Source organism: Massilia sp. SYSU DXS3249, from assembly GCF_053668055.1.
On record NZ_JBSIPX010000016.1, the window covers coordinates 1 to 56947 of the forward strand.

Annotated in this window: 55 protein-coding genes (1 of these 55 cut by a window edge); 23 read left to right on the top strand and 32 right to left on the bottom strand. The window is 64.1% G+C overall.

Going from position 1 to position 56947, the window contains the following annotated elements:
• On the top strand, nt 1-276 hold a 276-nt coding region (locus ACWCIA_RS17485; protein WP_454165271.1), incomplete at its 5' end, for a transposase.
• A gap of 78 nt (nt 277-354) precedes the next feature.
• Here ACWCIA_RS17485 and ACWCIA_RS17490 read toward each other — a convergent pair.
• From ACWCIA_RS17490 to rpsP, 5 genes are all read right to left on the bottom strand, one after another.
• On the bottom strand, nt 355-1026 hold the full coding sequence (locus tag ACWCIA_RS17490; RefSeq protein ID WP_454165273.1) for a CoA pyrophosphatase: 672 nt from the start codon (nt 1024-1026) through the stop codon (nt 355-357).
• 65 nt (nt 1027-1091) lie between these two features.
• Entirely contained in the window at nt 1092-1478 is a 387-nt protein-coding gene (gene rplS / locus ACWCIA_RS17495; protein WP_454165275.1) for a 50S ribosomal protein L19, read from the bottom strand.
• A 122-nt stretch (nt 1479-1600) separates the two neighbouring features.
• Nucleotides 1601-2359, bottom strand: a complete 759-nt coding sequence (gene trmD, locus ACWCIA_RS17500; RefSeq protein ID WP_454165276.1) for a tRNA (guanosine(37)-N1)-methyltransferase TrmD — start codon at nt 2357-2359, stop codon at nt 1601-1603.
• A 35-nt stretch (nt 2360-2394) separates the two neighbouring features.
• Nucleotides 2395-2952, bottom strand: a complete 558-nt coding sequence (gene rimM / locus ACWCIA_RS17505; RefSeq protein ID WP_454165278.1) for a ribosome maturation factor RimM — start codon at nt 2950-2952, stop codon at nt 2395-2397.
• Nucleotides 2953-2966: 14 nt separating this feature from the next.
• The gene (rpsP, locus tag ACWCIA_RS17510) at nt 2967-3215 is read right to left on the bottom strand and encodes a 30S ribosomal protein S16 (protein WP_454165280.1); all 249 of its coding nucleotides are present in this window, start codon (nt 3213-3215) and stop codon (nt 2967-2969) included.
• 273 nt (nt 3216-3488) lie between these two features.
• Here rpsP and ACWCIA_RS17515 point away from each other — a divergent pair, with 273 nt between their 5' ends.
• Nucleotides 3489-3899: an NINE protein gene (locus ACWCIA_RS17515; RefSeq protein WP_454165282.1), complete on the top strand. Its 411-nt coding sequence runs from the start codon at nt 3489-3491 to the stop codon at nt 3897-3899.
• 151 nt (nt 3900-4050) lie between these two features.
• Here the strand turns inward: ACWCIA_RS17515 and ACWCIA_RS17520 are convergent, their stop codons facing one another.
• The 9 genes from ACWCIA_RS17520 to ACWCIA_RS17560 all read right to left on the bottom strand — a co-directional run bounded on the left by ACWCIA_RS17520 (nt 4051) and on the right by ACWCIA_RS17560 (nt 14224).
• Complete coding sequence (locus ACWCIA_RS17520; RefSeq protein WP_454165284.1) at nt 4051-4749, bottom strand: hypothetical protein; 699 nt, start codon at nt 4747-4749, stop codon at nt 4051-4053.
• Between the two features lie 173 nt (nt 4750-4922).
• Entirely contained in the window at nt 4923-5420 is a 498-nt protein-coding gene (locus tag ACWCIA_RS17525) for a hypothetical protein (protein ID WP_454165286.1), read from the bottom strand.
• A gap of 299 nt (nt 5421-5719) precedes the next feature.
• Nucleotides 5720-7510: an acyl-CoA dehydrogenase gene (locus ACWCIA_RS17530; protein ID WP_454165288.1), complete on the bottom strand. Its 1791-nt coding sequence runs from the start codon at nt 7508-7510 to the stop codon at nt 5720-5722.
• A gap of 190 nt (nt 7511-7700) precedes the next feature.
• On the bottom strand, nt 7701-8633 hold the full coding sequence (locus tag ACWCIA_RS17535; protein ID WP_454165290.1) for an electron transfer flavoprotein subunit alpha/FixB family protein: 933 nt from the start codon (nt 8631-8633) through the stop codon (nt 7701-7703).
• A 17-nt stretch (nt 8634-8650) separates the two neighbouring features.
• Nucleotides 8651-9400 carry an electron transfer flavoprotein subunit beta/FixA family protein gene (locus tag ACWCIA_RS17540; protein ID WP_454165291.1) on the bottom strand — a complete coding sequence of 250 codons (750 nt, stop codon included), beginning with the start codon at nt 9398-9400 and terminating at the stop codon, nt 8651-8653.
• A gap of 217 nt (nt 9401-9617) precedes the next feature.
• Complete coding sequence (locus ACWCIA_RS17545) at nt 9618-9875, bottom strand: sulfurtransferase TusA family protein (RefSeq protein WP_454165293.1); 258 nt, start codon at nt 9873-9875, stop codon at nt 9618-9620.
• Between the two features lie 256 nt (nt 9876-10131).
• Nucleotides 10132-12741: an alanine--tRNA ligase gene (alaS, locus tag ACWCIA_RS17550; RefSeq protein ID WP_454165295.1), complete on the bottom strand. Its 2610-nt coding sequence runs from the start codon at nt 12739-12741 to the stop codon at nt 10132-10134.
• 369 nt (nt 12742-13110) lie between these two features.
• The gene (gene ugpQ, locus ACWCIA_RS17555) at nt 13111-13881 is read right to left on the bottom strand and encodes a glycerophosphodiester phosphodiesterase (RefSeq protein WP_454165297.1); all 771 of its coding nucleotides are present in this window, start codon (nt 13879-13881) and stop codon (nt 13111-13113) included.
• A 1-nt stretch (nt 13882) separates the two neighbouring features.
• On the bottom strand, nt 13883-14224 hold the full coding sequence (locus ACWCIA_RS17560) for a DUF1294 domain-containing protein (protein WP_454165298.1): 342 nt from the start codon (nt 14222-14224) through the stop codon (nt 13883-13885).
• A gap of 146 nt (nt 14225-14370) precedes the next feature.
• On the opposite strand from ACWCIA_RS17560, the gene ACWCIA_RS17565 reads away from it, so the two are divergent.
• The gene (locus tag ACWCIA_RS17565) at nt 14371-14970 is read left to right on the top strand and encodes a hypothetical protein (RefSeq protein WP_454165300.1); all 600 of its coding nucleotides are present in this window, start codon (nt 14371-14373) and stop codon (nt 14968-14970) included.
• Nucleotides 14971-15021: 51 nt separating this feature from the next.
• Nucleotides 15022-15486, top strand: coding sequence for a DUF3597 domain-containing protein (locus tag ACWCIA_RS17570; RefSeq protein ID WP_454165301.1), 465 nt, complete (start codon nt 15022-15024; stop codon nt 15484-15486).
• A gap of 84 nt (nt 15487-15570) precedes the next feature.
• Here ACWCIA_RS17570 and ACWCIA_RS17575 read toward each other — a convergent pair whose 3' ends face one another.
• Together ACWCIA_RS17575 and trpS are read right to left on the bottom strand one after the other, a co-directional pair.
• Nucleotides 15571-16620: a serine endopeptidase gene (locus ACWCIA_RS17575; protein WP_454165303.1), complete on the bottom strand. Its 1050-nt coding sequence runs from the start codon at nt 16618-16620 to the stop codon at nt 15571-15573.
• A 175-nt stretch (nt 16621-16795) separates the two neighbouring features.
• Nucleotides 16796-17818 carry a tryptophan--tRNA ligase gene (gene trpS / locus ACWCIA_RS17580; protein WP_454165305.1) on the bottom strand — a complete coding sequence of 341 codons (1023 nt, stop codon included), beginning with the start codon at nt 17816-17818 and terminating at the stop codon, nt 16796-16798.
• 497 nt (nt 17819-18315) lie between these two features.
• On the opposite strand from trpS, the gene ACWCIA_RS17585 reads away from it, so the two are divergent.
• Nucleotides 18316-20634, top strand: coding sequence for a family 1 glycosylhydrolase (locus tag ACWCIA_RS17585; protein ID WP_454165306.1), 2319 nt, complete (start codon nt 18316-18318; stop codon nt 20632-20634).
• A gap of 28 nt (nt 20635-20662) precedes the next feature.
• On the opposite strand, the gene ACWCIA_RS17590 is transcribed toward ACWCIA_RS17585, so the two are convergent.
• Entirely contained in the window at nt 20663-21064 is a 402-nt protein-coding gene (locus tag ACWCIA_RS17590; RefSeq protein ID WP_454165308.1) for an LIC_13387 family protein, read from the bottom strand.
• Between the two features lie 156 nt (nt 21065-21220).
• On the opposite strand from ACWCIA_RS17590, the gene ACWCIA_RS17595 reads away from it, so the two are divergent.
• Nucleotides 21221-22999 carry a cation:proton antiporter domain-containing protein gene (locus ACWCIA_RS17595; RefSeq protein WP_454165310.1) on the top strand — a complete coding sequence of 593 codons (1779 nt, stop codon included), beginning with the start codon at nt 21221-21223 and terminating at the stop codon, nt 22997-22999.
• A gap of 70 nt (nt 23000-23069) precedes the next feature.
• On the top strand, nt 23070-24320 hold the full coding sequence (locus tag ACWCIA_RS17600) for a CaiB/BaiF CoA transferase family protein (RefSeq protein WP_454165312.1): 1251 nt from the start codon (nt 23070-23072) through the stop codon (nt 24318-24320).
• A gap of 86 nt (nt 24321-24406) precedes the next feature.
• Here the strand turns inward: ACWCIA_RS17600 and ACWCIA_RS17605 are convergent, their stop codons facing one another.
• The 10 genes from ACWCIA_RS17605 to ACWCIA_RS17650 form a co-directional block, all read right to left on the bottom strand.
• Nucleotides 24407-24733, bottom strand: a complete 327-nt coding sequence (locus ACWCIA_RS17605) for a hypothetical protein (protein ID WP_454165314.1) — start codon at nt 24731-24733, stop codon at nt 24407-24409.
• 107 nt (nt 24734-24840) lie between these two features.
• A complete protein-coding gene (locus ACWCIA_RS17610; RefSeq protein WP_454165315.1) occupies nt 24841-25164 on the bottom strand; it encodes a hypothetical protein in 324 nt (107 codons plus the stop codon).
• Between the two features lie 218 nt (nt 25165-25382).
• On the bottom strand, nt 25383-26507 hold the full coding sequence (locus ACWCIA_RS17615; protein WP_454165317.1) for a hypothetical protein: 1125 nt from the start codon (nt 26505-26507) through the stop codon (nt 25383-25385).
• Between the two features lie 2 nt (nt 26508-26509).
• The gene (locus ACWCIA_RS17620) at nt 26510-28120 is read right to left on the bottom strand and encodes a hypothetical protein (RefSeq protein ID WP_454165318.1); all 1611 of its coding nucleotides are present in this window, start codon (nt 28118-28120) and stop codon (nt 26510-26512) included.
• Nucleotides 28121-28165: 45 nt separating this feature from the next.
• Nucleotides 28166-30958 (bottom strand): type VI secretion system Vgr family protein, encoded by a 2793-nt coding sequence (locus ACWCIA_RS17625; RefSeq protein WP_454165320.1) that lies wholly within the window; start codon nt 30956-30958, stop codon nt 28166-28168.
• Between the two features lie 204 nt (nt 30959-31162).
• Nucleotides 31163-32386, bottom strand: coding sequence for an MFS transporter (locus ACWCIA_RS17630; protein WP_454165322.1), 1224 nt, complete (start codon nt 32384-32386; stop codon nt 31163-31165).
• 182 nt (nt 32387-32568) lie between these two features.
• Nucleotides 32569-33441 carry a hypothetical protein gene (locus ACWCIA_RS17635; RefSeq protein ID WP_454165324.1) on the bottom strand — a complete coding sequence of 291 codons (873 nt, stop codon included), beginning with the start codon at nt 33439-33441 and terminating at the stop codon, nt 32569-32571.
• 17 nt (nt 33442-33458) lie between these two features.
• Nucleotides 33459-34271, bottom strand: coding sequence for a hypothetical protein (locus ACWCIA_RS17640; RefSeq protein ID WP_454165326.1), 813 nt, complete (start codon nt 34269-34271; stop codon nt 33459-33461).
• Entirely contained in the window at nt 34268-34777 is a 510-nt protein-coding gene (locus ACWCIA_RS17645; protein WP_454165328.1) for a hypothetical protein, read from the bottom strand. Before ACWCIA_RS17645 ends, ACWCIA_RS17640 begins: the two co-directional genes overlap by 4 nt.
• 37 nt (nt 34778-34814) lie before the next feature.
• A complete protein-coding gene (locus ACWCIA_RS17650; RefSeq protein ID WP_454165330.1) occupies nt 34815-35105 on the bottom strand; it encodes a DnaJ domain-containing protein in 291 nt (96 codons plus the stop codon).
• 284 nt (nt 35106-35389) lie between these two features.
• Between ACWCIA_RS17650 and ACWCIA_RS17655 the strand changes: the two genes are divergently transcribed.
• The 4 genes from ACWCIA_RS17655 to ACWCIA_RS17670 all read left to right on the top strand — a co-directional run bounded on the left by ACWCIA_RS17655 (nt 35390) and on the right by ACWCIA_RS17670 (nt 41196).
• Nucleotides 35390-37141 carry a glutamine--tRNA ligase/YqeY domain fusion protein gene (locus ACWCIA_RS17655; protein ID WP_454165332.1) on the top strand — a complete coding sequence of 584 codons (1752 nt, stop codon included), beginning with the start codon at nt 35390-35392 and terminating at the stop codon, nt 37139-37141.
• Nucleotides 37142-37289: 148 nt separating this feature from the next.
• Nucleotides 37290-39125 (top strand): CHASE domain-containing protein, encoded by a 1836-nt coding sequence (locus ACWCIA_RS17660; RefSeq protein ID WP_454165334.1) that lies wholly within the window; start codon nt 37290-37292, stop codon nt 39123-39125.
• Between the two features lie 141 nt (nt 39126-39266).
• The gene (locus tag ACWCIA_RS17665) at nt 39267-39998 is read left to right on the top strand and encodes a glycine-rich domain-containing protein (RefSeq protein WP_454165336.1); all 732 of its coding nucleotides are present in this window, start codon (nt 39267-39269) and stop codon (nt 39996-39998) included.
• A gap of 430 nt (nt 39999-40428) precedes the next feature.
• Complete coding sequence (locus ACWCIA_RS17670) at nt 40429-41196, top strand: glycine-rich domain-containing protein (RefSeq protein ID WP_454165338.1); 768 nt, start codon at nt 40429-40431, stop codon at nt 41194-41196.
• 175 nt (nt 41197-41371) lie between these two features.
• On the opposite strand, the gene ACWCIA_RS17675 is transcribed toward ACWCIA_RS17670, so the two are convergent.
• Both ACWCIA_RS17675 and ACWCIA_RS17680 read right to left on the bottom strand, forming a co-directional pair.
• Nucleotides 41372-41575 (bottom strand): hypothetical protein, encoded by a 204-nt coding sequence (locus ACWCIA_RS17675; protein WP_454165340.1) that lies wholly within the window; start codon nt 41573-41575, stop codon nt 41372-41374.
• Between the two features lie 33 nt (nt 41576-41608).
• Entirely contained in the window at nt 41609-42514 is a 906-nt protein-coding gene (locus ACWCIA_RS17680; protein ID WP_454165342.1) for an NAD(P)H-binding protein, read from the bottom strand.
• 12 nt (nt 42515-42526) lie between these two features.
• On the opposite strand from ACWCIA_RS17680, the gene ACWCIA_RS17685 reads away from it, so the two are divergent.
• The 3 genes from ACWCIA_RS17685 to ACWCIA_RS17695 all read left to right on the top strand — a co-directional run bounded on the left by ACWCIA_RS17685 (nt 42527) and on the right by ACWCIA_RS17695 (nt 45440).
• Nucleotides 42527-43558 (top strand): CDP-6-deoxy-delta-3,4-glucoseen reductase, encoded by a 1032-nt coding sequence (locus ACWCIA_RS17685; protein ID WP_454165344.1) that lies wholly within the window; start codon nt 42527-42529, stop codon nt 43556-43558.
• A gap of 184 nt (nt 43559-43742) precedes the next feature.
• A complete protein-coding gene (locus ACWCIA_RS17690) occupies nt 43743-44981 on the top strand; it encodes an MFS transporter (RefSeq protein ID WP_454165346.1) in 1239 nt (412 codons plus the stop codon).
• A gap of 75 nt (nt 44982-45056) precedes the next feature.
• Complete coding sequence (locus tag ACWCIA_RS17695) at nt 45057-45440, top strand: HPF/RaiA family ribosome-associated protein (protein WP_454165348.1); 384 nt, start codon at nt 45057-45059, stop codon at nt 45438-45440.
• Between the two features lie 37 nt (nt 45441-45477).
• On the opposite strand, the gene ACWCIA_RS17700 is transcribed toward ACWCIA_RS17695, so the two are convergent.
• Entirely contained in the window at nt 45478-46293 is an 816-nt protein-coding gene (locus tag ACWCIA_RS17700; protein WP_454165350.1) for a helical backbone metal receptor, read from the bottom strand.
• A gap of 122 nt (nt 46294-46415) precedes the next feature.
• Here ACWCIA_RS17700 and ACWCIA_RS17705 point away from each other — a divergent pair, with 122 nt between their 5' ends.
• Entirely contained in the window at nt 46416-47381 is a 966-nt protein-coding gene (locus tag ACWCIA_RS17705; protein ID WP_454165352.1) for a GGDEF domain-containing protein, read from the top strand.
• A gap of 97 nt (nt 47382-47478) precedes the next feature.
• Nucleotides 47479-48927: an exodeoxyribonuclease I gene (gene sbcB, locus ACWCIA_RS17710; protein ID WP_454165354.1), complete on the top strand. Its 1449-nt coding sequence runs from the start codon at nt 47479-47481 to the stop codon at nt 48925-48927.
• A gap of 143 nt (nt 48928-49070) precedes the next feature.
• Here the strand turns inward: sbcB and pyrF are convergent, their stop codons facing one another.
• On the bottom strand, nt 49071-49907 hold the full coding sequence (pyrF, locus tag ACWCIA_RS17715) for an orotidine-5'-phosphate decarboxylase (RefSeq protein WP_454165356.1): 837 nt from the start codon (nt 49905-49907) through the stop codon (nt 49071-49073).
• Between the two features lie 210 nt (nt 49908-50117).
• On the opposite strand from pyrF, the gene ACWCIA_RS17720 reads away from it, so the two are divergent.
• The 7 genes from ACWCIA_RS17720 to ACWCIA_RS17750 all read left to right on the top strand — a co-directional run bounded on the left by ACWCIA_RS17720 (nt 50118) and on the right by ACWCIA_RS17750 (nt 55381).
• Nucleotides 50118-50681, top strand: coding sequence for a LemA family protein (locus ACWCIA_RS17720; RefSeq protein WP_454165483.1), 564 nt, complete (start codon nt 50118-50120; stop codon nt 50679-50681).
• Nucleotides 50682-50707: 26 nt separating this feature from the next.
• The gene (locus tag ACWCIA_RS17725) at nt 50708-51529 is read left to right on the top strand and encodes a TPM domain-containing protein (protein WP_454165358.1); all 822 of its coding nucleotides are present in this window, start codon (nt 50708-50710) and stop codon (nt 51527-51529) included.
• A complete protein-coding gene (locus ACWCIA_RS17730) occupies nt 51529-52047 on the top strand; it encodes a TPM domain-containing protein (RefSeq protein ID WP_454165360.1) in 519 nt (172 codons plus the stop codon). Before ACWCIA_RS17725 ends, ACWCIA_RS17730 begins: the two co-directional genes overlap by 1 nt.
• A 163-nt stretch (nt 52048-52210) precedes the next feature.
• A complete protein-coding gene (locus ACWCIA_RS17735) occupies nt 52211-52975 on the top strand; it encodes an SDR family NAD(P)-dependent oxidoreductase (RefSeq protein ID WP_454165362.1) in 765 nt (254 codons plus the stop codon).
• A 677-nt stretch (nt 52976-53652) separates the two neighbouring features.
• Nucleotides 53653-53958 (top strand): hypothetical protein, encoded by a 306-nt coding sequence (locus tag ACWCIA_RS17740; RefSeq protein ID WP_454165363.1) that lies wholly within the window; start codon nt 53653-53655, stop codon nt 53956-53958.
• Between the two features lie 79 nt (nt 53959-54037).
• Nucleotides 54038-54436, top strand: coding sequence for a VanZ family protein (locus tag ACWCIA_RS17745; protein ID WP_454165365.1), 399 nt, complete (start codon nt 54038-54040; stop codon nt 54434-54436).
• 201 nt (nt 54437-54637) lie between these two features.
• Nucleotides 54638-55381, top strand: a complete 744-nt coding sequence (locus ACWCIA_RS17750) for a hypothetical protein (RefSeq protein ID WP_454165367.1) — start codon at nt 54638-54640, stop codon at nt 55379-55381.
• Between the two features lie 226 nt (nt 55382-55607).
• On the opposite strand, the gene ACWCIA_RS17755 is transcribed toward ACWCIA_RS17750, so the two are convergent.
• Nucleotides 55608-56947: the 3' portion of a glycoside hydrolase family 2 protein gene (locus ACWCIA_RS17755; RefSeq protein ID WP_454165369.1), read on the bottom strand. Its footprint extends 463 nt past the window's final position; 1340 of the gene's 1803 nt are visible here — the last part of the coding sequence; its start codon lies off the right edge, out of view; it ends in the stop codon at nt 55608-55610.

Consider the following 56947-nt stretch of genomic DNA (forward strand, 5'->3'; position numbering starts at 1 on the left):
CTGGGGCTGGTGCCGGTCCAGTGGGAATCGGGATCGTCGGTGCATGGACGCCCGCGCATGTCAAAGGCAGGGCCTGCGCACTTGCGCAAACTGCTCTACATGCCAGCGGTAACGGCACGACAGTGCAGCCCACACATCAAGGCCCTTGGCGAGCGCCTGCTCGCCAAGGGAAAACCCATGATGGCCGTGATCGGCGCCTGCATGCGCAAACTGGCGCACCTGTGCTTCGGCGTGATCCATACGGGCAAACCTTATGACCCGACTTTCGCCATGTAAGGCTTGACGAGGAAGACGGTATCTACGCATTGCGCGGATGTAAGGTGGAGTCCTGACTCCACGCGTTTGTACGTAGGCTTAGGCGCGCAAGAAATGGAACAGGTTGCGCAGCATGCCGGCGGTCGCGCCCCAGATGAAGAAGCGCTCGTAGGGCATCGTATAAAAGGTGCGGCGCCCTGCCCCTTCGGGCAGTTCGAAGGAACGGCGCTGGTGGTGCATGCCGTTCATCAGAAAGGCCAGCGGCACCTCGAAGATCTCGGCGACCTCGTTCGGGTCGGCCCTCAGCTCGAACGGCGGCTTGACCAGGGCCACGACCGGGGCGACGCGGTAGGCGCTGCCGGTGACGTAGTCGGGCAGCACGCCCAGGATAGCCACGTGGCGCCGGTGCAGCCCGATCTCTTCCTCGGACTCGCGCAGGGCGGTCTCGATCGGGGAGGAGTCGAGCTCTTCTGCGCGCCCGCCCGGAAAGCTGATCTGGCCGGCGTGGCTCGACAGGTGGTCGGTGCGCTGGGTCAACAGCACCGTCAGGCCTTCCGGACGCTCGACGAGGGGTACCAGCACGGCGGCGCGGCGCAGTTTCAGCCCGCCCTGCACGAGCGATTCCTCGACTGCTTCGGGTTGCCACACCCGGGGCGCCTCCGCGAAGCGCGCGCGCAGGCGCGCTGGATCGAGCAGCTCGGGCGCAAGGGCCGCTTCGCCGGCAATGTCCTCGACGGCCAGGCGTGAGGGATCGAAATGAACCTTGACCAAAGTACATCCTTTACCAAAAAACAAAAAAGGCATCCCGAGGGATGCCTTTTTCTCCACAGACGCGATTACTGAGCGGCTGGGGTGCTTGCAACTTTGCGCTGCGGCAGTTTCTCTTTGATACGTGCCGACTTGCCCGAACGCTCGCGCAGGTAGTACAGCTTGGCGCGACGCACGTCACCACGACGCTTCACTTCGATCGAAGCGATCAGCGGCGAGTACAGCTGGAACGTACGCTCGACACCTTCACCCGACGAGATCTTGCGAACGATGAAGTTCGAGTTCAGGCCGCGGTTACGACGCGAAATGACGACGCCTTCGTATGCCTGGGCGCGCTTGCGGTTGCCTTCGACGACGTTGACGCTGACGATGACGGTGTCGCCAGGTGCGAAATCAGGAATGGCACGGCCGAGGCGCGCGATTTCTTCCTGCTCGAGTTGCTGAATCAGATTCATTTTATGACTCCAAAAACCATCTTGCTGGCGCTGTTGACTACGAATGCGTGCCCAGTAGAGGATGGGGTTGAACACAGGGGCAACATGCTCCTGCGTCTCGCACCGGTTGGTGCATTTTCCGGCTACTCCCGCGAAGGGAGCGTTGCCAGGAACTTTTCGTCGGCCGCCGTTAGCTGGCCCGCTTCGCGGGCCTTGCCTAACAGTTCGGGCCGTTTCTTCGCGGTCGCCTCCAGCATGCGCTGGCGACGCCACTTGGTAATCTCGGCGTGGTTGCCGCCCATCAGGACCGGCGGCACCGCGACTCCTTCATACACTTCAGGACGCGTGTAATGCGGCGAATCGAGCAGGCCGTTGACGAAACTGTCTTCGACCGCCGAGGCGTCGTCGCCCAGCACCCCGGGCAATTGCCGCACCACGGCATCCATCAGCGCCATCGCCGGCAGTTCGCCGCCGGAGAGGACGAAGTCGCCGAGGGAAATTTCCTCGTCGACGACGCGGTCCAGCAGGCGCTGGTCGACCGCTTCATAGCGGCCGCACAGGACGACGAGGCCAGGCTCGTCCTTCAGCGCCATGACGCGCTCGTGCGTCAGCGGTTTGCCTTGCGGCGACATGAATACCACGCGCGGCGGCGGCAGGCCGAGTTCGACCTGGCGCGCCTTGGCCGCATTGATCGTCGCCTCGAGGGGACGGGCCAGCATCACCATGCCCGGGCCGCCGCCATAGGGGCGGTCATCCACGGTGCGGTGGCGATCCGTCGTGAAATCGCGCGGATTCCACAGCGTCAGGCCCCAGCGTTCCTGCTCGAAGGCGCGGCGGGTCACACCCGACTGCGTCAACGCGGCAAACATCTCGGGAAACAAGCTCACGACGTCAAACTGCATCGGGACCTCGCTTCATGAGGACCAGGCCCTGGGTATTAATAATCCAGGCCCCAGTCCAGGGTAATCTTTTTATCCTGCAGGTCGACGTGCTTCACGAACTGGTCCACAAACGGAACGAGGCGCTCGGGCGCCTTGTCGCTGCTGTCCGGATTGGCGACGGGCTCGATGCGCAGAATCGACTGCGGACCGTTGCTCATCATGTCGATCACCTTGCCGAGGGCTACGCCCTCGAGGTTCACGGCATCCATGCCGATCAGGTCGGACCAGTAATACTCGTCTTCCTCAAGCGAGGGAAACTGGGCGCGCGACACATGCACGCCGGCGCCCTTGAGCGCTTCGGCAGCATCGCGGCCGGGCATCCCGACCAGGGTGGCGACCACGTCGCCACCATGCATCTTCGCGGTCCGTACGGTGACGGAGCGCAGGCTCGGCTTGTCGAGCCACCAGGTTTTCACGTTCAGCAGCGCATCCGCATCCGTCGAGAACGGCGTGACACGGATGGCGCCGGCAATCCCGTAGGCGCCGGAAACATACCCGACCTGGGTCAGGTCGTCAGGGGCTTGCGCCCCCACTGCGGCAACTGAATCGGTCAAACCTGGAACCTTGCTTAGGCTGCCGGGGTCTGCTGGGCGACCAGGCGAGCAACGGTTGGCGACAGTTGTGCGCCAACGCCTTGCCAGTAGGCCAGACGGTCTGCGGTGATCTTCAGGCCGATTTCAGCGCCCGATGCCATCGGGTTGTAGAAGCCGATACGCTCGATGAAACGACCATCGCGACGGTTACGCGAGTCGGTTGCAACGATGTTGAAGAATGGGCGCTTCTTGGCGCCTCCACGAGCTAAACGAATAACGACCATAATATTTCCAAAAAGTTGTGCTGGGCGGAGAAAGCCGACGATTATAGCGCGCAATGCCGCAGAGCAGCAAGCGATAATGACAAAAGTCGGAAACAGAGCGCGCGGTCCCGGCCGAATTGAGCATTATGGCCGATTTTTTGTGCGACCGCTACCTGCCCTTCCCCCTCGCCCGCCCCTTGCAACATGTTGATACATGAAATTTACATAATAGATGATGCTTTTGCTACGTTTTTGAACGATACTCATTGTTTCCGTGTAACATTTATTTTTCGCATGGCACATAAGAACAAGACGCTCGCTACGGGCCTGGCACTCGTCCTCGGCATGCTGGGGGCGCACCGCTTCTACCTGTACGGCGCCGTCGACCGCCTCGGCCTGCTCCACGCCGGCAGCCTGCCGGTCTCGGCACTCCTGTACAGCCAGGTGGACGGCATCCATCCCTTCTATGCCTTGCTGCCGCTCCTGGTCTCGAGCATCGTTGCTTTCATCGGCGCCCTGGTCATCGGCCTGAGCCCGGACGACAAATGGGACGCGCGCTTCAATCCGGGCTCGGGCAGGCAGTCGCGCTCGACCTGGCCGCTGGCCGTACTGCTCGTGCTGACCCTGCTGGTCGGCACCACGGTCCTGATCGCCACGATCTCGCGCCTGTTCGACCTGATGTATACGGGCGGCGCTTACGGCTGACAAGCCTGGCGCTGAATATTTGGGCAGCGCTTGCCGCTGAATATCCGGGCCTGCGGCTCAACATCCGAACGGCGCCTGTGGCTCGATATCCGCGCCACACCTGAGGCAGACGACGTAGCCGCCCACCTGCAGCGCCGCTTCCCTTCCCCCGTCAAATGCCCGGCGGCCAGCGATACTTCGGCAGCACCGCGGGCGCCGTCCCGCTGATGATGACGATTTCCCGGTGTGCCTTGAGCTCGAGCTGCGCCGGGTCGCCCACGACGGGCGTGAGCTTATCGTTCTCGATCAGGTAGAAGCGCACCGGCCCCGCCAGCCCGGCCGTGCCGTTTGCACCCAGCGGCTGGTTCCACAGCGCGAAGAATTGTCCGAGCGTGAACTTCTTCGGCACGTCGGTCTCGATGTGGATGACGCCCATCACGTCGTGCGTGTGCAGCTCGTACGCGCAGCCGCTGCGCCCGACATTGTCGGGCAGCCCCTGGCGCACCCCGTCCTTGTAGATCGAGACCAACGAATGGATGTGGTAGTCCTCGTTGACCAGGCAGCCGACGCCGGCCACCGGAACCCGGCCCGCAGGCGCGACCCAGGCCGGCCAGCCGGGCTGGCTGTTGATGGTGCCCTCGACGAGCTCGGTATAGGTGTCGGCCAGCACTACCTCCGGCGGCGCGGGTGTCGGTGCGGGCGGCGGGCCTGGCTGCGGCTGCGGCACGGGCTGGGTCGGTTGCGGCGGATCGGCGGCGACCACGTCCGGGCCGGAATCGCCGCCGCCACCGCATGCGGCCAGCAACAGCAGGGACATCGCGAGGGAATAAGGGGTTGGATGACGGACGGTGCGCGCAAGCGGTAATGGCATATCGGCTCCTGATGAATAGTGAATGGAGCCAGCTTACGAACGCGGCCGTAGCGTTCCGTTTATTCGGGATCAAACTCAGCCGATCGAGCGCCGCATGATGGATCAAGGCAGGCCCGGCGACGCGGCATAAAAAAAGCGGCCCGCAGGCCGCTGCGTGCAACACGCCGGGCCGTTCAATGATGATCCTTCTTCACCTTGCGGCTGGCCTCGACGAGGTCGGCCTGCAGACGCTCGATGGTGCGCACCTCGACGCTGAGGTGATCGAGGATCGCATTCACGAAGGCGAACTCGGCCGGGGAGGTCCAGCCCGGCTGGTGGATGATGCGCTGCAGTTCGAGCAGGTGTGCGCCGCGACCCAGCGTGGCGAGCGCGTCCGCCAGCGTCTTGATCGATTTTTCCAGCTCGTGGATGTGGTGCGAGTGGACCTCGCGATCCTTCTTGTGGTCGCGGTCGTCCTTGTCGTACTTATCGTACTTGTCGTACTTGTCGCCCTTGTCATCGCAGTCGCGCACCTTCCAGTACTCGCGGTACTTGTAGTGCTCGCGGTACTCGCACTTGTCGCGGTCCTTGCCGTCGTCATGATCGGGACGGTCGCGGCAGTCCTCGCCTTTATCCGGGCGATGATCGTGATCGTGGTCGTTCTTGTCGTCGTATGCCTTCTTGCTAGCCATGGTGTATCTCCTCGTCGAGCCGCAGGGACAGTGGGCCGCCGGCTCATGCGCGGCTTGAGTACAAGTTAGTTCACTCAACATGAGCTCGCTTTGAGCCAAACTAAATTTGCGTCCCAATTATTTCCTGCAAACGTTTATCGGAGTAAAACTTCGTTATCGAAATATTGTTTGCATGAATCGAATTAACGGCAGAGAACACGCTAGCTGACGGAACGGTAATAAAAAAAGCGGCCCGCAGGCCGCTTTTCGACTCCGTGAAGGACGGGACTGGCGTCCCGCCTTCACTTCCATACCATGCTTCAGAACTGCTCGACGTCCAGCGCCAGCACGCCGGCGCTGCCCTCGACGATGGCCGTGCGCAGGCCGCCCGCACCCGACAGGATGTGGTCGGCGAAGAAGCGCGCCGTAGCGATCTTCGCACGCAGGAAGGCGGCGTCGCCTTCGCCCGCATCGAGCTTGCGCTGCGCGACCAGGGCCGCGCGCGCCATCTGCCAGCCGCCCAGCACGATGCCGGCCAGCTTCAGGTAGAGCACGGAGCCGGCGAACACGCCCTTGATGTCCGACTTGACGTTGGCGACGACGAAGTCGACGACTTCTTCGAGCGCCGCGGAGCCGAGCGCCAGCTGCTTGCGGATGGCTACAAAGTCTGCGCCCTGCACTTCGGCCAGCGCGGCCTCCGTCTCACGTACCTGGGCGATGATCGATTTCGCCACGGCGCCGCCGTCGCGCACCGTCTTGCGGCCGACCAGGTCGTTCGCCTGGATCGCGGTCGTGCCTTCGTAGATGGTCAGGATCTTGGCGTCGCGGTAGTGCTGGGCCGCGCCGGTCTCCTCGATGAAGCCCATGCCGCCATGCACCTGCACGCCGTCGCGCGTGACGTTTTCGCTCATCTCGGTCGACCAGCCCTTGATGACCGGGACCAGGTACTCGTACACCGACAGGTTGGCCTTGCGGGTCGCTTCGTCGGCGTGGTAATGCGCCACGTCCGAGATGCCGGCGCCGACATAGGCCAGCGCACGCGCCGCTTCCGTCTGGGCGCGCATCGACATCAGCATGCGGCGCACGTCCGGGTGGTTGATGATGGCGACCGGGCCGGCGGAACCTGCCAGGTCGCGCGACTGGATGCGCTCTTTCGCGAACGCGACCGCCTGCTGGTAGGCGCGTTCGGCCAGGCCGATGCCCTGCATGCCGACGCCGAAGCGGGCCGCGTTCATCATGATGAACATGTATTCCAGGCCGCGGTTTTCCTCGCCGACCAGCGTGCCGATGGCGCCGCCGTTGTCGCCGAACTGCAGCACGGCGGTCGGGCTGGCCTTGATGCCCAGCTTGTGCTCGATCGAGACGCAGTGCGCATCGTTGCGCGCGCCCGGCGTGCCGTCTTCGTTGATCAGGAACTTCGGCACGATGAACAGCGAGATCCCCTTCACGCCCGGCGGCGCGTCCGGCGTGCGGGCCAGCACCAGGTGGATGATGTTCTCGGCCATGTCGTGCTCACCGTAGGTGATGTAGATCTTGGTGCCGAAAATTTTATACGTACCGTCGCCCTGCGGCACGGCGCGGGTGCGCACGGCGGCCAGGTCCGAACCGGCCTGGGGCTCGGTCAGGTTCATGGTGCCGGTCCACTTGCCGGTGATGAGCGGTTCGAGGTACAGCGCCTTCTGCTCTTCCGAGCCGGCCGTCAGCAGCGCTTCGATGGCGCCGTCGGTCAGCAGCGCGACCAGCGCGAACGAGATCGAGGCCGCGTTCAGCATTTCGGTGCACGGCGTGGCGACGAGTTTCGGCAGGCCCTGGCCGCCGAATTCGCCCGGATGCTGCACGCCCTGCCACCCGGATTCCCCAAAGGCCTGGAAGGCGACCTTGAAGCCGGCGGAGGTCGTGACCTGGCCGTCGTGCCAGAAGCTCGGCTCCTTGTCGCTCGGGTGGTTCAGCGGGGCGACGACTTCGCCGCAGAACTTCGCGTTCTCCTCCAGCACCGCTTCGACGGTGTCGACGGTCGCATCTTCGCAGCCTGGCAGCTGGCTCACCTGCTGCAGGTTCGCCAGTTCGTTCAGGACGAACAGCATGTCTTTGATCGGGGCTTGGTAGCTCACGATATCTCCTCAGAATGGAATGTAAAACAGGCCACGAAGCCTGGCGAATGCCGGACCAGCGTGGCCTGAGTTTTTGTTCTTCGTAGGGTGGGCACTTGTGCCCACGCGGTTCACCGATTGCGACACGGTAGCAGTGCGAATCCTGATGCGCACGTAAACCGCGTGGGCTCGAGAGCCCACCCTACGTTAATCAGCCGAGTTCCTTGACCAGCGCCGGGATCACTTCGAACAAGTCACCCACCAGGCCGTAGTCAGCCACCGAGAAAATCGGCGCTTCCGGATCCTTGTTGATGGCGACGATGGTCTTCGAGTCCTTCATGCCGGCCAGGTGCTGGATCGCGCCCGAGATGCCCACTGCAATGTACAGCGACGGGGCGACGATCTTGCCGGTCTGGCCGACCTGCCAGTCGTTCGGCACGTAGCCGGCGTCGACGGCGGCGCGCGAGGCACCCATGGCGGCGCCCAGCTTGTCGGCCAGCGGTTCGAGCAGCTTGAAGTTGTCGCCCGAGCCCATGCCGCGGCCGCCGGAGACGATGATCTTGGCGGCGGTCAGTTCCGGACGGTCCGACTTGGCCAGTTCGCGGCCGACGAAAGCCGACTTGCCGAAGTCCGCTGCGGCGGCGATCTGCTCGACCGCAGCCGAGCCACCGGTGGCAGGGGCGGCGTCGAAGCCGGTGCCGCGCACGGTGATGACTTTCACCGCGTCGGTCGACTGCACGGTGGCGATGGCGTTACCGGCGTAGATCGGGCGCTCGAAGGTGTCCGGCGAATCGACCTTGGTGATTTCCGAGATCTGGGCCACGTCCAGCTTGGCGGCGACGCGCGGCAGGATGTTCTTGCCGTAGGCGGTAGCCGGGGCCAGGATGTGCGAGTACGAACCGGCGACGGCCAGGATCTGCTCGGCCACGTTTTCGGCCAGGCCGTCGGCGAAGTACGGTGCGTCGGCGACCAGCACTTTCGAGACGCCGGCGATCTGCGCGGCGGCTTCGGCGGCGGCGCCGCAGTTCGAGCCGGCAACCAGCACGTGCACGTCGCCACCGCACTGGGCGGCCGCGGTCACGGTGTGGTGGGTTGCGCCCTTCAGGGAGCCATTGTCGTGTTCAGCAATTACGAGTGCGACCATGATGTGTCCTATATTTTTTAGATGACTTTGGCTTCGGTGCGCAGCTTCTGCACCAGCGTGGCGACGTCCGGCACCTTGACGCCGGCCGAACGCTTGGCCGGCTCGACGACCTTCAGGGTCTTCAGGCGCGGGCTCACGTCGACGCCCAGGTCTTCCGGCTTGATCGTTTCCAGCGGCTTCTTCTTGGCCTTCATGATGTTCGGCAGCGTGACGTAGCGCGGCTCGTTCAGGCGCAGGTCGGTGGTGACGATGGCCGGCAGGCTCAAGGCCACGGTTTCCAGGCCGCCGTCGACTTCGCGGGTCACGGTGACTTTGCCGTCTTCCAGCACCACTTTCGACGCAAACGTCGCCTGCGGCCAGCCCAGCAGGGCCGCCAGCATCTGGCCGGTCTGGTTCGAATCGTCGTCGATCGCCTGCTTGCCCAGGATGATCAGCTGCGGCTGCTCCTTGTCGGCCAGCGCCTTCATGATCTTGGCCACGGCCAGCGGCTCGGTCTCGCCTGCGGTTTCCACCAGGATGCCGCGGTCCGCGCCGATCGCCATGCCGGTGCGCAGGGTTTCCTGGCACTGCGGAACGCCGATGGACACCGCCACCACTTCGGTGACCTTGCCGGCTTCCTTCAAACGGGTCGCTTCTTCGAGCGCGATTTCGTCGAACGGGTTCATCGACATCTTGACGTTGGCGATATCCACGCCGCTGCCGTCGGACTTGACGCGGACCTTGACGTTATAGTCGACCACGCGTTTGACGGGTACCAGGACTTTCATAGGTGTGCCTTTGAAAAATTGAAGAGGTAGACTTTGGTGAGGAACCTGTCTCAGTGGTTCCAAAATGGCCTAGATTATAAGAGATAAACAGCTTCAAGGCTGAATTAAAGCACGATCGTGCGATTTTCGGTTAGAAGAAATCTTCCAAATCGTGGCCGTGTCGAACTTCAGAGGGGGGAAACTGGCGGGGCGAATGGTGCCCCGCCGGGAAAGGGAATTACTTGCGGCGCATCAGGAAGACGAACTCGCCGTTGTTCTGCGAGTGGGACAACAGGGCGTTGCCGGTCTGCTTGGCGAACGCCTGGAAGTCGCGCACGGAACCGGTGTCGGTCGCCGTGATGCGCAGCACCTCGCCGGTGGCCATTTCGGCCAGCGCCTTCTTGGCTTTCAGGATAGGCAGCGGGCAGTTCAGGCCGCGCGCGTCCAGGTCCTTCTGGAATTGAATCGTATCGGTGTCGAGAATGGTGTCGCTCATCGCATGCCTGCTTAGGTGGTGATACTGAGTTGGAGTCTACTCCAATTTGCGGATTATGACGCGCCGCACAAAAATAGTCACGAATTGTTGCATCGTCGCAACCGGATCAGGCTGGTTGTGAGGATGCCCGAGCTGTGTCCGTAGGGTGGACGGGTCTCCCGTCCACGCGTTCAACTCGCGGGTGAACATCAGAGTGGCCGCATCGACCGTGCGCTGAACGCGTGGACGGCATAGCCGTCCACCCTACCAAATCGCGTTACGCGCGCTCGCCCACCCAGGCGGCAACGCCAGCCAGCGCCGCAGGCAGGCCCGACGGATCGGTACCACCAGCCTGCGCCATGTCCGGACGCCCGCCACCCTTGCCGCCCACCTGCTGGGCAACAAAATTGACCAGCTCGCCGGCTTTGACTTTACCGGTCGCATCCTTGGTCACGCCCGCGATCAGGCTGACCTTGCCATCAGCGACGCTGGCCAGCACGATGGCCGCGGTCTGCAGCTTGTCCTTGAGCTTGTCCATCGCCTCGCGCAGGGTCGCCACGTCGGCGCCTTCCATCGTCGCGGCCAGCACCTTGATGCCGTTCACGTCGACGGCCTGGTTCAGCAGCTCGTCGCCCTGCCCCGCAGCCAGCTTCGACTTCAGCGCCGCGACTTCCTTCTCCAGCACCTTCACCTGGTCCTGCACCTGGGCGATGCGCGACGGCAGTTCGTCCGGGCCGGTCTTCAGGGCCGAGGCGGCGGCCAGCAGCTTGGCGTTGGTCGCCTGCACCCATGCCAGCGCGCCCTCGCCCGTCACCGCTTCGACGCGGCGGATGCCGGCGGCGACGCCGCCTTCCGACACGATCTTGAACAGGCCGATGTCGCCGGTGCGGGTCACGTGGACGCCGCCGCACAGCTCTTTCGAAGAGCCGATATCGAGCACGCGCACTTCGTCGCCGTACTTCTCGCCGAACAGCGCCATCGCACCATGTTTCACCGCGTCGTCGAAGGACATGTGCTGGGCCTGGGTCGGATGGTTTTCCAGGATCTCGCGGTTGACGATCATCTCGACTTGCGCGATCTGCTCGAGCGTCATCGGCGCGTTGTGGCTGAAGTCGAAACGGGTTTTATCAGGATCGACCAGCGAGCCCTTTTGCTGAACGTGGCTGCCAAGGACTTCCTTCAGCGCCTTGTGCATCAGGTGGGTCGCCGAGTGGTTGCGGATGGTGCGCGCGCGCTTGGCCTGGTCGACCTGCGCATCGACCGTGTCGCCCACCTTCAGCGAACCGGAGCGCAGCACGCCGTGGTGGCCGAACACCTCGGCCTGGATTTTCAGGGTATCTTCGACTTCGAACTGCCCGCCTTGCGACGCGATCAAACCGTGGTCGCCGACCTGGCCGCCCGACTCGGCGTAGAACGGGGTCGTGTCGAGCACGACGATGCCTTCCTGGCCGGCTTTCAGTTCCTGCACCGAGACGCCCTCCGAGTACAGCGCCAGCACATGGGTGTTGTGCACCAGCGACTCGTAGCCGACGAACTTGGTCTTCTCGCCTGCGTATTCGACCTTGGCGGCCATCTTGAACTTGCCGGCGGCGCGTGCGGTCTTCTTCTGCTGTTCCATGGCGGCGGTGAAGCCGGCTTCGTCCAGCGTCACGCCACGCTCACGGCAGATGTCGGCCGTCAGGTCGAGCGGGAAGCCGTAGGTGTCGTACAGCGTGAAGGCGGTGGCGCCGTCCAGGTTTTTCGCATCCTTGGCCAGCTGGGCTTCCAGGATCTTCATGCCGTTTTCCAGCGTCTCGCCAAAACGCTCTTCCTCGGCCTTGAGCACCTGCGCGACGCGCTCTTTCGCGTCCATCAGCTCCGGATAGGCCGTGCCCATCTCGGTGTTCAGGTCTTCGACCAGCTTGTAGAAGAACGGACGGGTCTGGCCCAGCTTGTGGCCGTGGCGCAGCGCGCGGCGGATGATGCGGCGCAGGACGTAGCCGTGGCCTTCGCTGCTCGGGATGATGCCGTCGACGATCATGAAGGAAGCGGCGCGGATGTGGTCCGCGATCACCTTCAACGAGTTGTTCTCGATGTCCGTGGCGCCGGTCTCGCGCGCGGCGGCCTTGATCAGCGCCTGGAACAGGTCGATCTCGTAGTTGCTGTGCACGTGCTGCAGCACGGCGGCCAGGCGCTCCATGCCCATGCCGGTGTCGATCGACGGCTTCGGCAGCGGGGTCAGGGTGCCCGACTCGTCGCGGTTGAACTGCATGAACACGAGGTTCCAGATCTCGATGAAGCGGTCGCCGTCTTCGTCGGGCGAGCCTGGAGGACCGCCCCAGATGTCGGCGCCGTGGTCGTAGAACACCTCGGTGCACGGGCCGCAAGGGCCTGTGTCGGCCATCTGCCAGAAGTTGTCCGACGCGTAGCGCGCGCCCTTGTTGTCGCCGATGCGGATGATGCGCTCTTTCGGCACGCCGATTTCGTTGGCCCAGATGTCGTAGGCCTCGTCGTCCTCGAAGTAGACGGTGACGGTCAGCTTCTCGGCCGGCAGCATGTAGACCTTGGTCAGCAGCTCCCAGCAGTACTGGATGGCGTCGCGCTTGAAGTAGTCGCCGAAGCTGAAGTTACCCAGCATTTCGAAGAAGGTGTGGTGGCGTGCGGTGTAGCCGACGTTTTCCAGGTCGTTGTGCTTGCCGCCGGCGCGCACGCAGCGCTGCACCGAGGTCGCGCGCTTGTACGGGCGCGTGTCCAGGCCGAGGAAAACGTCCTTGAACTGCACCATTCCGCTGTTGGTCAACAACATGGTCGGATCGTTGCCCGGCACGAGGGGGCTGGACCGTACGATCGTATGGCCCTTGGACTCAAAAAACTTGAGGAACTTTTCGCGAATTTCGGAGGATTTCATGTTGGCGGGTGCGGAAAGAGCGCAGTACGGTAGCGCAGTTCGTAGATTGGGCAACGATTATATCAGCCGTCTGTAACTTATTTACACGCGTTGCAGTTGGCTGCTTCACGGCTCAACCTGGCGATAAAAGGGGCATGGACCCGTAGGGTGTGCGGCTACACCCGGCAACGCGAACAGACGCGGCTCGTGCGCCGCCCACGCGTTCAACCATCCCCAGAAACCTCGCGAAGTTTCGAAGGCTGGTTGAACGCGTGGGGTGATGGGGGCTAGATGCCTCCATCACGCGAAGCAGGCGTCAAAGCAGCATCTATTCAGGCTGCCGAGTGGAGCCGACCACCCTACGCCCTCCGGCACAAGCCGGCGCCATCATCACGCGAAATACGGCCCGATCAGGTCAATCCGATCCGTACAAAACGCCTCCACACCCCAGGACAGCAACTCCCTCGCCCGCCTTGGGTCGTTCACCGTATAGCAAAACAGCCCGAAGCCCGCCGCGCGCACGGCGGCAGCCTGCTCGCGCGTCAGGTGCTTGTGGTTAGTGTGAATGGCGACCGCCTCGACCGAGTGGGCGCGGCGCTCCCAGTCGGGCGGCAGTTCGCTCATCAGGCAGGCGCGCGGCACCTGGGGCGCCACCTCGCGCGCCGCCTCCAGCGCAAGGTGGCTGAACGAGGACAGCAAGGGCACAGCGGCCAGGTCCCCTGCTGCGATCTCGTCGGCGTACATGGCGGCCGCGATGCGCGCGACGGTGCCGCCGGTCTCGAGGTCGTAGCCGGGCGCCGGCTTGAGTTCCATGTTCATCCAGATGCCGTGCGCCTTGCAGAAGCCCGCGAACTCGACGAAGAGCGGCACTGGCTCGCCCTCGTGCCCGCGTCCGAACCAGCCTCCGGCATCCATGAGGGCCAGTTCGGCGGCGTCGTAGTCGAACACGTTGCCGGAGCCGGCCACGGTGCGCCCGAGGTAGGGATCGTGCATGACTACCGGGACGCCGTCGCGGGCCAGCATGATGTCGTATTCGATGGCGGCAAAGCCGCGCCGCATGCCTTCGCGCAGGCCGGCCAGCGTGTTTTCAGGCGCCAGCGTGCCGCCGCCCCGGTGAGCCAGCACGCGCGGATAGCGCCAGGAGCCGAAGTGGGCAGTCATGTCAGCGGACTGCCAGCCTGGAAGCCAGGTAGAGAAAACCGCCGACGTTGAGCACGACCGTGCACCAGAACAGTTGCTGGAACGGGCGCTTGGCCGTCTTGTGGCGCAGCCATTGCTGGGCCAGCAGCGCGCCGGGCCAGCCGCAGGCCAGGCCGAGCAGCAGCAAGGTGCGCTCCGGCGTGCGCCAGCCACCCTTGCGGGCGGCCGACTTGTCGATCGCGTACACCACGAAGCAGGTCAGGCTGATGACCAGGTAGGCACCGGCGACCAGCAGCGGCAGTTGCCACACGACACTGGCGGCGGCATACACCAGGGCAAAGAGGAAAATCGGCAGGTAAATCATCTTGCCAGCTTAGCGCGGCGAGCAAGCAATTGCTAGTCGGCATGGGTGAGGCTGTTTTATTTCCGATCCGTTGGATACCGTACCGAAGCACGCAATCGAACACCCTACCCTCGACCTTCACCTTGTCATTCAAGCAGGAGAACGTCATGGCTTTTGATTTGGGAAATTTGTTGCAGCAATACATGGGCGGCGCCTCCGGTGCCGACAATACCCGTGCGGCGGAAGATTTCGACCGCGTGTCCCAGCAGGTTCCGCGCGAGCAGCTGGCGCAAGGCGTCACCCAGGCTTTCCGCTCGGACCAGACGCCACCCTTCCCCCAGATGGTCGGTCAGATGTTCGGACAGAGTAATCCGAACCAGCAGGCGAGCATGCTGAACCAGCTGATCGCGGCCGCCGGTCCGGCGCTGATGGGCGCGCTGGCCGGCCGCGGCATGGGCGGCGGCGGCATGGGCGGCATGGGCGGCATGGGAAATATGGGCGGCATGGGCGGCCTCGGCGGCTTGCTCGGCAACCTGATGGGCGGAGGCAACGGCGGCAGCACGCCCCCGCAGATCACGCCTGAACAAGCGTCGCAGCTGACACCCGAGCAAGTGCAACAGATCGCCGAAAAGGCGGAACAGGAAAATCCGGGCGTGGTCGAGCGCATGGGCGACTTCTACGCCGAGCATCCGAACGTCGTCAAAGGGCTGGGCGGCGCGGCACTCGCGATCGCCCTCGCCCACCTGGCGCAGGGCATGCGCCGCTGATTCACAGTCACCTTTTGCAGTCACCTTCAACCAACAACAAAGGAGCATCTTATGGGCATGCTGAGCAATATCTTCAACAAAATCTTCCCGAACTCGGACTCGGCCAAGAAAGCGCAGGCACAGGCACAAGCTCAAGCCCAGGCTCAGGCACAAGCCCAGGCACAGGCCCAGGCGCAAGCCGCACCGCGTCCAACGGCGCCAGCACCTGCCGCGCCTGCCGCCGCGCCCGCGGCGGCCCCTGCCCCGGCGGCTATGGACGAGGTCGATGTCGAAGCCATCCTGAACCAGAAGCTGCAAGCTTCGGGGCAGAACCTGAACTGGCGTACCTCGATCGTCGACCTGCTCAAGCTGCTCGACATCGACAGCAGCCTGGCCGCACGCAAGGAGCTGGCTGCCGAGCTGAACTACTCCGGCGATACCAGCGATTCGGCCTCGATGAACATCTGGCTGCACAAGCAGGTCATGAAGAAGCTGGCGCAAAACGGCGGCAAGGTCCCAGCGGACCTGCAAGACTAATCTGCTTCGATAAGCGATTCAACGAAGTAGCTGAATGAAGCAGCCGGGCGAAACCGCCCGGCTGCTTCGTCGCGTCCGCTCCACTCAGTCCGCCAGGCTGGTATTCGCCGCCGTCCCGCAGGCGAAACAGAAGCGCCCGAAGGCGTTCTTGCGCGTGGCGCAGCCGCCGCAGCGGTTGAAGAGGCCGATGCCGCAGTGCGGGCAGAAATCGATCGCAGTATCCTTCAGGTCTACGTGGCGCTCGCATCCCGGGCACACGCCCCTGCCCAGGCGCGTCAGCGCCATGTCGTAGCGCAGCGTCTGGCGGCGCTGGACGTCCGGCAGCGCTTCGGTTTCCTTCTGGCGCGCCAGGTAGCGCTGCAGTGCGGCGATCGCATAGCGTCCGGCCACGACCGTGACGACAATGCCGACGATGTAACGGACATAACCGCCATAGCTGGGCAGGTAGGGCACGAGTTCGAAGAAAAACACGAACAGGGCAAAGAAAATGAATCCCCAGGCGAAGGGCCAGTACGGGCTCTTGCGCTTGTGCTTGAACAGCCAGCCGGCCGCCACCAGCAGCGGCAGGGTCAGCGCCAGGCGGTAGGCAAACACGCGCAGGATCAAGGCGTCGATGGCGTCGATTTGCTTGCGCTGTGCCGGCAGTTCGAGGTCGCCGCGGCGTCGCGCGGCACGTTCCGCCTGCTGGTTCGCATCCAGCAATGCCTGGCGCTGCGCTTCCACGGCGCCGAGAGCCTGCCTCTCCTGGGTTTCCATTGCCTCAAGCGCCTTTGTGCGCGTGACCAATTCGGCATCCTGGTCGGTTCGCCCGGTGACGCTGCGCGTGGCAAGCCAGCTGTTGAAGGTGTCATGCGCAGCTTTGGTGTTCGACTTCGCTACTTCATGCTTCTCGACAGCCTGCTCCTGACGTTCGCGAGCGAGCGTCTGCGCCCTCTCCGCCTGCTGTTCCTCGGCCCGCACGGCGGCCAGTTGCGCCGGGTCAATGAACTGTTCGAGGGTTGGCGGTTCTTCCACGTCCGCCAGGTTCTCGACCAGCTTGCCGCCTAATCCGATCAGGAAGCCGGCGAACGCCAGCGCCACCAGCCACAGCGCGCGATGCAACCATTTCTCGGTCAGCCGCAATCCTTTGCTCATGATTTCCTCCAGTTACGATACGCCGTGATCATCGGGGAATGCCACGGGCCGCAGCTTGGCATGGCGCAAAGCGGGGTGCGAGAGGAGGATGGGAAGGAGCGTCGGGCGATACCGGGGGTAGCGCGAGGTGAGGCGACGTAGGGCCCTTGCCGCAGGGGCAAGGGCCGGGAGAACATCAGAAGTACGACAAGCCCAGCGCGCGGCGCACTTCGTCGACGGTACCGGCCGCCACTTCGCGCGCCTTCATCGTGCCTTCCTTGAGCATCTGGATGACCTGCCCCTTGTCCTTCGCGAACTCTTCGCGGCGGGTGCGGATCGGCTCGAGCATTTCCTGCAGCACCAGGTCGAGGCGCTTCTTGACGACGCTGTCGCCCAGGCCGCCGCGGGTGTAATGCGCCTTCATTTCGGCCAAAGCCGCCTTGTCGGTATCGAAGGCGTCCAGGTAGAGGAAGGCGACGTTGCCTTCGACGTGGCCCGGGTCCGAGACCTTCAGGTGCAGCGGGTCGGTATAGACCTGCTTGACGGCGGCGCGGATCTGGTCGGGGCTGTCCCCCAGGTTGATCGTGTTGCCGAGCGACTTGCTCATTTTCGCCTTGCCGTCGATGCCCGGCAGGCGGCCGATTTCCGGCACCAGGGCCTTGCACTCGACCAGGATGTCGCGCTTGGCGAGACGGTTGAAGCGGCGCACGATTTCGTTGCACTGCTCGATCATCGGGATCTGGTCTTCGCCCACCGGCACCAGGGTCGCCTTGAAGGCGCTGATGTCGGAAGCCTGGCTCACCGGGTAGGTCAGGAAGCCGGCCGGGATGTCGCGCTCGAAGTTGCGCAGCGCGATCTCGGTCTTGACGGTCGGGTTGCGTTCCAAACGGGCGACGGTGACCAGATTTAAATAATAGAATGTCAACTCCGCCAGCTCCGGCACCTGGGACTGGATGAAGACCGTCGAGCGCGTCGGGTCGATGCCGACCGCGAGGTAATCGAGCGCCACTTCGACAACATTCCGGTGTACCTTTTCGGTGTCATCCATGTTGTCGGTAAGCGCCTGTGCGTCGGCGAGCATGATGAACTGGCGGTACTGGTCCTGGTAGGTCACGCGGTTGCGCAGGCTGCCCACGAAGTGGCCCAGGTGCAGTGGGCCGGTCGGGCGGTCGCCGGTCAGGATGACGGGTGCGGGGCTGTTGATCGTGGTTTGGGTCATCGGGTTTCCTCGGGTTTCCTTGTGGTGTTGCCCCGATCCCGCCGCGCAAAAACAAAACGCCACCTGAATCGAGGCGGCGTTCATTGAGTCACATCTTCTCGTTAAGGCCGCGCGCTGTCAGCGGCGCCACCAGGTGCAAGACGAGAATTGTGCATTGAAATAGTTCATGGATGGCATGGTTGCAGGTTGACGGCGCGCTGTCAACCGGTAGCACAAGCGGGATCGCGACGGGGGGAGCGGATCCAGCCATGCCGACGATGGCACCCGCCATCGGGACGGCAACCACGTTGCCCGAGCGATACCCAACACGGTCCTTGATCCGAACTTAATCTTTTCGGCGACCGTCTAAAACGTTTTTTGTTGCAAGAATTTTAATAAGTGGTGAAATGATGAATAATACGAGCCCGAACAGCCAACCCCGCCCACTCGAAGAGCGTGTGAAAAAATCGTCAGGGCAAGGCGCGTCGTCGAAGACAGTACAAGGGTACGACGAGACGATGCAACGCAGCCATGGCGAGTTTTCTCACACGCTCGAACTGTGGGGCGGCCTCGAATGCACCGTCAACCGGGTGCAGGACGACTACTTCAGCCAGCTCGACCGCAACGGCCACGCGCTGCGCAACTGCGACATCGGTCGCTTTGCCTCGACCGGCATCCGCGCCATCCGCTACCCGATCCTGTGGGAACGTACCGCCCCGGACGGCATCGACAAGGCCGACTGGAGCTGGCCCGACGAGCGCCTCCCTGCCCTGCGCGAGGCAGGCGTCACGCCCATCGCCGGCCTGATCCACCACGGCAGCGGCCCGCGCGACACCAGCCTGCTCGACCCGGCCTTCCCCGAGCGGCTTGCCGAATACGCCGGCGCGGTGGCCGCGCGCTACCCCTGGCTCGAGTACTACACCCCCGTCAACGAACCCTGCACCACGGCGCGCTTCGCCGGCCTGTACGGCGTTTGGTACCCCCACGCGCGCGACGACAAGAGCTTCATCCAGGCCCTGCTGATCCAGTGCCGCGCCGTCGTGCTGTCGATGCGCGAAATCCGCAAAGTCAATCCGGATGCGAAACTGGTCCAGACCGACGACCTCGGCAAGACCTACAGCACCCCCGAGATGGCGCATGTCGCCGAGTTCTACAACGAGCGCCGCTGGCTGGCCTGGGACCTGCTGTGCGGCATGGTCGGCCCCGAGCACAAGCTGTGGAAGTACCTGGTCGGCACCGGCGTCGACGTCGCCGACCTGCTCTGGTTCCGCGACAACACCTGCCCGCCGGACATCATCGGCGTGAACTATTACGTGACGAGCGAGCGCTGGCTCGACCATCGCCCCGAGCGCTTCCCCCAGCACCACCGCGGCGTGGCCGACGGCATCCCGTGCGCCGACATCGAAGCCTCGCGCGTGCTGGCGACCCCGACGGCCGGCATCGGACCGCTGCTGACGGAAATCTGGGACCGCTACCACCTGCCGCTGGCGATTACCGAAGCGCACATCGACGCCAACCGCGAAGACCAGCTGCGCTGGCTGCTCGAAATCTGGGAAGCGGCGCAGACGACGCGCGCCAACGGCGTCGACATCCGCGCCGTCACTGTCTGGTCGCTGCTCGGTTCCTTCGACTGGAACAGCCTGGTGACGCAGAACCGCGGCTATTACGAGCCGGGCCCCTTCGACGTGCGCTCACCGATGCCGCGCCCGACCGCGCTGGCCGCCATGATGCGCGAACTGGCCGGCGGCCAGCCGTTGTCGCATCCGGTGCTGCGCGGCCAGGGCTGGTGGCGCCGTCCGGGCCGTTTCCTGTGCTCGCCGCCGGTGGCCACGCCCGCCGCCCTCACTTCGATCACGGCCGACGGTCACCGCCTGGTCGGCACGGGCGCCGCGCCGATCCTGATCCTGGGGGCCACCGGCACCCTCGGCCGCGCCTTTGCCCGCGTCTGCCAGAAGCGCCAGCTCCACTACAAGCTGCTGTCGCGCCGCGACATGGACATCGCCGATGCCGCCTCGGTCGAACGCGCCCTGGCCGAATACAAGCCCTGGGCCGTGATCAATACCTGCGGCTACGTGCGCGTGGACGACGCCGAGGGCGACGTCGAACGCTGCCTGCGCGACAACACTGCCGGCCCCGCGATCCTGGCCGAGGCCTGCGCCCGCCATGGCGTGCACCTGACCACCTTCTCGAGCGACCTCGTGTTCGACGGCAGCAAGGGCAGCCCGTATGTCGAGAGCGATCCGGTCACGCCGCTCAACGTGTACGGCCGCAGCAAGGCCGAGTCGGAAACCGCAGTGCTCGACAAGCACCCGGGCGCCCTGGTCGTGCGCACCAGCGCCTTCTTCGGGCCCTGGGACAAGCACAACTTCGTCAAGCTGGCGCTCGACGCTTTGGAGCGCGGCGAACGTTTCGTGGCCGCCAACGACATGACCGTCTCGCCGACCTACGTGCCCGACCTCGTGCACACCTGCCTGGACCTCGCGATCGACCGCGAATCCGGCATCTGGCACCTGAACAATGGCGGCGAAGTCACCTGGTACGAACTGGCGCGCCTGGCGGCGGAGAAGGCCGGCATCGACGCGGGCACCCTCGTCGGCCAGGCGGCCAGCGAGATGGGCATGGCCGCTGCACGCCCCGCCTACAGTGTGCTGCACAGCGAACGCGCCGTCCTGCTGCCGCGCCTGGAAAACGCCCTCGACCGCTTCATCGAGCTGCGCGGCACGGACGACCCGGAGTACGAGGAACTGGTCAAGACCGCCGAATCGCGCCAGCAGGTTGCCAGCGGGCATCGTCAGCAGGAGGAAACCGCGCCGGAGGCGGTGGCGGGGAATTTTTGACCGTTGCCGATTACAGCGCCCGCTTCGCTCAGCCCCACACTCCGAGGAGCGCCAGCACGTACAGGGTCAAGGCCAGCAGAATGCCCCGCAACGGTGTGCTGAACCAGTAACGCTTGGCCAGGACCACGTATCCGCACAGCAGCAACAAGCCGAGCGACAACAGGAAGGCGGAGTTCGACAGGAATGCCTGGTGCATCAACGCGAGGTAGCCGTAGACGGCGCCAAACAGGATGGCGCCGAAACTATGGCTGGCGTTGAAGCCGATCCAGGCCTTCCAGATGGTCGTTTCGCGGCTGATGACGGGCGCGACCTCGCGCATGCGTGCCTGCAGGACGCGATCACGGGGCATGAAGCGCGCGCCATAAAAGGTGAACAACAGGTGCGCCAACCCCAGCAGCAGGATGATCCCGGCGCTCGTGGCAATGAGCATGGCAGGTAGTATCGGCAAGTGAAACCTCTTTGAACGGGTCGCAATTCATGAACGGACGGGCCACCTGCGCCTGCGCGGTGCTAGATGGCAATGCAAGCATAACGCACAGCCGTTATAAAATGCCAACGCAGCCAACAACCGCAAAGGCATTCCCTCGTGCAAGAGCAACACGCCTTCCCGTTTCTGCGGGAAATCATCCTGTTCCTGATCCTCGCCGGTGTCCTCATCCCCACCCTGCAGCGCCTGCGCATCAACCAGGTCATCGGTTTCCTGGTGGCCGGCACCCTGCTCGGCCCCTTCGGCCTGGGCCTGCTCGCTGCGCAGTTTCCCGAAGTGGGCTGGCTCACCTTCCCCAGCGGCCAGGGCGTGTCGATGCTGGCGGAAGTAGGCGTGCTGTTCCTGATGTTCATGATCGGCCTGGAGCTCTCGGCCGCGCGCCTGTGGGCGATGCGCGCCTGGGTGTTCGGCGCCGGGACGGCCCAGGTGCTGGTGAGCGCCCTGCTGATCGGCGGCGCGGCCTGGCTCGCTGGCCAGCCTGTCGCCACGGCGGCCATCCTCGGCGTGGTGCTGTCGCTCTCGTCGACCGCCATCGTCATGCAGCTGATGAGCGAACAGAACAGCACCGGCACCCGCCTCGGCCAGTCTGTATTCGCCGTGCTGATGCTGCAGGACCTGGCCGTGGTGCCGATCCTGGTGCTGATCGGCGTCCTCTCGCGCGGCGCGGGCGACGACGAAGGCGCCGTCACGCTGGCGTTCGTGACGATGGCCAAGGCCGGCGGCGCAATCGCCCTCATCTACCTGGTCGGCCGGCGCGTCATCCCGCCGCTCTTCAAAGCCTTTGCGCGGCACCGCCAGCCCGACGTCTTCATGGCGCTGATCCTGCTCAGCACCTTCGGCATCGCCGGCCTCTCCGCAGCCGCCGGCCTGTCGATGGCGCTCGGTGCGCTGATCGCCGGCCTGCTGCTGGCCGAGACCGAGTTCCGGCACGAGGTCGAGCTGATGGTCGAGCCCTTCAAGGGCCTGCTCATGGGCCTGTTCTTTATGTCGGTCGGGATGAACATGGACACCCGCCAGCTCGTCGAAGCGCCGCTGTGGCTGCTGTCCGCGGTGCTCACCCTGGTGCTGGTCAAGGCCTGCGTGGTCGCGCTGCTGTTCCGGCTCGGGCGCATGCCCTGGGGCCGCGCCGTCGAAGGCGGCCTGCTGCTGTCCCAGGGCGGCGAATTCGTCTTCGTCGTGCTGGGCTACGCCATCAGCGCGCGCCTGCTCGACCCCGCCCTGGGTGCGCGCATCATGCTCGTGGTCGGCCTGTCGATGTTCATCACGCCGCTGCTCGCACGCCTGGGACGCGCCATCGGCGACAGCGGCGAGCGCGCCGCCCGCGAACTGGCTGCGCAACATGACCCGGACGTACTGGCCGAGGCCCGCGGGCGCATCATCATCGCCGGCTTCGGACGCGTCGGCCAGCAGCTGGCCAAGCTGCTCAGCGCGCAGAACATCCCCTTCATCGCCTTCGAGAACGACGCCACGCTGGTTTCGAAACTGCACGCGCTGGGCATGCCCGTCTTCTTCGGCAATGCATCGCGCCCGGAACTGCTGCGCCTCCTGCACGCCGACGACGCCCCGGCGATCGTCCTGACGATGGACAATCCGGCTTCCGCCCTGCAGAGCGTCCACGCGATCCGGCGCGACTTCCCCAAGGTGCCGGTGTTCGTGCGCTCGCGCGACGAAAAGCACGCGCGCTCCCTGCGCCGCGCCGGCGCCACGGTGGTCGTGCCGGAGACGCTCGAAGCGAGCCTGCAGCTGTCGGCATTCGTGCTGGAGGCGATGGGCCTGGACGAACGCACGGTGGACAACATCGTCGACCGCGAGCGCGACCTGTTCGCGGCCCAGCTGGAAGACGCGGGCCTGCGCGAACCGGGCACGCACCGGGCGTGAGGGCGGACCATCGCCGGGCCGGCCCGGCCAGCTATAATCGCCCTCGTTCGAACTTGGCAAAGAGACCAGCATGACCACATCCGGTTCACTCCCCGGCGCCCGGAAGGCGCTCGGGCACATCCGCGTCCTCGACCTGTCGCGCGTCCTCGCCGGGCCATGGTGCTCGCAAAACCTGGCCGACCTCGGCGCCGACGTGATCAAGATCGAGCGTCCCGGCAGCGGCGACGACACCCGCGCCTGGGGCCCGCCCTACGCCAAGGACGCGGACGGCCGGGACACCAGCGAGGCGGCCTACTACCTGTCTGCCAACCGCGGCAAGCGTTCGGTGACGGTCGATATCGCCAGCGCGGACGGCCAGGCCCTGATCCGCGAACTGGCCCGCCATTCCGATGTGGTGCTGGAAAACTTCAAGGTCGGCCACCTGAAACGCTACGGGCTCGATTACGCCTCGCTCAAGGCGATCAAGCCGGACCTCGTCTACTGCTCGATCACCGGTTTCGGCCAGGACGGCCCCTACGCCCACCGCGCCGGCTACGACTTCCTGATCCAGGGCATGGGCGGCCTGATGTCGGTGACCGGCGAACGCGACGAGCTGCCGGGCGGCGGCCCGCAAAAGGCCGGCGTCGCCCTGACCGACCTGATGACCGGCATGTACGCGACCATCGCCGTGCTGGCCGCACTCACCCACCGCGACCGCACAGGCGAAGGCCAGTACATCGACATGGCCCTGCTCGACACCCAGGTGGCGATGCTGGCGAATGTGGGCAGCAACTACCTCAACAGCGGCAAGCCGCCCAAGCGCTGGGGCAACGCCCACGCCAACATCGTGCCCTACCAGACCTTCGCCTGCCTGGATGGCCACATCATCGTCGCCACCGGCAACGACGGCCAGTACCAGAAGTTTGTGGAAGCCGGCGGACGGCCGGAGCTGGCATCCGACCCACGCTTCGCCACCAACCCGCTGCGCGTGCAGAACCGCGACGTGCTGGTGCCGCTGCTGGCCGAGATGGTCGCCACGCGCCCGCGCGACGAATGGATCGCGATGCTGGAAGCGGTCGGCGTGCCCTGCGGCCCGATCAACGACGTCGGCGAAGTCTTCGCCAACGAACAGGTGCAGGCGCGCGCCATGGCGGTCGAACTGCCGCACCCGAGCGCCGGCAAGGTCAAGCTGGTGCGCAGCCCGATGAAGATGTCGGCAACCCCTGCGACGAGCGAGCAGGCGCCGCCGCTGCTCGGCCAGCATACCGACGAGGTACTGCGCGAGGTGCTGGGCCGAAGCGGCGACGAGATTGCGGCGCTGCGCGAGCGCGGGGTGGTATAAGCCGTGTGTTGGTACGCGGGCTGTGGAAGCCCGCGTGGAGTGAACCGCATCGGCCCGCCGCGTCATGCGGCACGGCCTGCGGGCAATCAGTGCAGCTTGTGCTTGAAGTCCGACAGCTCGGCGTGAACGCGGGTGACGACCGCCTCGAGATGCGCCGGCATCTGCGGGCTCGACCTGCTGATGCGCTTGGCCTCGTCGCCCATGTCTTCCAGGCTGTCGACGCACTGGACGATGCGCGCCTCGTCATTCGACTGCATCACATCGCGCGCCTGCTGCAGCTCCCGCGAAATACGCTCGATGCACTGACGCATTTCCGGCGGCGTATCCTGCGACGCCTTGCAAGCCTGCTCGGCTTCGCCGATGGTTTGCTGCAGGTGGTTGTACCGTTGCTGGATTTCATTTGCTTGGAGCATGATGACCTCCTTTGAGAAAGAGCAAACCATTCTAGCGCTGGTGACGAATGTATGCGCGCGGTGCGCACTCTAGCTATGCTGCAATGCTCGACCCACCGTGTTCCTTTTCAATCCGTTTCTGGTAATGGCCGGGCTTCCAACGGCGCCACTTCTGCCGGATCTTCGAGATCCTTGAGCTCCAGTGGCATACGATCAACGTTGACATAAATCCTGTATCGCGTAAAACCCTCGGGAAAACTTTGGTCAACATATAGGATTGTTCCGGCAGGAAGTAAGTGGAGCTTCGTCGTCGGCCGGTCGCCGACCAGGACTAGCGGGGCTTTCAAGATGTGTACTTTTGTCTTTTTATTTCCGGTCCGGGTGTCTGCGAAAGTCGCGAAAAGTAAGGCCCCGCTTACCAACCCCGCGAGGAAAACAGCCAGTGTTTTCATTCCCATCTCTTCACGTAGCCTATGCGTCAACAGTCAGGGTTGATTACTGCCCCACTGCCAAATGGTCTTTCCGTATTCCGCGCTCAAAGTAGGAAATTGTTCCCCGCGCTGGAAGTAGCGGCGCGAGTGCACGTCGGCTGGAGAGAAATAGAAACCCTCTTTCATGCACGTTTCGCCCGCATCGAACCGAGAATTTCCGACTTACAATGTCATGTTAGCTAACTCTGATTTTCATCCCATTGCCAGTACGTACTGCCATATTCTGACTCGTCCTTGGGAGCAATTTCCCCAAGCTGAAGGAATCGTCGACTACCCGGATGTGCGGGACTAAAATAGTATCCTGCCAAGTCGCAAACAGACCCGCCAGGTACTCGTCGATTCATCGTTGCGATCACCTCATCCTTCGCAAATAGCGCGCTTAGATCTTCGAATTCGCCCGGAACTATCTCAACAAGAGCCCAACGGGAAGAGCAACTCGAAAACGCTTGGCGCGCAACGGCCGCAGGTGCAAGTGAGGGATAAGGCTCGTCGTACAGGAATACCGAATCTTTGAAGACAGTTGCGTATGGCGAGGACGTTGCGAATGCAAACATTTTCTTCTCGTCAAACCAAAGAGCCTCGCGACCAACTGTCCGCAATGCAGCAAGACCGATCTCGTTAAAGGTGTTTGCAGCACGAAGCTTCGCCGCATCCGCCCCTTTCCAAACAAACTGCAACGATGCATGAGGATCGTCAAGAGCAACATATACGCCGGTCTCTGGCGGGATTTCCCCAGTCGATGCAATGACGTCTCCCCGAATTTGAAGTCTTGGAGCTTTAAGCATCAGGCTTATGAACGCAGGATAAACGTAGGCAAAACGATAATCGTTCCATTTATTCTGGTACTTATCGACGGATTTATCATGTGGAGCAGCGTATTCGCTGATTGTGGCAAGCGCAAGATTTAATAGTTTCTCCTCACCCGGAGTCGCCCACTCGGTGGAGTACTCAGCTACTCCTCTAAGAGACTCATTGACCGCAGTCGACCGGTATTTTCCTGATGTACGCAATGCAATATCTACAGCAAGCGACGCTTGCAGGTCCTTCAAGAACGGCCAAGCATTATTTTCCCAATTTTTGCTGAGATTTCTCTCGCCCCAGATCTTGCTCATCAACACTCTATCTCTGCCTTGGGTTTCTGCGGTCTTCAGCAGAGGCTCGACAAAACCGGCAATCAGATCACCAACCATTTTATGCAAGACGGCAAGGTATTCTACCGACGTAAAATGGTATAACATAACGGCTTGAGCTTTACGCCACTGCGTTAGGCAAATCGCATCGCCGCTTTTTTCAATATGATTCATAGTTAGCTCCCTAGCGATGTTTTCTGCCCAGGCAAATCTGGAAGGCCTATCTTCGCTGCCATCCCGGCTCCTTCGAATTCAGTATATCCCCATCCAGTTTCGAAAGGGCCGCTAATGTTCGGATGGTTTATTTTTTCGCGGACAGAAAGGTGTGAATCATAGAATGCCTTCTGCTGAGACGAATTCATCCTCGCGGCTTTCAAAGATACTTCACGTTGCGTCATCGGCTTGCCTAGTTTTGATGCTTTGCCACCACCTACTTTGTAGTACAACATCTCGTCATTCCGTGGATCCGCTCTATCTACCTTGAATACGATTTGTTCGTATCCGCCTTCCAACTGATAGCCAGGCAGGCTGTTTTTCGTTTGGCTCGAGGCTATACCTCGCCAAACATTTAACGATTCGCCAGCCTTGATATCGTAAACCACAAATTGTCCGTTAACGTTCCAGTCTGGCCATACGGCGAGAAATTTCCGCCAAGCCGATTTCGGATCAACGTCACTCTGGAGCCTTTTAAAAACTTCTTCGCTTACCCAACAATCACTCATTCCTCGACTGTTCGGGGCCAAGATACGATATAGACGAGCTGGCCCTGCAATTGTTGCAGCCGTTAACGTATGAAACGACCGAATGTTTTGATCGGTTAGCGAAGGAAATATATCCTTCGGATTCTTTGCTTTTCCGCTGGCTGTTGTGCTCGACGCTTTGGCATCAACGTCGAACCTCACATCATTCGGTTCTACTTCCGGATATACTAAATCCGCACGGTGGGTAAGCCATTTGGGCTTCCTCTTTCGCATCAGTGCTACTGCTGCTGATTCAGGAAGCGCGCCACGATAGTGGATATTCTTGGCGTCGACAATCCCGCTCTGTCGCTGCATCGACTCCTTTTCCAGTCGCATTACTGCAGTATCCACGATATCCTGCACCGGCTTTAGGGCTCGGGCAATTTGGAGGTTCGCGTTAGAGCGAATGGACTTTACCTGAACAAGAGCCTGATTTGCCTTCTGCCCAAGTACAGGAACATACTCGACCTTTCTTGCAAGCGCTTCTATAACTTTGATTACCCTGTCAAAGGTCTTCAGCAGTTCGCTAGCACTGATTTTACCGCGCGTTGCTTTAATCTCTTGCGCAAGCCACTTCAGAACCTCATCCACCTTGTGGCCCTTCAGGTATTCCTGCACTTGGCGCCGCCGGAGGAACGAAATTACCCAACTCATTGCCGCATCCACGGCCTCCGAAATTTTTTCTCCGCCCGAGCGTCTGACGAAGCCGAAAAATATCTTCAGAATGCCCTTCACTAGCGAACCCAGCGCTGGGAAAAGACCAATCAAAGTCAAGACAAGTGCCACCCAATTCCAAAGGTCAGTCTGGTCGCGCGAGAGTTTGCGGCAGTTTGCGATAAGGTCTCGCACATCGCATACCTGATCCACTAGGGGGATCATCGAAATACCGGCATCTACTAAAATTTGCGACGTTGATCGGTTCTCGTTGAAGTCTCCCTCGATCGCTTCCCAGAACCAAACGAACGGGTTCGTGTTTGGCTCGGGTGCCTCTTCCCCCGTCGCCCACGCCAACGCGTCGCGCATTTGTGTCGCATTTACGTCTGCCATCAAGTTTCCCTCGATTGAGCGCGATTTAGAAAGGAACAACCTTGCTTAGCTGAGCAGCTTTTCCAGCGGGTCATGCGACTGCTCTTTGATAGGCTTGCGTGGCGAGTACACAACTTTCTTGACAAACTTATTCAGGATATTCTCGTGCTGGGCCTGACCAGCCTTGTCGAGGGTTCCGGACAATACTGCACCTTCTTCAAAATGAATTTCATAGTCGGCCTCGGGTATTCCCTCCCCCAGCTCAGGGTCCAGATAGTGCAAGGCGATCCAATGCTTTGCTTCTTCGCTGAGCTCGCCTGGCAGATTCGGTGAGTTAGCCGCATTGCGCGCGCCGCTATCAAACAAATGCTTCCCCCCCTTTACCGAAAACTTCCCCGGACAAGCAAACGTAATATCGCCCCCCTCCAGCGTGATCGCCGACTGTCCCGCCTGCAGCACGATCTTTTGCTTGGCCTTGATCTCGATGCAGTCGTTCACGGAAATGACGGTGATCTCCTTGTCCGCCAAAATCTCCAGCTGATCCGTATGCGCCTGCAGCGACACTGGCCCGTTCCCGGCAATTGCCTGAATGCCGCCCGCATGCGTGAACAGACTGGCCGCGTTCCCTGCGACCGACGACACCGTATGTGCTGCGGCCAGGTGCAAGTCCGACTGGGTCGTCCAGTGCAGCTGCTGGCCAACGTGGATCAGGGTCGAGGCCGGGGTGGCCCAGTTGATGCTGGCGGCGGAGTCCATCAGGACGATGGCTGCGCCGAATTTTTCGACCGGCTGGTCGCTGTCGAGCTCGCGTGAGCCGGGCTTGGCCTTGAGTGCGGTGTGGCCGTTGACGGCGCCCGGATGCTTGCCCTTGGCCTTCGGATCGATCTGTTCGATGAAGCCGGCCTGCGCCTTTGCGGTGTCCTTGCTGAACAGGGCCTGCTGCTGCGCGGCGGCGTCGCCGAGAGTCTGGCCGAGCGATTTCGCGCCCTTGAGGAGGGAGACTGCCTCCGCCGCGTCCATCTGCGTCGACGTCACGCCGCTGCCCTGGCGCGTACGCGCGCTGGTCGACAACAGCCCCCCCTCTCCGCCGCGGACGATGCCCCAGGCGTCGGTGCGCAGCTCGAAGCCGCTGCCGCGGAAGGCGCCGCGCTGGGCCGATCCGGGTGTTTGCTGGATCAGGTAGCCGAGGTTCAGCTGGGTCGCGGCGGTGCTGGTGGCGAGCCGGGTGCGGACCTGGCCTTGGGTGTCGTCGAGCTGCCACTGGTTGAAGCCGCCGCCGTCGAAGTTGTGGGTGTGGATGCCGGACAGCGTACCGGCGTGGTTGACGCCCGAATCGACGCCGGCGGCGAAGGGCGGCGTGTCGGCGCCGTTGTAGAGCTGGGCATTGACCACGGGGCGGTCGATGTCGCCTTCGATGAAGTCGACCAGCACTTCGGTGCCGACGCGCGGGATGAATTGGGTGCCCCAGTTCGGGCCGGCGAGCGCTTCGGCCACGCGGACCCAGGTGCCCGAGGTCTCATTGCCGGGTGCGCAGCCCTTGTCGTCGGTGTCGTGCGCCATGCCGCCGGGGTTGGCGGCGCGGCCGCGCTGCCATGCGAACTGCACCCGGACCTGGTGGTCGCGGTTGGTCGTCGCGACCGAATCGCTGAGGCCAACCACCAGCGCGCACTGGGGTCCCGGCGCGGTGACCTTGTGCGGCGCGCTGGTGAGCGCCGGGACGATCGCCACCGCCTCGCGCACGCAGCCGAAGCTGTTGCGGTAGGTGCCGTTTTCGACGCCGTCCGCCTTGCCGGCGATCCCGGTGCGGAAGTTGTTGCGGGCGTCGTGCCTTACCCACAGCACCTTGAAACCGTTCTCGCCCTCGGGGTATCGATCGTGCTGGGTCAAGTTGAACACCTGGCCGGCAGCGAGCCTCCTTGCCGCGCCTGCACCCTCGAAGACCTTGTTCTCCATCTCGAGCGCCTGGAGCATCAGACTGCTGTGGACGTCGGCTGCACCTCGACCGCCTTGGCGGCGGTCGCTGGCGATGCGCTCGCCGCTGCCGTCGTAGAGCGCCAGCAGCGGCAGCTTGCCGGCGTCGAGCTGCGATTGCTGCTCGGCTCCAGGAGCGAACAATTGCGTGGGGTCCCAGCTGCTGATGGCGACACCGTTCGCCCTGACCGTGCGCCGTGCGCTGAACTGGTCGATGGCGTCGTCGCGTTCGGTGGCGCGTACGCCGTGGAAGCGGATCGGCTCCACGGCGGGCAGCTGCGCCCTGCTGTCGAAGACGACGAGGCGGTGCTGCCCCGCTGCGTGCTCGAAGCGCCAGCTCAGCCCTTCGGACGCGAGCAGCCGGACAAAAAAGTCGAGATCGCTCTCGCGGTACTGGGTGCAGATGGCGCGCGGCGGCAGTTCCTGGGTGATGTCGAAGTCGAAGGCGATGTGCGGATAGTCGGCCAGCAGTTCGGTGACGATCTCGCGCGCGTTCTTGTCCTGGAAGATGTAGCTGTCGCGCCGCAGCGCCAGCAGCGACAGCGCCGGCTCCAGCCGCAGGCGGTAGCGCGCCACGCCGCCGTCCGCCCCCAGCCAGGACGATCCGGTGCACAGGCCGTGCCAGTGGCGGCGGCTGCCATCCGGCTGCAGCAGCCCGACGGTGAGTTCCTCGCCGAGGAAGAGCGACAGGTCGAGGTCGGTCGAGGTGCTGAGCGCGTCGATCTCGAAGGAAAACAGTTCGTTGACCGCTTCGCGTCCCGTAAAACGCTCGGCCGCGAGCGCCTGGGGCAGCTCGCTGTCCTGGGCGGTGCTCAAGGTGATGAGGCGGGCATGCTGGCCGAGGCCGGTGCCGAACAGTCCGAGGGAGGAAAAATCAGGTGCGTTCATGCGCGCACCGCGACCGACATCGCTGCCATCTGCAAGCTCCTTTACTCCGGGAACATCGAACAGGCGAAGTTGACCGGATCAAGAAGCGCCGTTTGCGCCTGAAGATCTGATCTTTAGTTTAGCAACGGTTAATTTTAGTTTAGCAATTGTTCTTTTAGGCTTGACCGCGATCGGAGTTGATACGCGTCAATGGCGGGCAAATGCTCAGCCGGGTGGAGGCGTCGACGGCGCGGTCGCTTCGAGCGGCGCCAGGCCGCGCAGGCGCAGGGCGATGAGCATGGCCACCACCAGGATGGCGCCGAGCAGGCCGACCACGCCGAGCCAGCCGCCGTGTTCCCAGACATAGCCCGAGACCCAGCCGACCACGCTCGAGCCGAGGTAGTAGAAGAACAGGTAGAGCGCCGAGGCGAGCGCCTGCGGCGGCCGGGCGCGCCTGCCGACCCAGCTGCTGGCGACCGAGTGCGAAGCGAAGAAGCCGAAGGTGTACAGGCCGACGCCGGCCACGACGGCGGCCAGGTTGCCGAGCAGAGTCAGCAGCAATCCTGCGAACATCACCGACATCACCAGCCACAGCACGTTGCGCCGGCCCAGGCGGTCGGCCAGCCGGCCGGCCCACACGGAACTGAAAATGCCCAGCAGGTAGAGCACCGACAGCGCGCCGACGGCGCTCTGGCGCAGGCCGAACTCGGGCCCCAGCATGCGGTAGCCGATGTAGTTATAGAGGCTGACGAAGGAACCCATCAGCAGGAAGGACAGCGCGAAGAGCCAGGGCAGGCCGGCGTCGCGGGCGTGGCCGCGCATGCCGTCGGCCAGGCCGGCGAAGCCTCCCTGCCCCGGCCGGAAGCGTTTCGATGCGGGCAGGCTGCGCCAGAACTCCCAGGCGGCGTAGAGGCCGGCCGCGCCCAGCAGGCCGAGGGCCACGCGCCAGGAATAAAAATCGCTGATGACCGAGGCCAGCACGCGCCCGGTCATGCCGCCGAAGGCGCTGCCGCTGATGTACATGCCCATGGCCAGGCCGAGCGAGCTGCCTTCGATCTCTTCGCTCAGGTAGGCCATGGCGACCGCCGGCAGCCCGCCCAGCATGAAGCCGAGCAACGCGCGCAGCACCAGCAGCTGGGCGTAGTCGCTGGTGAAGGCGGCCAGCAGGGTCAAGGCGCCGCCGCTGAGCATGGAGGCGGCCATCAGGGGCTTACGGCCGAAGCGGTCGGACAGCACGCTCGACACCAGCAGCGAGACCGCCAGCGCGGCGGTGGAGATCGACAGCGCCAGGCTGCTCTGCGCCGGAGTCAGCGCAAAGTCGCGCGCCAGCAGGGGCATCAGGGGCTGCACGCTGTAGAGCAGCGCGAAGGTGGAAAAGCCGCCGAAGGCCATGGCGCGGTTGATGCGTTTGAAATCCGGGCTGCCGGCGGCGATGGCGGGTGAAGACATGGGGGATCCTGAACTCGAGTGTTCATGATACCGAAAAACGGCGGTGGCCATCGGAGGGGGCAGGAATCCTCGGGGACGCGGCCGTGGTCCTGTCGCGGCTAAGCTGACGTTATGAACGCGTGGACGGGGAACCCGTCCGCCCTACGTCCCTCCATTGTGCAAACTGGCGTACGCTCGCGTGCCTACGGATACTCCTGATCCAGCTCCGACCCCGCGTAATTCTCCAGCTCCGCCACCAATTGCTTCATCGGCGCCTTGGTCTGGATGCTCTTGAACACGGTGCAGGTGTCGCGGTAGGCCTGCACGCGCTCGGCGATGATGGCGCGGTGCGGTGCGGGCACCTTGTCCAGCAGCGCCGCCCAGCCGGCCTCGAAGTCGGGATTGTTCTTGCGTACCGAGCGCACGAAGGCCTCGAATTCCTTCTGGGTGGTGCGCGCGACGATGGTGCCGCCGCCGTCGATGGCGAAGATGATCGCCAGCGCGATCACGCCTTCGGCATTCAGGTCGGGATCCTTGACCGGGCCCTTGTAGTGGTTCTTGCGCAGCCACTGGGCGGCGTGCACGATCGCCTGCACGCCTTCGCGCTGCTTCACCTGGCCGAGGTAGCGCTCGTAGCCGCTCCAGCTTTCGGCCGGATCGGCCGTGCAGATGTCGACGAACAGTTCCTTCAGGCGGCGGTTCGCGTAGATCGGGTCGAGGTCGTACTCGCCGACCAGGCTGTCCTCGGGCAGCGCGGCCAGTTCGCGGATCATGCGGAAACCGGCCTGGAACACGTACTCGGCGCCGTCGGTAATCAGGATGTCGAGCGCGGTCTCGTCGCTGTCGTCGTCGACTAAATGCTCGAGGCCGAGCGACATCCCGCCCACGGTCAGCATCAGCGCGCGCTGGATGCCTTCGGCGGTGCGGTCGTTGGTGAACTTCTCGGCCACCATTGCGGTGACCGAGGACAGCTCGTCGGCCAGGGCGATCGCCTCGTCGGCGTCCGCCTGGGTCGGCAGCAGCTTGATCGCCCGCACCAGGCGCGGCAGTTTTTCGATGACGATTGCTGGCAACATCGACTGGGGCGCTCCGCTCACGAGAAGATGTCCGTGCCCATGCTCTTGCGCGTACTGCGGCGCGGCATGGTGCGGACCGACGGCACCTGCTTGCGCAGGCGGTACAGCAGGTCACGCGTAGAACGCTGCTGGAAGTTCGGGTCTTCGTCCGGATCGTCCGGGAACTCGGCCTCGGCCATCTCGTTGCTGTGGCGGAATTCGGGGAAGAGCTCGATCAGCGAACGCTCCCAGCCGTCCTCGCTGGCTTTCGCCAGGTCGATCGCCAGCGGCACGATGTCGCTGTCGGACGAGGTCTGGCCCGTCACGTAGCGGCCCTTCGAGTTGATTTCGCCGGCCACTTCCATGATCTCCTTCGGCGCCAGCGACCACAGGATGGCAAACACGGTCGCGCCGTGGTCGGTGGCCGATGCTTCGGCCAGCAGCTCGTGGCGGCGGTCTTCGTCGTCGGTCGCGTAGACCACGCCGTGCACGTGGTTGAACAGGCCCTCGGCGATGCGCTCCGGGTCGTCCTCGATCATGTTGTCGGGCCAGGTTGCGGCCAGGTAAGCCAGGCTCTCGGCCCAGGCCTTCGGCGGCACCAGCATGGTGGCCAGCGAGGTCTTGGCGCCGTCGAAGCCGGCCAGGTGCAGGGCCGTGACCTGCGGCGGCAGCGTAGCCAGGACTTCGGCCACGGCGTAGTCGCCATGCTCGTCGGCCGCCTGCGAGAACGCCTCTTCGGCGTGCTGCAGCGAGCCGGCCAGGACCAGCTCGCTGACCTGCCTGGTCAGTGCCGGCAGGTTGGCGCTGTTGCTTGCGCTGTTATCAGCATCGTCGCTCGCATTGCTGCTCATTCGCGTTCTCCTTCGCCGTCGAAGATCTGCGTGAAGTCGTCGGTCGCGCCCAAGTCGTCGTTCTCGTCGTCGTCGCCCTCGTCGTCCTTGCCGAGCTGCTCGAGCGACTGGTCGTCGTCTTCCCAGCGCTGCTGGTGCTTGTACAGGAAGGCGGTGATGATCGCCTGGCGTGCCAGCTCCGGATAGTTTTCGGTCATCGCCGCATACATGGCGGCCCCGTCTTCGCCCGTGCACTCGGCCATCGCAAACACGCGCGCTGGGTCGTCGCCTGCGTAGTCGGCCGCTTCGCGCATCAGGCCCTTCGGATCGAGGAACTTGATCTTGTCAACGAGGGCGAAGGCCATCAGGTTGACGTCGTCGATCCCCGAGCCGCCGGCGTATTCCGACACCAGCGCGCCGACCATCATGTCGTAGTTCTTGCGGTTCGGCGGGTCGCCCAGCGTGCCGTCAATCTGGCCTTCGAGTTCGCGCGACTGGTAGGCGAATTCGGGATGTACTTTTTTCATGTTGTTTCCTGTAATGGGGTAGCTCTGCCCGCCTGGGTCAGGCCTGCAAGGTAACGCCGTTGAGCGCGAACAGCGAGCGCCACAGTTCGAAGGCTTCGGCTTCGGCGTCGAGCACGATGCGGTGGTTCACGCTCTGGTTGTATTCTTCGCGCCTGGCGCGGTCCGACAGGATCTCGTAGGCCTTGGTAACGGCCTTGAAGCGCGCCTCCGCGCCCGGGGCCTGGTTGCGGTCGGGGTGGTAGCGCATCGCCAGCGAGCGGTAGACCTTCTTGATCTCCTCGTCGCTGGCATTCGGCGCGACGCCGAGGATCGCGTATAAATTTTCCACTTTTGGAACTCTCCGGCTATAGCCGAGAAACGGCAAAACGAGATTATCCTATAGAAAACGTCAACTTGACAGCGGCGCCGGCGCGATGGCAAACGCTGAATTGCTTTCTAAGTTGCTTCTAAGTTTCTTGTTAACGGCTTGCAAGACGCGCTGGCGCCCGCATATTTATTTCAGTATGGCCTTTGCATACGGGGCGAACCGTGCGCTCCACCACATAGGGAGGCCACTTGGAACCTGCCTGCGGTAAAATGCCGAGAACTTTACCTATCCAAACTCCCACTTTCATGAGTAACGACAAGAACAACGCGGCAGCGAATGCGCCGTCGTCGAATTTCCTGCGCGCCATTATCGACAACGACCTGGCGGCGGGCACCCACACGCGCGAAGGCATGCCTTCGGTCATCACCCGCTTCCCGCCGGAGCCCAACGGCTACCTGCACGTGGGCCATGCGAAATCGATCTGCCTGAACTTCGGCCTGGCGCGCGACTACGCCGGCCGTTGCCACCTGCGCTTCGACGACACCAACCCGGAGAAGGAAGACCAGGAATACGTCGACACGATCATGGACAGCGTCAAGTGGCTGGGCTTTTCGTGGGAGCAAGGCGGCGAGGAATACCTGCACTACGCCAGCGACTATTTCGACAAGCTCTACGCGATGGCCGAGTACCTGATCGAGCAGGGTTACGCCTATGTCGACAGCCAGAGCGCCGAAGACATGGCGAAGAACCGCGGCAACTTCGGTACGCCGGGCACGAACTCGCCCTTCCGCAACCGCCCGCGTGAAGAGTCGCTGCAGCTCTTCCGCGACATGAAGGCCGGCAAGTACAAGGATGGCGAGCACATCCTGCGCGCGAAGATGAGCGAGGACGCGATGGCGTCCCCGAACATGACCAACCGCGACCCGGCCCTGTACCGCATCCGCCATGCGCACCACCACCGCACGGGCGACGACTGGTGCATCTACCCGATGTACGACTTCACGCACCCGCTGTCGGACGCGATCGAATCGATCACCCATTCGATCTGCACCCTGGAATTCCAGGACCACCGCCCCTTCTACGACTGGCTGGTGAACACCCTGGCCGACGGCGGTTTCTTCCCGCGCCCGGTGCCGCGCCAGTACGAGATGGCACGGCTGAACTTAACGTACGTAGTCACGTCGAAGCGTAAATTGCGCGAGCTGGTCGATACGGGCGTGGTCACGGGCTGGGACGACCCGCGCATGCCGACCATCGTCGGCCTGCGCCGCCGCGGCTACACGCCGGAGTCGATCCAGCTGTTCTGCGAGCGCATCGGCGTCTCCAAGGCCGACGGCTGGATCGACATGAGCACCCTGGAAGGCGCGCTGCGCGACGACCTCGACCCGAAGGCGCCGCGCGCGATCGCCGTCCTGCGTCCGCTGAAGCTGATCGTGGATAACTTCCCGGAAGGCGAAGCGCACGAGTGCACCTCGCCGGTCCACCCGCACCACCCGGAATGGGGCGTGCGCACCTTCCCGTTCACGCGCGAGCTGTGGATCGAGCAGGAAGACTTCATGGAAACGCCAACCAAGGGCTATTTCCGCTTCACGCCGCCCGTGGGCGACCAGCCGGGCAGCCGCGTGCGCCTGAAGTACGGCTACGTGGTCGAGTGCACCGGCTACGACAAGGACGAAAACGGCAAGGTCACTGCCGTGCACGTGAAATACTTCGAGGATTCGAAGTCGGGCACGCCGGGCGCGGACAACTACAAGGTCAAGGGCAACATCACCTGGGTCAGCGCCGCCACCGCACTGGAAACCGAAGTGCGCCTCTACGACCGCCTGTTCACCGACCCGCAGCCGGACGCCGGCGGCAAGGACTTCAAGTCGCTGCTGAATCCGAACGCGCTGGAAACCGTCACCGCCTACCTGGAACCGGGCATGGCGGCGGCGCAGGCCGACCAGCGTTTCCAGTTCGAGCGCCACGGTTATTTCGTGGCCGACCGTGTCGATTCGCAGCCGGGCAAGCCGGTGTTCAATCGTGTGACGACGCTGAAGGATAGCTCGGGCAAGTAATTTCCCGTACGCTGCAAGCGATCCCGCCCCGGCCCTGCCGCGGCGGGATTTTTTTATGTCCGAACGCCTGCCACGCAACTATCAGCTTCGATAGGTTTCGGGCAATCGCTATCTGGAGGATTCTGATCCACATCAAACAAATGTACACATGGATCGGATGAGAACGGCCGACTGGATCACACAGATCAAATCGATCAAGCTCGGTTCCTGGTTGGGCGCACTGCTGTCGCTCAGTGTCGGCGTGGGCCTGTACGTCAGTACCAGCCAGTCGATCGAAGACGACGCGCGGGCGCGTTTTACTTACATGGCCAGCAACGTCCAGTCGACCCTGGATGGGCGCATCAACACGTATGCCCATTTGCTGCGGGGCACTGCCAGCCTGTTCCTGGCGGGAGACGAGATCACGCGCGATGAATTCCGCCGCTATGTCGAGGGGCTCGACCTGCCTCGCCACTTTCCCGGCGTTGAGTCGATCAACTTCGCCCAATACATTACCGACGCCGAACGCGACCGGTTCGAAGCGAAAATGTTGCAGAACATCGACGGACGCGGGCGCAACGCGACAATCCTTCCGGCAGGCCGGCGGCCCGAGTACACGGTACTGACCTTTCTGGAACCGAACGCGATCTGGATCGAGCGGACCGGCGTTGACTTGCACACGAAGCCAGGCGCGGCGGTGATCCTGGCGCATTCGCGCGATACAGGCGAAGTGTTGGCTTCGGGCGCGCCGGTGGATTCCGGATCGGTCGTGATGGGCCTGACGATGCGCTTGCCCGTGTACCGTACGCCCATGCTCCTGCCGGATGTGCGCCAGCGTCGTGCCGCCTATCTCGGAACGGTCGGAATTGGGTTCACTGTCAGCAGCCTCGCTCAGGGCGTCCTCGATAACATGCCGAAGAACGCGACGCGGCTCATGATTTCCGGGATGGCACCGATCAAAAATCCCGGCAGGGGGGCGGATATCTACCGCCGCACCGTGTTTTTCGACAACCGCCCGGGTGCCGTCCCCGACGAGCGGGTCGAGTTCCGCGCGCGGCTGCCGGTCGGTGTGAAGGGACGCGGCTGGGACCTCGATTTCAGCGTGAAAAAGCGCAGTATGTATTCCGAGATCGACAGCGTCCTGCCCTGGGTGGCAATGCTGGCGGGTATGGTCGGCACCGCTCTGCTGTCTGCGCTGTTCCAGACGCTCAGTTCCTCGCGCCGGCGCGCCATTAGTCTGGCCGAAGAGATGACCGGGGAATTGCGGGCAAGCGAAGCAAAGCTTCAGAAAACCAATGACAATCTGCGGCGCTTGGCGGCCCATGCGGAAAGCATCAAGGAAAGCGAGCGCAAACGCATCGCGAGGGAAATTCACGACGACCTCGGCCAGAACCTGCTGGCGCTGCGCATCGAGGTCGATTTGCTGGCCGCTCGCACCGACGCGCGCCACCCACGGCTGCATACGCGTGCGCGCTGGATGCTCGAGCAAATCGACGCCACCATCAAGAGCGTGCGCCAGATCATCAACGACCTGCGCCCGAACGTGCTCGACCTGGGCCTGACGGCCGCGGTCGACTGGCAAATCGCCGAGTTCCAGCGGCGCACCGGCCTCGCCTGCGAGCTGGTCTCCCACAATCACGACCTGCACGTGAGCGACCGCTGCGCGACCACGCTCTTCCGCATCCTCCAGGAATCTCTGACCAACGTGTCGCGCCACGCCCGCGCCAGCAAGGTACGGGTCGAGCTTGCTGTCGACCCCGACTCGATCTCGATGACCGTCAGCGACAACGGCATCGGTTTGACCAAGGCTGGCGTACAGAAGCCTGGCTCCTTCGGCCTGGTCGGTATCGAAGAGCGGGTGCGCATCCTTGGCGGAAAGTGCCTCATCACCAGCGGACCGGATGGCGGGACCACCGTCCATGTCTCGATCCCCGCAGCCGACAACCTGCTTGCCGTGTCCCCGGTGCTTGGCAACCCGCCAACAGCGGTATTCGATGATGCGTAGCTGCGACCGGCACAGGAAATTGTACACATCACTTACCGGCGCATATCAAGGAGGAAAAGGGCCCAACCTAAACACCGTTCCATCGATGACTGTAATGCCAAACCACAATAATGATGCACTCCCCAAGACAAAGGATCGATCATGATTTCGAATGACGCAGTCGCTCTCGTTTCCGCCCTGGACCTCGAACCGATCAAGACCAAGCTGATGCACAAAGAATCCGGCGAAGGCTGGTCGCTGGAGCATGCAACGGCCGTGGAAGCCGAGTACCGCCGTTTCCTTTACCTCGCAAAAGTCTTTCCGAACGAAGATATCGCTCCACTCGTGGATGTCGACACTTTCTGGCATTACCACATCCTCGACACGATGAAGTACGCCCGCGATTGCGAGCAAGTCTTCGGCTACTTCAAGCACCATTATCCCTACCTCGGACTGGTCGGCGAAAACGGCATCGAGATGCAGCAGCATTCGGGCGACCGCACGCGTGAACTGTACGAATCGAGCTTCGGCGAATCATATGCACGTGCCGCGGGTGCGCCGCAAGAAGTCACGAACTCCGCATCGTATGGCCGCGCGCCGGCTGCTGCCCTACAAACAACCTGGTACGCTGGCCGGGGCGTGAAAGCCACCGACACCCAGACCGCCTGGTGTATCGGACCAAGTGTGAAAGCCGCCGATGGCAAGACCGCATGGTGTATGGGCCCGGGTGTGAAAGCTGCGGACGCCACCACTGCATATTGCCTCGGCCCAGGCGTGAAGGCCGCCGACGCTAAAACCGCATGGTGTATCGGACCCGGTGTGAAAACCGCCGACACTCGGACGGCATGGTGTATCGGCCCAGGCGTGAAAGCCAGCGACGCCCAAACCGCCTAGCGCGGCATTCCCGACAAACGCTGACGGCGCCGCGACCACAAGCCGCGCACTGGTTCAAGCGGCCCGCATCTTGTTACCCTTTTGGTGACCCGGTGCCGCCCGCCGGGTCGCCGCCTCCCCTTGCCATCAAGCGCCAAAGTGGCATGCATGCCCATCGGCGCCGCCCCTTCGCTGGGCTTCAGCCGTACCGCCTCCCATTCTTCGAGCTCATGTAGCGCGTTTACCGCAGGAATTTGTTGACAGCTCTCAACTTGCGCGAAATCAACGATTTCCGGATGTTTGGGGTAGAAAATCTTCCTTAATGCTTCTCGTCAATGCAGACGATGGCAGCCACTCCAGAGGAGGATTTCCTATCTGCCAGCACCACTTCATCGATCGCCACGTAGTCAAATCAAAATAACGATGCAGTAGCCAAAACAAAGGATAGATCATGATTTCGAACAAAGACTTCGCCGTCATTGCCGCCCTGGATTTGAACCCGATCAAACTGAAACTGATGCACAAGGAATCTGGTGAAGGCTGGTCGCTGGAGCACGCCAACGCCATCGAGACCGAATACCGCCGCTTCCTCTACCTCATGAAGGCCTTCCCGCATGTGGAAACGGCGCCGCTGGTGGATGTCGACACCTTCTGGCATTACCACATCCTCGACACGATGAAGTACGCCCGCGATTGCCAACAGGCTTTCGGCTATTTCGTGCACCACTACCCCTACCTCGGCCTGGAGGGCGAAAACGGTGTGGAGATGCATCAGCAGGCAGGCGAACGCATGCGCGAGTTGTATGAGTCCACGTTCGGCGTATCGTATGTGCGCCCGCTGAGGCCGGAGGGCACCCTCGAAGCTGCCGATGTGCAAACAGCCTGCGACCCCATCATGGGCCAAGCGGCAAACTCGGCCTATTGCATCGGCCCAGGTATCGTCAAGGCAGCCGACGTCCAGACTGCCTATTGCATCGGCCCGGGCATTGTCAAGGCAGCTGACGCCCGCACCGCGTATTGCATCGGCCCAGGCAAGGTTGCTAACGTCCAGACTGCCTACTGCATCGGCCCGGGCAAGGCAGCCGACGTCCAGACCGCTTATTGCATCGGCCCCGGCAAGGCAGCCAACATCCAGACCGCTTATTGCATCGGCCCGGGCAAGGCAGCCGACGTCCAGACTACCTACTGCATCGGCCCAGGCGTCCCGCAAGCAGCCTGATACGTTATGACCCGGTGATTGAGCGTGGCATGCTCAGTCACCCGGGTCATGTACCTGCAAGGTGCCGTAGCGGGTCAAGAAAGGACGCTACGCCGCAAACAAGCGAACGCCGGGCAGGCAGCGAGCTTGCCGGCAACGACAAAAAACAGGAAATCCGGGCCGTAGCCCCGCCGGTTTACTTCTTCTGGCTCGCCTTGAACAGCGTACGCGCGTCTTCGTGGGCGCGGTCCAGGGTGCGCATGGTCTTCTGCTCGTCATGGGTGACGAAATACCCCTTGGCCTGGGCGTCGACGACGATCTTGATCGCCGCTTCGTCGTCCAGGTCGTATTTTTCGACGATGAGGGTGGTGACTTCGTCCAGGTATTCTTCGTAGGTCATAGCTGCTTTCGTGAGGGGTCGTGATTGTAACAGTCACTGCGCCTTCGGCCACCGGGCCAGGGCGTGATGGACATCGGGATAGCGCAGGCGCACCCCGAGTTCGCGCCGCAGGCGGGTGTTGTCCAGCTGGCGCGACTCCGACATGAAGGACAGCAGCACCGGCGAGACCACCTCGCGCAGCGCGGCGCGCGCCAGCCGCGGCGGGCGCGGCAGGCCATAGGCGTCGGCCACCGCATCGAAATACTCGCCCATCTTCATGCGCGTATCGTCCGCCGCATGATAAACCCGTCCGGGCAGCGCACGGAACAGCGACAGCGCGATCGCCTGCGCCAGGTCGTCGGCCTGCACGTGGTTGGTGTAGACGTCGTCTTCGGCCCGCAGGGCCGGGGTGCCGTCGCGCAGGCGCTGCAGCGGCAGGCGGTCGGCCGCATAGATCCCGGGCACGCGCAGGATCGCCAATCGGCCCTGGGTGCGCCGCGCCCAGCCGCGCAGGACGCGTTCTGCATCGACGCGGCGTGCGGCGCGTGCGTTTTTCGGCGCCAGGCGCCGGGTTTCGTCGATCAAGGCGCCGCCGCAATCGCCGTACACGCCGCTCGTGCTGACATAAACGACATGCGCCCCCTCGGGTAGAATGGCGGACAAATTGCGCGTGCGGACGTCGCGCGCGCCCTCGGGCCGCGGCGGCGCCAGGTGCACGACGTAGTGCGCCAGGCCGCGCAGGCGCGCCAGCGTGGCCGGCTGGTCGAGGTCGGCGACGACCGGCACCGCCCCCGCCGCCCGCAGCGCCGCGGCGCGCTCCGCGTCGCGGGTGACTGCAAACACGCGAAAGCGCGCAACCAGCAAGGGCAGCAGGCGCATGCCGACGTCGCCGCAGCCGACCAGGAGCAGGCGCGGCCGGCCCAATTTCGGGGTAGTACGAAGTTTACTGTTGAAGTTCATTTTGAGGATTGTATGACGTTCCAGATCACTGTCCAGCCAAGCGGCGCCCAATTTGCCTGCGAAGCCGACGAAACCGTCCTGTCGGCCGCGATCCGCGCCGGCGTCGGCCTGCCGTACGGCTGCAAGAACGGCGCCTGCGGTTCGTGCAAGGGCAAGATCGTCGGGGGCGAAGTGGCGCACAAGCCGCACCAGGCGCGCGCGCTCACCGAGCAGGAAAAGCTGCAGGGCATGTCCCTGTTCTGCTGCGCGGTGCCGAGCGGGGACGTGGTGATCGAGGCGCGCGAGATCGCCGGCAGCAGCGAGTACCCGATCCGCAAGATGCCGACTCGGGTGCAATCGGTCACCCGCGCCGCGCCGGACGTCGCCATCGTCACGCTGCAGCTGCCGGCCAACGAGGCGCTTGCCTACCGCGCCGGCCAGTACGTCGAATTCCTGCTCAAGGACGGCAAGCGCCGCGCCTACAGCATCGCCAGCGCGCCCTCGCTCGAACGCCCGCTCGAGCTGCACATCCGCCACCTGCCGGGCGGCCTGTTCACCGACCACGTGTTCGGCGCGATGAAGGAGCGCGACATCCTGCGCTTCGAAGGCCCCCTGGGCACCTTCTTCCTGCGCGAGGACTCCGAGAAACCCATCGTGCTGCTGGCCTCGGGCACCGGCTTCGCGCCCGTGAAGGCGCTGGTCGAACACCTGATGCACCTGAAATCCACGCGCCCGGTACGCCTGTACTGGGGCGGACGCCGCCCGCAGGACCTGTACATGCACGAGCTGTGCGAAGCCTGGGCCGCCACCCTGCCCGACTTCCAGTACGTGCCGGTGATCTCCGATGCCCTGCCCGAGGATGCGTGGACCGGCCGCACCGGCTACGTGCACGCGGCCGTCATGCAGGATATCCCGGACCTCTCCGGCTGGCAGGTCTACGCCTGCGGCGCGCCGGTGATGGTCGACGCGGCGCGCAGCCAGTACGTGGCGCAGTGCGGGCTGCCGGCGGACGAGTTTTTTGCGGATGCGTTCACGACCGAGGCGGACCTGGCGGCGGACGAGTAATCCGTAGGGTGGACGGGTTCCCCGTCCACGCGTTCAACAAACGATTGCACAATCGCGAAAACGATTCTTCGGTACGCACGCGTGCATTGAACGCGTGGACGGCAAAGCCGTCCACCCTACGGGTATGAGCAACGATTCAACGGATGAGGCACAATTGGCACCCTGCCAGTAACGCACCTCCTTCATGTCCCTGCTCTCCCCCTCGGGCGGCCTCGCCGTCCTGCGCAACCCCAACCTCTCCTTTTACCTGTCGGCCCGCTTCCTCGGCACCCTCGCCGTCCAGATGCAGAGCGTGGCCGTCGGCTGGCAGGTCTACCAGATCACCGGCAGCCTGTTCGACCTCGGCCTGATCGGCCTGGCGCAGTTCGCGCCCTTCCTGGTGCTGATCCTGTGGGCCGGCCATGTCGCCGACCGCTACGACCGGCGCAAGATCATCGTGCTGTGCATGCTGACCCAGTTGCTGGTGAGCGGCCTGCTGCTGGCCTTTACTGCCAGCGGCAGCCGCGTCGTCTGGCCGGTGTTCGCCGTGCTGATGCTGTTCGGCAGCGCGCGCGCCTTCATGATGCCGGCCTCGCAGGCGGTGCTGCGCAACCTGGTGCCGGACAAGGATTTCGGCCAGGCGGTGGCGCTGGCTTCCTCCACCTTCCACGTCGCCGTGATCGCCGGCCCGGTGCTCGGCGGCCTGCTGTACGCCTTCGGGCCGACCACGGTCTACATGATCTCGGCCGCGCTGCTGGCGCTGGCGACCTTCCTGATGGCCTCGACCCGCAGCGCGCCGCAGGTGAAAAGCAGCGGGCCGGCCAGCTGGCACACCCTGCTCGAGGGCCTGCGTTTCGTGCGCTCGCGCCCGATCGTGCTGGGCGCCATTTCGCTCGACCTGTTCGCGGTGCTGTTCGGCGGCGCCACCGCCCTGCTGCCGGCGTACGCGCACGACGTGCTGCATGCCGGGCCGACGGCGCTCGGCTGGCTGCGCACGGCGCCGGGCGCGGGCGCGGCCATCTGTTCGATCGTGCTGGCCTTCTTCCCGCTGCGGCGCCGCGTCGGGGCCTGGATGTTCGGCGGCGTCGCCGTGTTCGGCCTGGCCACGCTGGTGCTCGGCTGGACGAGTAATTTCACGGTTGCCCTGGTCGCCCTGTTCCTGCTCGGCGCGGGCGACATGGTCAGCGTCTACGTGCGCCACCTGCTGGTGCAGTACGAAACGCCGGACGACATCCGCGGCCGCGTCAGCGCCGTCAACGCGGTTTTCATCGGCGCGTCCAACGAACTTGGGGAATTCGAGTCGGGGGTGACTGCCGGCTGGTTCGGACTGGTGCGGGCCATTCTGCTGGGTGGGGCGGCTACGCTGGCGGTGACGGGGCTGTGGGCGGTGCTGTTCCCGGTCCTCTCGAAGATGGACCGTTTTCCACACCACAAGAGCACCTAGCCAAGCGTACGGTACGCGGCAAACATGGCAAAAAGTGTAAGATCGGCACCAGATCGCTGACTAATGGAGCCATTTATGCAAATCAATGTTAATACCGACCGCACCATCGAAAAACACCAGGGTCTGGACGATCACGTCGAAACCGTCGTGAAAGACAACGTCGGCCGCTTCGACCAGGTCCACCGCGTGGACGTACACCTGAGTAACGAAAACAGCCAGAAGCAGATCGACGGCGGCAACCGCTGCATGATGGAAGCGCACGTCACCGGCTACGCGCCGGTCGTCGTCACCGAGCATGGGGTGAACCTGCACCAGGCCATCAACCAGGCTGGCGGCAAGCTTAAACGCGCGCTCGACAGCGCCATTGGCCGCCTGAACGACAAAGGCCGCCGTGAACCGATGCCGCTGGGCGACGAGCTCGTTCCCGAGCAGGACAAGAACCTGACCAGCAACTCGTAATCGCTGCGGGAAGGCAGGAAAGCGAGGGCCGCCCGGCTTACCCGGCGGCCCTTCCTTCGACTGTGTCACGCAAACTGCGCAGGTAACGCAGGCCCGCCAGCGCGCGGCTGCCATACCACGACATCATTTCCCCATCGACCAGGTACACCGGGATGCCGATCTGCTTTTCCAGTGCGTCGGCATGCGCGTCCGTAAAGCGGTAGGGTTCGGTCGACAGCAGCACCGCGTCCAGTTCATTCACCAGCGCGTCCGACCAGGCGAAACGGGGATAGCGCGCACTGTCCGGCAGCTGCGGCACCTGCCAGCCGAGTTCGGCCAGCATGCGTGCAATATAGGTGTCGGCGGACACGCTCATCCAGGGGTCTTGCCAGATGCAGTAGAGCACCGTGCGTGGCGGTCCCGGCGGCATCGCAGCCAACTGCGCATGCTCGGCCTCGAAGGCGGCGCACCAGGCTTCGGCCGCCGCCTCGACCCCGAAGATGCCGCCGACCAGCCGCGCCAGCGCCAGGTTGTCGCGCGGCGCCACCGGATGCGTGACGACGATGTTCGGCACGAACTCGGCCAGCGCCTCGACAGTCGGCTTCTCGTTCTCGTCGATGTTGACGACCAGGTGGGTCGGCGCCAGCTTGCGGATCTTCTCGATGTTGACGTCTTTCGTGCCGCCGATTTTCGGGATCGTCGCAACGACCTCGGCCGGGTGGATGCAGAAACCCGTGCGCCCGACGAGCTGGGGCGCCAGGCCCAGGTCGCACAGCAGTTCGGTGATCGACGGCACCAGCGAGACGATGCGCGCGTCCGGCGCGGGACGGTGGGCGACGCCCAGCGCGTCGACGAGGGGGTGGGAAGCATTCATGGGCGCTATTGGAACATCCCTGGCTGCGGAACGCCAGCCTTGAAGCCCAGGCGCTGCATGGAGCCTGTTTCGTATTACACTGCCCCAGCCAGCATGCCACCTACCACGCGGAGGATTTTGTTTTGAGAATTGTCGGCAAGTTTCGTGATTCGGGCTACACGGTCGAGAACCTGGAGCTGTTTCGCGGCGCGGATACCGCTGCTGCGTCGGCCGCGCTCGCCGAATGCGAGGTGGCCCAGCTGACGCCCGGCGAGCGGATCGAAGACCCGGTGCGCGCCCGGCTCTACATCGTGCTGTCGGGCATGCTCGAAGTCGAGACCGATGGCCATGCCGGTGCGTCGGACGGCAGCGTCACGCGCATCCTGCCCGGCGAAAGCGTGGGCGAGCAGTCGGTGCTCGACGATGCCGCCAACCTCGACGCCGTGCGCGCCGTCGAAGACACGCGCCTGCTGGTGATCGAGTCGGAACTCGCCTGGGAACTGATCGACCAGTCGAACGCAGTCGCCCGCAACCTCCTGCGCCTGATGTCCTTCCGGATCCGCGCCGCCAACGCGCTGCTGCGCCGGCGCCAGAAACTGGGCGAGTTCTACCGCCAGCTCTCGCTGAACGACACCCTCACCGGCCTGTACAACCGCGCCTGGCTGGCCGACATGCTGCCGAAACTGGTCGCCCGCGCCCGCACCCAGGGCAGCCCGCTGGCCCTGCTGATGGTTGACCTCGACAATTTCAAGAAGTTCAACGACACCCACGGCCACCTGATCGGCGACGCCGCCCTGTGCGCGGCCGCGAACGTCATCCGCGACGGCTTGCGTCCGTCGGATTACGCGGTGCGCTACGGCGGCGAGGAATTGATGGCGGTGCTGCCGGAAACCACGGCCGAACTGGCCCGGATGGTGGCCGACCGCCTGTGCCAGCAGATGCGCGAAGCGGTGCTGTTTCCCGACATGCGCGTGCCGATGCCGCACCTGACGGCCTGCTTCGGCGTCGCGGTGCTGGGGCCGGACGGCGACGAGACGAGCCTGATCGAAGCGGCCGACGCCGCCCTGTACCGTGCCAAGAACGCCGGGCGCAATTGCGTCAGCGTCTAGGGCGCCATTGAGCGATACGGCGTGCCGCGAGCGGCATGATTGACGGATCGGTGCCGCGCCCCGACAATCGCAGCCGTCGTCACCAATCCAACAAGCGATGAGCACCCACACCTTTCTCTGGCACGACTATGAAACCTTCGGCGCCCAACCGCGCCGCGACCGTCCCGCGCAGTTCGCCGCCATCCGCACCGATGCCGAGCTGAACGAGATCGGCGAGCCGCTCATGCTGTTCTGCCAGCCGGCCAACGATTACCTGCCCGACCCGCAGTCCTGCCTGATCACCGGCATCACGCCCCAGCGGTGCCTGGAACAGGGCGTGCCCGAGCACGAATTCGCGCGCCAGGTCGAGGCCGCCTTTGCCGAACCGGGCACGATCGGCGTCGGCTACAACACGATCCGCTTCGACGACGAGGTGACCCGCTTCCTGTTCTGGCGCAACCTGCTCGACCCCTATGCGCGCGAATGGCAGAACAATTGCGGCCGCTGGGACCTGCTCGACGTGGTGCGCATGACCTATGCGCTGCGTCCGGAAGGCATCGAATGGCCGCGCCACCCGGACGGGCGCCCGAGCTTCCGGCTGGAGGACCTGACGAGCGCCAACGGCCTGTCCCACGAGAGCGCCCACGACGCCCTGTCGGACGTGCGAGCGACGATCGCGCTGGCACGCCTGATCCGCAGCAAGCAGCCGCGCCTGTTCGACTTCTGCCTCGAGCTGCGCCGCAAGGACAAGGTCGCCAGCGAAATGGGCCTGCACCTGGACCCAAGCCAGCGCCAGCCTTTCCTGCACGTATCCGGCATGTTCCCGGCCGAAAGCGGCTGCCTGGGCCTGGTATATCCGCTGGCCCAGCACCCGAGCAACAAGAACGAGATCCTGGTCTGGGATTGCCGCCACGATCCCTCAGAACTGTTCGGGATGGACGTCGAGACGATCCGGCTGCGCATGTTCACGCGCAGCGCCGACCTGCCCGAGGGCGTGACCCGGCTGCCGATCAAGAGCGTGCACCTGAACAAGTCGCCGATGCTGGTCGGGAACCTGAAAACCCTGAGCGCGCCCATGGCCCAGCGCTGGGGCATCGACCTCGACCAGGGACGCGTGCATGCCGAGCTCGCCGCGCGCGGGCCGAACATGGCGGCGGTCTGGGCCCAGGTGTTCCAGAAACCGGCGAGCACCAACGAGACCGACGTCGATGAAGACCTGTATGGCGGTTTTGTCAGCAACAACGACCGCCGCAAACTGGAATCGCTGCGCATGCAAACGCCGGCCCAGTTGGCGAGCGCCCACCCCTCCTTCGAGGACGCGCGCCTGACCGAACTGCTGTTCCGCTACCGCGCCCGCAACTTCCCGCAGACGCTCAGCGGCGAAGAAATGGCGGCGTGGGAAGAGCATCGGGCGGCGCGGCTGTTCGACGGCGCCGGCGGTGCGCGTACGGTGGACCAGTTATTTGGCGAGATCGATGCGCTGTCGGAGACGGCGGACGAGCGGGCCGAGGAGATTCTCGGGGCTTTGTACGATTACGTGGAAGGGATTGCGCCGGAACGGTATTAAGCGTTGTTAGCGGGGCTGTTGCCTGTTGCGGTATCGGTCCTTTGAATCCGCGTGGGCACAAGTGCCCACGCGGATCATGCTCACCACTAACAGCACAGGCATCAGCCCCACGAACTCCTGCCTACGGGGCCAACAACGCCGTACTAGCTCGCCCGATACCGGTTAATCTCATCCCGCGTCTCCCGCGCCGCCCTTCTCGCCGCCGCCGCGAAATCCTCTCCCTCCCGCGCCGCCGCATACAGGATCGCCCGCGACGAATTGATCATCATCCCGGTCCCGTTCGCCGTACGCCCGGCGCGCACGGTCGCCGCCACGTCGCCCCCCTGCGCCCCGATGCCCGGCACCAATAAGGGCATGTCGCCGATGATCGCGCGCACCTGCGCCAGTTCCTCCGGGAAGGTCGCGCCCACCACCAGCGCGCACTGGCCGTTGCGGTTCCATTTCTCGGCCACCAGGCGCGCCACGTGCTGGTACAGCGGCTGTCCGCCCACGTCGAGGAACTGCAGGTCGGAGCCGCCTGCGTTCGAGGTACGGCACAGCACGATCACACCGCGGTCGGGCCAGTCGAAATACGGCTCGACCGAATCGGAACCCATGTAGGGGCTGACCGTGACCGCGTCCGCGCCGTAGCGGTCGAAGGCTTCGCGTGCGTACTGGTGGGCGGTGGCGCCGATGTCGCCGCGCTTGGCGTCGAGGATCAGGGGAATGTGCGGGTAGGTCTCGCGCAGGTAGCGGCAGATGTCCTCGAGCTGGCTTTCGGCGCCGAGCGCGGCGAAATAGGCGATCTGCGGCTTGAAGGCGCAGGCGAGATCCGCGGTGGCGTCGATGATGGCCTTGCAGAACTGGAAAATGGCGTCCGGTTCCTGACGGAGGTGGGCCGGCAGACGTTCCAACACCCGAGCCAGGTCCGGGTCGAGCCCGACGCACAGCAGCGAATCGTTGCGGGCCCAGGCCGCGGAGAGTTTAGTCATGAAATTCACGTCGCGCCCCTTGTAACAGTGTCATTGCAAACCCTATATTGTACCCGTCGCCGGTCTTCCCTTCTCCTGTCGCCCCCTTTGGCGGCCACGACCGTGCGACTGGTATCGACAAGCTGATGTATATTTTTGACTATTCGACAACTCGCAATGGACAAGGACATCATGACGTCTTCCCTCTTCTCGCGCTGGGCCCGCCTGCTGGCGGCGGCAATGCTGGCAGGCTCGCTGCTTTCGGGCTGCGGCTATAACGAATTCCAGGTGAAGGACGAAGCCACCAAGGCAGCCTGGGGCGAAGTGGTCAACCAGTACCAGCGCCGCGCCGACCTGATCCCGAACCTGGTCAATACCGTCAAGGGCTATGCCTCGCACGAACGCGAGACCCTGGAGGCCGTCACCCGTGCGCGCGCCGCCGCGACGAGCTTCCAGATCACGCCGGAAGTGCTGAACAATCCGGAAGCCTTCCAGAAGTTCCAGCAGGTACAGGGCGAGCTGTCGAGCGCGCTGTCGCGCCTGATGGCCGTGTCCGAGGCCTATCCGCAGTTGAAGGCCGACACCAGCTTCCGCGACCTGCAGTCGCAGCTCGAGGGCACCGAGAACCGCATCACCGTGGCGCGCCAGCGCTACATCGCCTCGGTCCAGGACTACAACGTCACCGTGCGCAAGTTCCCGACCAACCTGACCGCGATGATGTTCGGCTACGAAGCGCGGCCCTCGTTCACGGTCGAGAACGAAAAAGCGATCTCGACCGCCCCGACGGTCAACTTCGGCAAGTAAGCGGGTACCCAGTGGACCGATCTGCGATGACTTTGCTGCGTACCCTATGGGCATTGCTGCTGGTAAGCCTGCTGGCCGGTCCGGCCCAGGCCCAGCTGAAGGCGGTACCGCCCTTGACCGCCCGCGTCACCGACCAGGCCGGCATGCTCGACGCCACCCAGCGCCAGCGCCTGGAAGCGGTGCTGGCCGAACACGAAGCGAAGTCCGGCAACCAGATCGCGGTGCTGCTCGTCAAGTCGACCGAGCCGGAAGCGATCGAGCAGTACGGCATCCGCGTGGTCGAGGCGTGGAAGCTCGGCCGCAAGGGCGTCGACGACGGCGTGCTGCTGCTGGTGGCGCGCGACAACCCGAGTTCGCTGCGGCGCCTGCGCATCGAGGCCGGCCGCGGCGTGCAGGGCGTGCTGACGGATGCGCAATCGAAACGCATCCTGCAAGACGTGATCGCGCCGCATTTTCGCCAAAACCACTACTACGAGGGCCTGGTCGCAGGTGTGGGAGCCATTTCCACGCTGCTGAACCGGGAACGATTTCCCGAGGTGGCGCAGCAACAGGTAAGGCCTACGGGACAGGAAGAACAGGGAGGCGGGATCGGTATGTTTGGTATCTTGGCATTGATATTTGGTTTCATGCTGTTGCGCTCGATTTTCAAGCCACGCCGCCCGCGCCTGTCGCGCGGCGGCTGGGGCAGCGGCGCATCGGGTTTCATCCTCGGTAGCGTCCTCTCGAATATGGGACGCGGCGGCGGCGGCGGCTTCGGCGGTTTTTCGGGCGGTGGGTTCGGTGGCGGCGGCGGCTTCGGCGGCGGCGGCGGCACCTTTGACGGCGGCGGCGCCTCGGGAGACTGGTAATGGAACACGCATCGTTTGGACAACGCCTGGGCCGCGTGATCCGCCACTGGCGCAGCAGCAAGGGCGACGCGGAGCGCGCCTTCCCGGAAGCGACGCTGGCCGCGGCCGCGCAGGCCATCACCGCCGGCGAGCAGACCCATCGCGGCGAAGTGCGCTTCATCGTCGAAGCCGCCCTGCCCACCGACGAGGCCTGGGACGGCATCACCAACCGCCAGCGCGCCCTCGCCCTGTTCGCCGACTATGGCGTCTGGGATACCGAGGACAATTGCGGCGTGCTCATCTACGTCAACCTGGCCGAGCACAAGGTCGACATCGTGGCCGACCGCGGCATCGACCGCAAGATCGACAGCGCGACCTGGCAGGCGGTCTGCCGCACCATGACCGAGGGCTTCAGGCAGGGCAAGTACCACGACGCTTCGCTGGCGGCGATCGAGCAGGTGAATTCCCTGCTGCGGGAACATTTCCCAGCCAACGGATCGCGTCCGAACGAGCTGCCGGATCGGCCGATCATGCTGTAAGGACCATTCATTCGATGGCCACGAGCGCCTGACGCGCCTTCAGGGCAAGGCGCGTCGTCGAAGACAGTACGCCAGTACGGCGAGACGACGCAACGCCGCCATGGAGGCGCGTCAGGCGCTCGCCGCTACAATGCGGGTTTTGTGAACTCTTGAAAGCCCCGCCATGAAACTCGCCAACAAGATTGCTCTCGTCACGGGCGCCAGCCAGGGCATCGGCCTGGCCTGCGCCCAGCGCCTGGTGCGCGAAGGCGCCCGCGTGATGCTGGCCGACGTGCGCCCGGAAGGCGCCGCCGCCGCCGAAGCGCTGGGCGACGCCGCCCGCTTCTTCTGTGCCGACGTCAGCCAGAAGTCCGACGTCGACGCCCTCTTCGCCGCCACCTTCGAAGCCTTCGGCCGCGTCGATATCCTGATCAACAATGCCGGCGTGACGCACGCCGCCGACTTCCTCGACCTGACCGAGGAAGACTTTGACCGCGTGCTGCGCATTAACCTGAAATCGATGTTCCTGTGCAGCCAGGCCGCCGCGCGCGACATGGTCAAGCGGCAAAGCGGCTGCATCATCAACATGTCGAGCGTGAACGCCGAACTGGTCATCCCGAACCAGGTGCCGTATGTGGTGTCGAAGGGCGGCGTCAACCAGCTGACCCGGGTAGCGGCGATCAGCCTGGCCCAGCAAGGTATCCGCGTCAACGCCATCGGCCCGGGAACGATCCTGACGGAACTGGCGAAACAGGCTGTGCTGTCGAGCCCGGAAGCACGCCACACCATCCTGTCGCGCACCCCGCTCGGCCGCTGCGGCGAACCGGAAGAAGTGGCGGCGATTGCCGCATTCCTCGCCAGCGACGACGCCTCCTACATCACCGGCCAGACCCTGTACGCCGACGGCGGCCGTATGCCGCTCAACTATACGGTTCCAGTGCGGGAATAAGGCGCCCGATGTCCTCGTGGACGGCTTGCCTCCTTGCGCCGAATCGCCGGACTGCCTCGATCAAGTGTCTGCTCCCGGCACACAAACCGAGCTCAGCAGGTATTCACGAAATGCATGTCTGGTATCTGATTTAACAATTAGACAAATATATGGCAGCGCAACATAATGGCACCTGTCTCCACTATTCTCCTCCAAGAAAATAGTTTTAAGCCCGCTCCTGAAGCGGGCTTTTTTTTTGCGCGTGCACGGCTGGCTTCTTCCCAACTGCTAGACCATGCCAAATGGGAATCGTTCGCTAAAGGCTGTGTAGATTTGCGCTACGTCATACCTGAGTAACAATCGCTGCCTATACTGGATTCATCTGCGGTACACGCAACCGATATGCGTGATGGCAGACAGGTGTGCGGCGCCTCGCGTTGCACACCCACCGAACAGCGTCTCTTGGCCCGGTCTTGGGTTGTGCCCACCGCTCTCCTGGTGGGCATTTTTTTTCCTGTGTCCCTATGTGCTTGGCATAAATGCATCTGCCGCCCTTGCAGGCTGACCGGTTTTGACTATGATGAAGTTCGTGCGCCGCAAGCGGTAGCCGCCAGCCAGGCTGCAACAATCAGACAGGAAGGACCGAGAAAGACCGCCAGCGGACGCAGCCATGCCAACCATAACAGGGAGCCGGACCGATGAATTTTCAAGTTTCTGAAAAACACACTCCACCACCCACCCGCCGCCAGCATGACGGTATCGATGGGCTGGTCCTCTGCGAACTTAATCCGCTGGTGGTCGTCGACCATATCGACGGCGAAGACGTGCCCCTGACCCTCCTGACCTTCGGCAGCGTGCGCGAAGTCTGCCCGAAGTGCCGGAACACGCACCTGAAGCTGGTGCTGCGCCAGACCTCCGTGCGCATGGCGCACCTGTTTTGCGCGGAGTGCGCGAGCTGTTTCGATGCACGCTACCCCGACGGCGCCCCGGCGCTGACGATCTGAGGTTCCGTTGCAAGCCCGACCGTGCGCACGGTCGGTCACCCGGCATGGTATGGTTGCCGTTTTTGCCAGTTCGTCAACCATGCCTGCACTGCTCCACCTCGTCCTGCTCGACCCGCGCCTGAACAAGCTGCGTTATGCCGCCGCGATCGCGATGTTCCTGTCGATTGTCGTCACCGGGTCGATCCCGGGCGCGCGCGCCGGCGTCGGCCATTACGCACCGGGCGTGGTGCTGCATTCGCTCGCCTATGCGACCCTGGCCCTGCTCTGGTTCACCGCCAGCCGCGGCAGCGCGGCGAGCCGCAGCCTGGCCGCCGTGCTGGCGGTCGCCGTGATGGGCGCCATCGACGAATCGGTGCAGAGCCTGTTCCCCTACCGCGGCGCCGACGTGCACGACTGGCTGGTGGATGTCAGCGCCGCCGTCGTCACCTGCGCGATCCTGTGGCTGGTGTTGCCGAAGGCGGCGCTGCAGCGGAACTGAATCCGCGCAATGCAGTTGCTGCAGCCGGGTCCGCGCAGCCGGGCCCGATACTGCCGGGTTACTTCCAATCCTTCCTCCCTTGATCTGGCTCATGTCACACCCGAGTCAGCTGGAACGTCGCGCCTGTTCGCGCCTCTTACCTGAGTGGCAGACGACATCGTCACGCATACCCACTGACAAAATCCAATCAAGGAGTCGATCATGAAACAACCACACCAGAGCGCAATCCTGGCGGGCTTGCTGGCCATGGCGCTCGGCCTGTCGGGCTGCACCGCCATGCGCGGCGGCAGCAGCGATAGCGGCGCAGGCACCAGCGGCAGCTCGGCAAGCGGCGATACTGGCAGCGGTAGCGGCGGCATGTCGGGCACCGGCGCCGGTACCAGCACCTCCGGCTCCGGCGGATGGGGCGGCGGCAGCTCGACCGGGTCGGGAACGTCGGGCACCTCGGGGACCAGCGGCACCAGCGGCACTGACCAGTCCGGCACCAGCGGCACTTCGGGCACCTCCGGCACTTCGGGCACCTCGGGCACGTCGGATTCCTCCGGCACCTCGGGCACGTCCGGCAACTCGGGTTCTTCCGGCACGTCGAGCAGCATGGGCGAAGGCAGCTCCACGGGCAGCACGGCCGATACCGCCAGCGGGCAGGCCGGCAGCTCGTCCGCGGGCAGCGCCACCGCCGCCAGCTCCAGCCCGAACAGCACCGTGGTAGCGGTCGAAGCGGTGGCCCGCCCCAGCAGCGGCGTCAGCGGCGGCGACACGCTCTCCGGGGGCGCGACCGGCAGCAGCTCGACCGGCACCACCGGCAGCTCGATGACTTCCGACCGCGTCTACCGCGTCACGCTGCGCATGGACGACGGCAGCACCCAGATCGTCACCCAGGAGACCACGCCCGACTTCCGCAGCGGCGACCGCGTCAACCTGAGCGGCGGAGCGGTTCGCCGCTGAGACGGCAACCGGGATCCGGGCCGCCACGCCGGCCGCGAACGTCAAGCGTCTGGAAAAACCGACAGGGGATCTTGAGGGACTACCCTCAGGAAGCGGCGCATCGTCGAAGAGGGTACGCGGGTACCGCCAGACGCAGGCAACGCAGCCATGAAGGATTTTTTCACACGCACGCAGAGGCTGTGCGGCGTTCGGGCTGCGACCGATCGGTCGCAGCCGGCGTGAGGGATCAGGTGGTCAGCGGCACGCCGCCACCCTGGTTCGGTGGTGGCGACGACGTATTGCGCGTCAACGCCCAGATCGTTTCGAACGGCAGCTTCGGCGTGCGGTCCGCATTCAGCAAGCCGTTGGCTTCCTGGAAGGTATCGGCGAACTGGGTGTAGCAGAAGCCCGCGAACATGAAGGTTTCGTTGACCACCTTCAGCAGCCCGCCATACAGGTTCTCGAAGCCTTCGGCCGTCGTCGAACGCGAATAGCCCCAGGTGCCCTCTTCCGGCGTGCCCTTGGTATCGAAGGCGATGCCGCCGAACTCGGTCAGCACGATCGGCTGGCCGCGGTGCGGGAAGCCGTCGAGCGTGAGGATACGCCCGCCCGGACGCCGTTGATCGAAGAGTGTCCGCACCGGGTCGCTCACCTCGTAGCGCGCCTTGACCTTTTCCGGATCGCAGTCGTAGTCGTGGATGCCGAGGATGTCGGTCGCCGAGGCTTCCCAGCCGTCGTTGCCGATCACCGGGCGCGTCGCGTCGAGCGTGCGCGTCAGGTGGTACAAGGCTTCCACTGCATTCCGATGTGCCTGCGTCAGCGTCAGGTTCGGCACGCCCCAGGATTCGTTGAAGGCGACCCAGACGATGATGCAGGGGTGGCTGTAGTCGCGCTCGATGGCTTCGGTCCACTCGCGCACCATGCGCGTGATCGCCTTCGGGCTGAAGCGGTAGGCCGAGGGCATCTCTTCCCAGACCAGCAGGCCCAGCTTGTCGGCCCAGTACAGGTAGCGCGGGTCCTCGATCTTCTGGTGCTTGCGCACGCCGTTGAAGCCCATCAGCTTGGCCAGCTCGACGTCGCGCTTGAGGTGCTCGTCGGACGGCCCGGTCAGGAAGGACTCCGGCCAGTAGCCCTGGTCGAGCACCAGGCGCAGCTGGTATGGCCTTCCATTCAACATCAGGCGGTCGCGGTTGATCGCGAACGCGCGCAGCGCCGTGTACGAGCGGATGCGGTCGACCACCTTGTCGCCGCAGCGCAGCGTCACCTCGGCGTCGAGCAGGGTCGGCCGCTCCGGGCTCCACAGCAATTCGTTGCGCGAGTCGTCGATGCCGGGGTCGGACAGGGCGATCTTGCGGTTCGCTTCGCCGCCGAGCAGCTTGTAATGGTCGTCGGCCAGCAGGTGTTCGCCGTGCCAGATCTTCACTTCGACAAACATGTCGTCGCGGATCGCGCCGCCCGCGAACACCTCGCAGCCGATCTCGAAGGTCTCGAAGATCGGGGTCCACTTCAGCTTGGCGATGAAGGTCTCCTCGACCTGCTCGACCCAGACGGTCTGCCAGATGCCGGTCGTGCGCGGATACCAGATCG

Coding starts and splice junctions, on each gene's coding strand:
- ACWCIA_RS17515 (WP_454165282.1), top strand. CDS start 3,489: ATGGCACATAAGAACAAGACGCTCGCTACGGGCCTGGCACTCGTCCTC.
- ACWCIA_RS17700 (WP_454165350.1), bottom strand. CDS start 46,293: ATGAATGCTTCCCACCCCCTCGTCGACGCGCTGGGCGTCGCCCACCGT.
- ACWCIA_RS17675 (WP_454165340.1), bottom strand. CDS start 41,575: ATGACCTACGAAGAATACCTGGACGAAGTCACCACCCTCATCGTCGAA.
- ACWCIA_RS17690 (WP_454165346.1), top strand. CDS start 43,743: ATGTCCCTGCTCTCCCCCTCGGGCGGCCTCGCCGTCCTGCGCAACCCC.
- ugpQ (WP_454165297.1), bottom strand. CDS start 13,881: ATGACTGCCCACTTCGGCTCCTGGCGCTATCCGCGCGTGCTGGCTCAC.
- ACWCIA_RS17585 (WP_454165306.1), top strand. CDS start 18,316: ATGCAACGCAGCCATGGCGAGTTTTCTCACACGCTCGAACTGTGGGGC.
- ACWCIA_RS17745 (WP_454165365.1), top strand. CDS start 54,038: ATGCCTGCACTGCTCCACCTCGTCCTGCTCGACCCGCGCCTGAACAAG.
- rplS (WP_454165275.1), bottom strand. CDS start 1,478: ATGAATCTGATTCAGCAACTCGAGCAGGAAGAAATCGCGCGCCTCGGC.
- trpS (WP_454165305.1), bottom strand. CDS start 17,818: ATGACCCAAACCACGATCAACAGCCCCGCACCCGTCATCCTGACCGGC.
- ACWCIA_RS17600 (WP_454165312.1), top strand. CDS start 23,070: ATGACCACATCCGGTTCACTCCCCGGCGCCCGGAAGGCGCTCGGGCAC.
- ACWCIA_RS17540 (WP_454165291.1), bottom strand. CDS start 9,400: ATGAAAGTCCTGGTACCCGTCAAACGCGTGGTCGACTATAACGTCAAG.
- ACWCIA_RS17735 (WP_454165362.1), top strand. CDS start 52,211: ATGAAACTCGCCAACAAGATTGCTCTCGTCACGGGCGCCAGCCAGGGC.
- ACWCIA_RS17525 (WP_454165286.1), bottom strand. CDS start 5,420: ATGGCTAGCAAGAAGGCATACGACGACAAGAACGACCACGATCACGAT.
- ACWCIA_RS17635 (WP_454165324.1), bottom strand. CDS start 33,441: ATGTTGCCAGCAATCGTCATCGAAAAACTGCCGCGCCTGGTGCGGGCG.
- ACWCIA_RS17520 (WP_454165284.1), bottom strand. CDS start 4,749: ATGCCATTACCGCTTGCGCGCACCGTCCGTCATCCAACCCCTTATTCC.
- ACWCIA_RS17605 (WP_454165314.1), bottom strand. CDS start 24,733: ATGCTCCAAGCAAATGAAATCCAGCAACGGTACAACCACCTGCAGCAA.
- rpsP (WP_454165280.1), bottom strand. CDS start 3,215: ATGGTCGTTATTCGTTTAGCTCGTGGAGGCGCCAAGAAGCGCCCATTC.
- ACWCIA_RS17545 (WP_454165293.1), bottom strand. CDS start 9,875: ATGAGCGACACCATTCTCGACACCGATACGATTCAATTCCAGAAGGAC.
- ACWCIA_RS17575 (WP_454165303.1), bottom strand. CDS start 16,620: ATGAGCAAAGGATTGCGGCTGACCGAGAAATGGTTGCATCGCGCGCTG.
- ACWCIA_RS17615 (WP_454165317.1), bottom strand. CDS start 26,507: ATGAATCATATTGAAAAAAGCGGCGATGCGATTTGCCTAACGCAGTGG.
- ACWCIA_RS17685 (WP_454165344.1), top strand. CDS start 42,527: ATGACGTTCCAGATCACTGTCCAGCCAAGCGGCGCCCAATTTGCCTGC.
- ACWCIA_RS17750 (WP_454165367.1), top strand. CDS start 54,638: ATGAAACAACCACACCAGAGCGCAATCCTGGCGGGCTTGCTGGCCATG.
- ACWCIA_RS17730 (WP_454165360.1), top strand. CDS start 51,529: ATGGAACACGCATCGTTTGGACAACGCCTGGGCCGCGTGATCCGCCAC.
- ACWCIA_RS17565 (WP_454165300.1), top strand. CDS start 14,371: ATGGCTTTTGATTTGGGAAATTTGTTGCAGCAATACATGGGCGGCGCC.
- ACWCIA_RS17645 (WP_454165328.1), bottom strand. CDS start 34,777: ATGAAAAAAGTACATCCCGAATTCGCCTACCAGTCGCGCGAACTCGAA.
- ACWCIA_RS17560 (WP_454165298.1), bottom strand. CDS start 14,224: ATGATTTACCTGCCGATTTTCCTCTTTGCCCTGGTGTATGCCGCCGCC.
- ACWCIA_RS17590 (WP_454165308.1), bottom strand. CDS start 21,064: ATGCTCATTGCCACGAGCGCCGGGATCATCCTGCTGCTGGGGTTGGCG.
- ACWCIA_RS17655 (WP_454165332.1), top strand. CDS start 35,390: ATGAGTAACGACAAGAACAACGCGGCAGCGAATGCGCCGTCGTCGAAT.
- ACWCIA_RS17665 (WP_454165336.1), top strand. CDS start 39,267: ATGATTTCGAATGACGCAGTCGCTCTCGTTTCCGCCCTGGACCTCGAA.
- ACWCIA_RS17680 (WP_454165342.1), bottom strand. CDS start 42,514: ATGAACTTCAACAGTAAACTTCGTACTACCCCGAAATTGGGCCGGCCG.
- ACWCIA_RS17725 (WP_454165358.1), top strand. CDS start 50,708: ATGACTTTGCTGCGTACCCTATGGGCATTGCTGCTGGTAAGCCTGCTG.
- ACWCIA_RS17640 (WP_454165326.1), bottom strand. CDS start 34,271: ATGAGCAGCAATGCGAGCGACGATGCTGATAACAGCGCAAGCAACAGC.
- ACWCIA_RS17720 (WP_454165483.1), top strand. CDS start 50,118: ATGCTGGCAGGCTCGCTGCTTTCGGGCTGCGGCTATAACGAATTCCAG.
- ACWCIA_RS17570 (WP_454165301.1), top strand. CDS start 15,022: ATGGGCATGCTGAGCAATATCTTCAACAAAATCTTCCCGAACTCGGAC.
- ACWCIA_RS17660 (WP_454165334.1), top strand. CDS start 37,290: ATGGATCGGATGAGAACGGCCGACTGGATCACACAGATCAAATCGATC.
- ACWCIA_RS17620 (WP_454165318.1), bottom strand. CDS start 28,120: ATGGCAGACGTAAATGCGACACAAATGCGCGACGCGTTGGCGTGGGCG.
- ACWCIA_RS17630 (WP_454165322.1), bottom strand. CDS start 32,386: ATGTCTTCACCCGCCATCGCCGCCGGCAGCCCGGATTTCAAACGCATC.
- ACWCIA_RS17695 (WP_454165348.1), top strand. CDS start 45,057: ATGCAAATCAATGTTAATACCGACCGCACCATCGAAAAACACCAGGGT.
- trmD (WP_454165276.1), bottom strand. CDS start 2,359: ATGCAGTTTGACGTCGTGAGCTTGTTTCCCGAGATGTTTGCCGCGTTG.
- ACWCIA_RS17625 (WP_454165320.1), bottom strand. CDS start 30,958: ATGAACGCACCTGATTTTTCCTCCCTCGGACTGTTCGGCACCGGCCTC.
- ACWCIA_RS17535 (WP_454165290.1), bottom strand. CDS start 8,633: ATGGTCGCACTCGTAATTGCTGAACACGACAATGGCTCCCTGAAGGGC.
- ACWCIA_RS17610 (WP_454165315.1), bottom strand. CDS start 25,164: ATGAAAACACTGGCTGTTTTCCTCGCGGGGTTGGTAAGCGGGGCCTTA.
- ACWCIA_RS17670 (WP_454165338.1), top strand. CDS start 40,429: ATGATTTCGAACAAAGACTTCGCCGTCATTGCCGCCCTGGATTTGAAC.
- sbcB (WP_454165354.1), top strand. CDS start 47,479: ATGAGCACCCACACCTTTCTCTGGCACGACTATGAAACCTTCGGCGCC.
- ACWCIA_RS17740 (WP_454165363.1), top strand. CDS start 53,653: ATGAATTTTCAAGTTTCTGAAAAACACACTCCACCACCCACCCGCCGC.
- alaS (WP_454165295.1), bottom strand. CDS start 12,741: ATGAAATCCTCCGAAATTCGCGAAAAGTTCCTCAAGTTTTTTGAGTCC.